At 43.4% G+C, this 57,671-nt stretch carries 58 protein-coding genes (2 of these 58 cut by a window edge); 20 read left to right on the forward strand and 38 right to left on the reverse strand.

The genetic code is table 11. From position 1 onward, the window contains the following. The 4 genes from AKG37_RS16040 to AKG37_RS16055 all read right to left on the reverse strand — a co-directional run. Window positions 1-858 carry the 5' end (the start) of a DNA topoisomerase III gene (locus AKG37_RS16040; RefSeq protein ID WP_060699722.1) on the reverse strand. 1,329 nt of this gene lie to the left of the window's left edge, so the window shows 858 of its 2,187 coding nt (coding positions 1-858); it begins with the start codon at window positions 856-858; its stop codon lies off the left edge, out of view. 72 nt (window positions 859-930) lie between these two features. Then, complete coding sequence (locus AKG37_RS16045) at window positions 931-1,986, reverse strand: tartrate dehydrogenase (protein WP_060699723.1); 1,056 nt, start codon at window positions 1,984-1,986, stop codon at window positions 931-933. A gap of 97 nt (window positions 1,987-2,083) precedes the next feature. After that, window positions 2,084-3,016 carry a DMT family transporter gene (locus tag AKG37_RS16050; RefSeq protein ID WP_060699724.1) on the reverse strand — a complete coding sequence of 311 codons (933 nt, stop codon included), beginning with the start codon at window positions 3,014-3,016 and terminating at the stop codon, window positions 2,084-2,086. Further along, window positions 3,013-3,834 carry an AraC family ligand binding domain-containing protein gene (locus AKG37_RS16055; RefSeq protein ID WP_060699725.1) on the reverse strand — a complete coding sequence of 274 codons (822 nt, stop codon included), beginning with the start codon at window positions 3,832-3,834 and terminating at the stop codon, window positions 3,013-3,015. The genes AKG37_RS16050 and AKG37_RS16055 overlap by 4 nt, the downstream gene beginning before the upstream one ends. A 154-nt stretch (window positions 3,835-3,988) precedes the next feature. On the opposite strand from AKG37_RS16055, the gene AKG37_RS16060 reads away from it, so the two are divergent. Both AKG37_RS16060 and AKG37_RS16065 read left to right on the forward strand, forming a co-directional pair. Beyond that, window positions 3,989-4,663: a GntR family transcriptional regulator gene (locus AKG37_RS16060; RefSeq protein ID WP_060699796.1), complete on the forward strand. Its 675-nt coding sequence runs from the start codon at window positions 3,989-3,991 to the stop codon at window positions 4,661-4,663. Between the two features lie 129 nt (window positions 4,664-4,792). Further along, window positions 4,793-5,089 (forward strand): DUF3817 domain-containing protein, encoded by a 297-nt coding sequence (locus AKG37_RS16065; protein WP_034664017.1) that lies wholly within the window; start codon window positions 4,793-4,795, stop codon window positions 5,087-5,089. A gap of 224 nt (window positions 5,090-5,313) precedes the next feature. Here the strand turns inward: AKG37_RS16065 and AKG37_RS16070 are convergent, their stop codons facing one another. After that, entirely contained in the window at window positions 5,314-7,563 is a 2,250-nt protein-coding gene (locus AKG37_RS16070) for a hypothetical protein (protein WP_239686122.1), read from the reverse strand. A 159-nt stretch (window positions 7,564-7,722) separates the two neighbouring features. Here AKG37_RS16070 and AKG37_RS16075 point away from each other — a divergent pair, with 159 nt between their 5' ends. The 3 genes from AKG37_RS16075 to AKG37_RS16085 are packed head-to-tail and all read left to right on the forward strand — an operon-like array spanning window position 7,723 to window position 8,313. Further along, window positions 7,723-7,941: a hypothetical protein gene (locus AKG37_RS16075; RefSeq protein WP_060699727.1), complete on the forward strand. Its 219-nt coding sequence runs from the start codon at window positions 7,723-7,725 to the stop codon at window positions 7,939-7,941. A 13-nt stretch (window positions 7,942-7,954) separates the two neighbouring features. Then, window positions 7,955-8,137 carry a FeoB-associated Cys-rich membrane protein gene (locus tag AKG37_RS16080; protein ID WP_060699728.1) on the forward strand — a complete coding sequence of 61 codons (183 nt, stop codon included), beginning with the start codon at window positions 7,955-7,957 and terminating at the stop codon, window positions 8,135-8,137. After that, window positions 8,134-8,313, forward strand: coding sequence for a hypothetical protein (locus tag AKG37_RS16085; RefSeq protein ID WP_060699729.1), 180 nt, complete (start codon window positions 8,134-8,136; stop codon window positions 8,311-8,313). The genes AKG37_RS16080 and AKG37_RS16085 overlap by 4 nt, the downstream gene beginning before the upstream one ends. Before the next feature lie 443 nt (window positions 8,314-8,756). Here the strand turns inward: AKG37_RS16085 and AKG37_RS16090 are convergent, their stop codons facing one another. Both AKG37_RS16090 and AKG37_RS16095 read right to left on the reverse strand, forming a co-directional pair. Beyond that, on the reverse strand, window positions 8,757-9,179 hold the full coding sequence (locus AKG37_RS16090) for a pyridoxamine 5'-phosphate oxidase family protein (protein ID WP_060699730.1): 423 nt from the start codon (window positions 9,177-9,179) through the stop codon (window positions 8,757-8,759). A 291-nt stretch (window positions 9,180-9,470) separates the two neighbouring features. Continuing rightward, window positions 9,471-10,340, reverse strand: coding sequence for an SDR family oxidoreductase (locus tag AKG37_RS16095; RefSeq protein WP_060699731.1), 870 nt, complete (start codon window positions 10,338-10,340; stop codon window positions 9,471-9,473). Between the two features lie 156 nt (window positions 10,341-10,496). On the opposite strand from AKG37_RS16095, the gene AKG37_RS16100 reads away from it, so the two are divergent. Continuing rightward, the gene (locus tag AKG37_RS16100) at window positions 10,497-11,108 is read left to right on the forward strand and encodes a class I SAM-dependent methyltransferase (RefSeq protein WP_060699797.1); all 612 of its coding nucleotides are present in this window, start codon (window positions 10,497-10,499) and stop codon (window positions 11,106-11,108) included. Window positions 11,109-11,124: 16 nt separating this feature from the next. Here the strand turns inward: AKG37_RS16100 and AKG37_RS16105 are convergent, their stop codons facing one another. The 3 genes from AKG37_RS16105 to AKG37_RS16115 all read right to left on the reverse strand — a co-directional run bounded on the left by AKG37_RS16105 (window position 11,125) and on the right by AKG37_RS16115 (window position 15,147). Next, a complete protein-coding gene (locus tag AKG37_RS16105) occupies window positions 11,125-13,212 on the reverse strand; it encodes a BglG family transcription antiterminator (RefSeq protein ID WP_060699732.1) in 2,088 nt (695 codons plus the stop codon). Between the two features lie 128 nt (window positions 13,213-13,340). Beyond that, a complete protein-coding gene (locus tag AKG37_RS16110) occupies window positions 13,341-14,423 on the reverse strand; it encodes a C45 family autoproteolytic acyltransferase/hydrolase (RefSeq protein ID WP_060699733.1) in 1,083 nt (360 codons plus the stop codon). A gap of 91 nt (window positions 14,424-14,514) precedes the next feature. Further along, entirely contained in the window at window positions 14,515-15,147 is a 633-nt protein-coding gene (locus AKG37_RS16115; protein ID WP_060699734.1) for a GDSL-type esterase/lipase family protein, read from the reverse strand. 405 nt (window positions 15,148-15,552) lie between these two features. Here AKG37_RS16115 and AKG37_RS16120 point away from each other — a divergent pair, with 405 nt between their 5' ends. Continuing rightward, window positions 15,553-16,188, forward strand: a complete 636-nt coding sequence (locus tag AKG37_RS16120; RefSeq protein WP_060699735.1) for an FMN-dependent NADH-azoreductase — start codon at window positions 15,553-15,555, stop codon at window positions 16,186-16,188. A gap of 34 nt (window positions 16,189-16,222) precedes the next feature. Here the strand turns inward: AKG37_RS16120 and AKG37_RS16125 are convergent, their stop codons facing one another. From AKG37_RS16125 to AKG37_RS16160, 8 genes are all read right to left on the reverse strand, one after another. Further along, window positions 16,223-16,996: an IclR family transcriptional regulator gene (locus AKG37_RS16125; RefSeq protein ID WP_060699736.1), complete on the reverse strand. Its 774-nt coding sequence runs from the start codon at window positions 16,994-16,996 to the stop codon at window positions 16,223-16,225. Beyond that, the gene (locus AKG37_RS16130) at window positions 16,980-18,026 is read right to left on the reverse strand and encodes a 5-oxoprolinase subunit C family protein (RefSeq protein WP_060699737.1); all 1,047 of its coding nucleotides are present in this window, start codon (window positions 18,024-18,026) and stop codon (window positions 16,980-16,982) included. The genes AKG37_RS16125 and AKG37_RS16130 overlap by 17 nt, the downstream gene beginning before the upstream one ends. Further along, on the reverse strand, window positions 18,023-18,769 hold the full coding sequence (pxpB, locus tag AKG37_RS16135) for a 5-oxoprolinase subunit PxpB (protein ID WP_060699738.1): 747 nt from the start codon (window positions 18,767-18,769) through the stop codon (window positions 18,023-18,025). Before pxpB ends, AKG37_RS16130 begins: the two co-directional genes overlap by 4 nt. Window positions 18,770-18,787: 18 nt before the next feature. Next, the gene (locus AKG37_RS16140) at window positions 18,788-19,579 is read right to left on the reverse strand and encodes a putative hydro-lyase (RefSeq protein ID WP_060699739.1); all 792 of its coding nucleotides are present in this window, start codon (window positions 19,577-19,579) and stop codon (window positions 18,788-18,790) included. A 5-nt stretch (window positions 19,580-19,584) separates the two neighbouring features. Beyond that, the gene (locus tag AKG37_RS16145) at window positions 19,585-20,802 is read right to left on the reverse strand and encodes an NRAMP family divalent metal transporter (RefSeq protein WP_060699740.1); all 1,218 of its coding nucleotides are present in this window, start codon (window positions 20,800-20,802) and stop codon (window positions 19,585-19,587) included. A 26-nt stretch (window positions 20,803-20,828) separates the two neighbouring features. Beyond that, window positions 20,829-21,587 carry a LamB/YcsF family protein gene (locus tag AKG37_RS16150; protein WP_060699741.1) on the reverse strand — a complete coding sequence of 253 codons (759 nt, stop codon included), beginning with the start codon at window positions 21,585-21,587 and terminating at the stop codon, window positions 20,829-20,831. A 197-nt stretch (window positions 21,588-21,784) separates the two neighbouring features. Beyond that, window positions 21,785-22,540 carry a Cof-type HAD-IIB family hydrolase gene (locus AKG37_RS16155; RefSeq protein ID WP_077233735.1) on the reverse strand — a complete coding sequence of 252 codons (756 nt, stop codon included), beginning with the start codon at window positions 22,538-22,540 and terminating at the stop codon, window positions 21,785-21,787. 127 nt (window positions 22,541-22,667) lie between these two features. Continuing rightward, on the reverse strand, window positions 22,668-22,934 hold the full coding sequence (locus AKG37_RS16160) for an excalibur calcium-binding domain-containing protein (protein ID WP_078061036.1): 267 nt from the start codon (window positions 22,932-22,934) through the stop codon (window positions 22,668-22,670). A gap of 183 nt (window positions 22,935-23,117) precedes the next feature. On the opposite strand from AKG37_RS16160, the gene AKG37_RS16165 reads away from it, so the two are divergent. From AKG37_RS16165 to AKG37_RS16175, 3 genes are read left to right on the forward strand one after another with little or no spacing between them, the layout of a single operon-like run. Next, the gene (locus AKG37_RS16165; RefSeq protein WP_060699742.1) at window positions 23,118-23,495 is read left to right on the forward strand and encodes a VOC family protein; all 378 of its coding nucleotides are present in this window, start codon (window positions 23,118-23,120) and stop codon (window positions 23,493-23,495) included. Window positions 23,496-23,520: 25 nt separating this feature from the next. Beyond that, window positions 23,521-23,814: a DUF5316 family protein gene (locus AKG37_RS16170; RefSeq protein WP_060699743.1), complete on the forward strand. Its 294-nt coding sequence runs from the start codon at window positions 23,521-23,523 to the stop codon at window positions 23,812-23,814. Between the two features lie 25 nt (window positions 23,815-23,839). Next, window positions 23,840-24,073 (forward strand): DUF2651 family protein, encoded by a 234-nt coding sequence (locus AKG37_RS16175; protein ID WP_060699744.1) that lies wholly within the window; start codon window positions 23,840-23,842, stop codon window positions 24,071-24,073. Window positions 24,074-24,107: 34 nt separating this feature from the next. Here the strand turns inward: AKG37_RS16175 and AKG37_RS16180 are convergent, their stop codons facing one another. The 5 genes from AKG37_RS16180 to AKG37_RS16200 form a co-directional block, all read right to left on the reverse strand. After that, window positions 24,108-24,500 (reverse strand): RidA family protein, encoded by a 393-nt coding sequence (locus tag AKG37_RS16180; protein WP_060699745.1) that lies wholly within the window; start codon window positions 24,498-24,500, stop codon window positions 24,108-24,110. A gap of 227 nt (window positions 24,501-24,727) precedes the next feature. Next, window positions 24,728-26,476 (reverse strand): methyl-accepting chemotaxis protein, encoded by a 1,749-nt coding sequence (locus tag AKG37_RS16185; protein ID WP_060699746.1) that lies wholly within the window; start codon window positions 26,474-26,476, stop codon window positions 24,728-24,730. 98 nt (window positions 26,477-26,574) lie between these two features. After that, window positions 26,575-27,696, reverse strand: a complete 1,122-nt coding sequence (locus tag AKG37_RS16190; RefSeq protein WP_060699747.1) for a mannitol-1-phosphate 5-dehydrogenase — start codon at window positions 27,694-27,696, stop codon at window positions 26,575-26,577. 1 nt (window position 27,697) lies between these two features. Continuing rightward, entirely contained in the window at window positions 27,698-28,132 is a 435-nt protein-coding gene (locus tag AKG37_RS16195) for a PTS mannitol transporter subunit IIA (protein WP_012008933.1), read from the reverse strand. Window positions 28,133-28,228: 96 nt separating this feature from the next. Then, window positions 28,229-29,671, reverse strand: a complete 1,443-nt coding sequence (locus AKG37_RS16200) for a PTS mannitol transporter subunit IIBC (RefSeq protein ID WP_060699748.1) — start codon at window positions 29,669-29,671, stop codon at window positions 28,229-28,231. A gap of 507 nt (window positions 29,672-30,178) precedes the next feature. Between AKG37_RS16200 and AKG37_RS16205 the strand changes: the two genes are divergently transcribed. The 3 genes from AKG37_RS16205 to AKG37_RS16215 all read left to right on the forward strand — a co-directional run bounded on the left by AKG37_RS16205 (window position 30,179) and on the right by AKG37_RS16215 (window position 33,245). Further along, window positions 30,179-31,813 carry a copper resistance CopC/CopD family protein gene (locus AKG37_RS16205; protein WP_060699749.1) on the forward strand — a complete coding sequence of 545 codons (1,635 nt, stop codon included), beginning with the start codon at window positions 30,179-30,181 and terminating at the stop codon, window positions 31,811-31,813. A gap of 18 nt (window positions 31,814-31,831) precedes the next feature. Then, the gene (locus tag AKG37_RS16210) at window positions 31,832-32,446 is read left to right on the forward strand and encodes a YcnI family copper-binding membrane protein (protein WP_060699750.1); all 615 of its coding nucleotides are present in this window, start codon (window positions 31,832-31,834) and stop codon (window positions 32,444-32,446) included. A gap of 202 nt (window positions 32,447-32,648) precedes the next feature. Continuing rightward, window positions 32,649-33,245: an NAD(P)H-dependent oxidoreductase gene (locus tag AKG37_RS16215; RefSeq protein WP_060699751.1), complete on the forward strand. Its 597-nt coding sequence runs from the start codon at window positions 32,649-32,651 to the stop codon at window positions 33,243-33,245. Window positions 33,246-33,289: 44 nt separating this feature from the next. Here the strand turns inward: AKG37_RS16215 and AKG37_RS16220 are convergent, their stop codons facing one another. From AKG37_RS16220 to gabT, 3 genes are read right to left on the reverse strand one after another with little or no spacing between them, the layout of a single operon-like run. After that, complete coding sequence (locus tag AKG37_RS16220) at window positions 33,290-34,684, reverse strand: NAD-dependent succinate-semialdehyde dehydrogenase (protein WP_060699752.1); 1,395 nt, start codon at window positions 34,682-34,684, stop codon at window positions 33,290-33,292. Continuing rightward, entirely contained in the window at window positions 34,659-36,047 is a 1,389-nt protein-coding gene (locus AKG37_RS16225; protein ID WP_060699753.1) for an APC family permease, read from the reverse strand. Before AKG37_RS16225 ends, AKG37_RS16220 begins: the two co-directional genes overlap by 26 nt. A gap of 21 nt (window positions 36,048-36,068) precedes the next feature. Further along, complete coding sequence (gene gabT, locus AKG37_RS16230; protein WP_060699754.1) at window positions 36,069-37,385, reverse strand: 4-aminobutyrate--2-oxoglutarate transaminase; 1,317 nt, start codon at window positions 37,383-37,385, stop codon at window positions 36,069-36,071. Window positions 37,386-37,493: 108 nt separating this feature from the next. On the opposite strand from gabT, the gene gabR reads away from it, so the two are divergent. Further along, complete coding sequence (gabR, locus tag AKG37_RS16235; protein WP_060699755.1) at window positions 37,494-38,918, forward strand: MocR-like transcriptional regulator GabR; 1,425 nt, start codon at window positions 37,494-37,496, stop codon at window positions 38,916-38,918. 31 nt (window positions 38,919-38,949) lie between these two features. On the opposite strand, the gene AKG37_RS16240 is transcribed toward gabR, so the two are convergent. Then, on the reverse strand, window positions 38,950-39,261 hold the full coding sequence (locus tag AKG37_RS16240; protein WP_060699800.1) for an ArsR/SmtB family transcription factor: 312 nt from the start codon (window positions 39,259-39,261) through the stop codon (window positions 38,950-38,952). Window positions 39,262-39,398: 137 nt separating this feature from the next. Here AKG37_RS16240 and AKG37_RS16245 point away from each other — a divergent pair, with 137 nt between their 5' ends. From AKG37_RS16245 to AKG37_RS16265, 5 genes are all read left to right on the forward strand, one after another. Next, window positions 39,399-39,776 (forward strand): hypothetical protein, encoded by a 378-nt coding sequence (locus AKG37_RS16245; RefSeq protein ID WP_060699756.1) that lies wholly within the window; start codon window positions 39,399-39,401, stop codon window positions 39,774-39,776. 138 nt (window positions 39,777-39,914) lie between these two features. Beyond that, a complete protein-coding gene (locus AKG37_RS16250; protein ID WP_237697818.1) occupies window positions 39,915-40,781 on the forward strand; it encodes a TetR/AcrR family transcriptional regulator in 867 nt (288 codons plus the stop codon). 16 nt (window positions 40,782-40,797) lie between these two features. Continuing rightward, window positions 40,798-42,231 (forward strand): MDR family MFS transporter, encoded by a 1,434-nt coding sequence (locus tag AKG37_RS16255; RefSeq protein ID WP_060699758.1) that lies wholly within the window; start codon window positions 40,798-40,800, stop codon window positions 42,229-42,231. Window positions 42,232-42,405: 174 nt separating this feature from the next. Beyond that, window positions 42,406-43,782, forward strand: a complete 1,377-nt coding sequence (locus tag AKG37_RS16260; protein ID WP_060699759.1) for an aspartate kinase — start codon at window positions 42,406-42,408, stop codon at window positions 43,780-43,782. A 165-nt stretch (window positions 43,783-43,947) separates the two neighbouring features. Continuing rightward, window positions 43,948-44,793, forward strand: coding sequence for a GAF domain-containing protein (locus AKG37_RS16265; protein ID WP_060699760.1), 846 nt, complete (start codon window positions 43,948-43,950; stop codon window positions 44,791-44,793). Between the two features lie 38 nt (window positions 44,794-44,831). Here AKG37_RS16265 and AKG37_RS16270 read toward each other — a convergent pair whose 3' ends face one another. From AKG37_RS16270 to AKG37_RS16315, 10 genes are all read right to left on the reverse strand, one after another. After that, window positions 44,832-46,259, reverse strand: a complete 1,428-nt coding sequence (locus tag AKG37_RS16270) for a sensor histidine kinase (RefSeq protein WP_060699761.1) — start codon at window positions 46,257-46,259, stop codon at window positions 44,832-44,834. Continuing rightward, window positions 46,249-46,941, reverse strand: a complete 693-nt coding sequence (locus AKG37_RS16275; protein WP_060699762.1) for a response regulator transcription factor — start codon at window positions 46,939-46,941, stop codon at window positions 46,249-46,251. The genes AKG37_RS16270 and AKG37_RS16275 overlap by 11 nt, the downstream gene beginning before the upstream one ends. A 275-nt stretch (window positions 46,942-47,216) precedes the next feature. Next, a complete protein-coding gene (locus AKG37_RS16280; RefSeq protein ID WP_060699763.1) occupies window positions 47,217-48,551 on the reverse strand; it encodes an MmgE/PrpD family protein in 1,335 nt (444 codons plus the stop codon). After that, the gene (locus AKG37_RS16285; protein ID WP_060699764.1) at window positions 48,542-49,699 is read right to left on the reverse strand and encodes an amidohydrolase; all 1,158 of its coding nucleotides are present in this window, start codon (window positions 49,697-49,699) and stop codon (window positions 48,542-48,544) included. Before AKG37_RS16285 ends, AKG37_RS16280 begins: the two co-directional genes overlap by 10 nt. 33 nt (window positions 49,700-49,732) lie before the next feature. Next, the gene (locus AKG37_RS16290) at window positions 49,733-50,479 is read right to left on the reverse strand and encodes an amino acid ABC transporter ATP-binding protein (RefSeq protein ID WP_060699765.1); all 747 of its coding nucleotides are present in this window, start codon (window positions 50,477-50,479) and stop codon (window positions 49,733-49,735) included. Between the two features lie 12 nt (window positions 50,480-50,491). Beyond that, on the reverse strand, window positions 50,492-51,166 hold the full coding sequence (locus AKG37_RS16295) for an amino acid ABC transporter permease (RefSeq protein ID WP_060699766.1): 675 nt from the start codon (window positions 51,164-51,166) through the stop codon (window positions 50,492-50,494). 24 nt (window positions 51,167-51,190) lie between these two features. Further along, window positions 51,191-51,985, reverse strand: coding sequence for an amino acid ABC transporter substrate-binding protein (locus AKG37_RS16300; RefSeq protein ID WP_060699767.1), 795 nt, complete (start codon window positions 51,983-51,985; stop codon window positions 51,191-51,193). 22 nt (window positions 51,986-52,007) lie between these two features. Further along, window positions 52,008-52,511: a GNAT family N-acetyltransferase gene (locus tag AKG37_RS16305; RefSeq protein WP_060699768.1), complete on the reverse strand. Its 504-nt coding sequence runs from the start codon at window positions 52,509-52,511 to the stop codon at window positions 52,008-52,010. A 17-nt stretch (window positions 52,512-52,528) separates the two neighbouring features. Beyond that, window positions 52,529-53,854 (reverse strand): LLM class flavin-dependent oxidoreductase, encoded by a 1,326-nt coding sequence (locus AKG37_RS16310; protein WP_060699769.1) that lies wholly within the window; start codon window positions 53,852-53,854, stop codon window positions 52,529-52,531. A 199-nt stretch (window positions 53,855-54,053) separates the two neighbouring features. Next, window positions 54,054-55,841: a right-handed parallel beta-helix repeat-containing protein gene (locus tag AKG37_RS16315; protein WP_060699770.1), complete on the reverse strand. Its 1,788-nt coding sequence runs from the start codon at window positions 55,839-55,841 to the stop codon at window positions 54,054-54,056. A 261-nt stretch (window positions 55,842-56,102) separates the two neighbouring features. Between AKG37_RS16315 and AKG37_RS16320 the strand changes: the two genes are divergently transcribed. Beyond that, window positions 56,103-57,596, forward strand: a complete 1,494-nt coding sequence (locus tag AKG37_RS16320) for a peptide MFS transporter (protein WP_060699771.1) — start codon at window positions 56,103-56,105, stop codon at window positions 57,594-57,596. A gap of 68 nt (window positions 57,597-57,664) precedes the next feature. Here AKG37_RS16320 and uxaC read toward each other — a convergent pair whose 3' ends face one another. Next, window positions 57,665-57,671, reverse strand: partial view of a glucuronate isomerase gene (uxaC, locus tag AKG37_RS16325; protein WP_060699772.1) — the final stretch only. 1,427 nt of this gene lie beyond the right edge of the window; the window shows 7 of its 1,434 coding nt (coding positions 1,428-1,434); its start codon lies beyond the right edge, outside the window; the stop codon is at window positions 57,665-57,667.

Genomic DNA, 57,671 nt, shown 5'->3' on the forward strand with positions numbered 1-57,671 from the left:
GCGTTTATGGGCATCACGCTGTAATTCTGTCAGGTCGTACAACCCGGGAGCAAACGCTTTTTTCGCAGTTTTTTTCAACGCATCGATCACTGCTGGTTTTCCTTTACAGCCTGCCAAGTGCTCTTTTATGACATTCTCTTGGAATGTGCGGTTTTGCTTTGTTTTCGCATCCTGCCAGGTCAATGTCAGACCATCTACTTGTGCAGTCAGGCCATAGAACGGCTTCGGCTGAAATTGCTGAATGTCTTCTTCTCGTTTGGCGATCATGGCAATCGTTGGTGTTTGTACCCGTCCGCAAGAAAGCTGTGCATTGAACTTGGTTGTCAGCGCTCTTGTTGCGTTGATCCCTACAATCCAGTCTGCCTCTGCACGCGCAACCGCTGAGCGGTACAGGTTATCATATTCTCTGCCGTCTTTTAATCGTTTGAAGCCTTCTTGAATCGCTTTATCCGTAACAGAGGAGATCCATAGCCGTTTCAATGGCTTTTTCACATGCGCTTTTTCAAGAATCCACCTTGCAACTAGCTCCCCTTCACGTCCAGCATCTGTTGCGATAACAATGTCTTTTACATCTTTTCTCGCAAGCTGTGCTTTCACTGCTTGGAATTGTTTGCCTGTCTTTTTCATGACGACAAGTTTGAGCGGCTCTGGAATGATCGGTAAATCCTCTAAACGCCAGGATTGAAATTCCTTTCCGTAGCCTTCTGGATCAGCCAATGTGACCAAATGGCCAAGCGCCCACGTCACAATGTATTGATCTCCTTCTAAAAAACCATTTCCTTTTTTATGACACTTCAGCACACGCGCTAAGTCACGTCCTACTGAAGGTTTCTCTGCTAATACAACTGTTTTTGACACTAGATTTCACATCTCTTTCTTCTATCCATCCTTTTATTATAGCAGACGTGGAGATGCGGTTCTAATGGCGGATTATTTCTTCAAGCGCTTGATGATTTCGTTTGTGACTTCTTGTGTGTGATAGGCTCCGCCGATGTCTGCCGTTAAAAAGCCGTCTGCTGTGACTGACTCGATGATTTCGAGCAGGTGTGTGCCCAGTTCTTCCTCTCCGAAATGATCAAGCATGAGTTTAGCCGTCCAAATTTGACCGATTGGATTGGCGATTCCTTTCCCCGCAATGTCTGGAGCTGATCCGTGTACAGGTTCAAACATGGATGGATATTTGCCATTCACATTGATATTGGCGGCAGGCGCAACGCCAATGCTTCCCATAATGGCTGCCCCAAGATCAGTTAAAATATCGCCAAATAAATTACTGGCAACAATCACATCGAATTTCTCTGGTCTTGTCACAAAGAAGGCTGAGAGTGCATCAATGTGCTGTGAGTCTGCTGTCACTTCTGGATAATCCTTTGATACGTCTTGAAACACTTCATCCCAAAATGGCATTGTATGGACGATTCCATTCGATTTGGTTGCACTTGTCACTTGCTTTCGTCGCTTTTCTGCTAACTGGAAAGCAAAGCGCATGGCTCGCTCTGTCCCTTTTCTTGAGAAAACAGCATTTTGAATGGCAAGCTGATCTTCTCCTTGATAGATGCGGCCCCCAATTTCACTATACTCTCCTTCTCCGTTTTCTCTTACAACAAGGAGGTCAAAATCCTTTGGCTGAGAAAGCGGTGAGCGTATTCCGCTCAGCTGTTTTGCAGGTCTCACGTTAATGACCTGTTCAAATTCACGTCTAATTTTAATCAGCAATCCCCAAAGCGATATATGATCCGGCACTAAATTGGCATCTCCGACTGCCCCTAAGAAAATGCTGTCAAATGCCTTCAGTTGTTCCAGTCCATCCTTCGGCATCATTTCGCCATGCTCTAAATAATATTCACAGCTCCACGGAAAATCCTGAAAGGTAAAAGACAGGCCGCCATGAACCTCTGATACCGCTTTCAATACTCGCATGGCTTCAGGCACAACTTCCTTCCCAACCCCGTCACCTGGTATCGCTGCAATTGACAAATGCTTCATTGATTTTTCCCCCTTCGCTATCGGTCGACCGTCGACCATTTAAAATGAGTTTACTAAAGAGTGCATGTTCTTACAATGGACAAAAGACGCTTTTTGATCAAAGCGCCTTTTTATCCTGCAAGAGCACACCGGGTTTCTGTTTCTTTCTTCCCGCACCTTTTTTATCTGAGAGCAGCAAACCGCCTAAGGTCAGTACAGTTCCGATCACTGACATGAGTGTCAGTCTCTCATGAAGAACGATCATCGAAATGATCATCGTGATAATAGGCACTCCATAAATATACACACTTGATTTCACCACACCGATCGTCTTCACGGAAAAGCTCCATGTCAGAAAACAAATAGCAGATGCAAAGACGCCTAAAAACAGCAAGTGGAAGGCAAACGATGGATTCGTCAACCGCTCCCAGTCTAAACGAATCTTAAAATGCCAGATCAGTGGAATCATCCATAGCAGCCCGTAAAAGAAGACACGTCTTGTCACCTGAATAATATGGTAGCCATATTGATTGATCATTTTCGATAAAATGGAATAAAATGCCCAGACAATGGTAGCCATAAATGCTAAAGCATCACCGAGCGGATTCAATTGGAACGTCGTCATCCCATTAAAGCTAATCAGTACAATTCCCATCATCGCGATGAAGAAGCCTATGAAAAATCGGCTGTGCAGCGGCTCATCTTTTAATAAAAAATAAGACAATAGAAAAGAGAAGAATGGGACAACGGAGCTGATAACACCTGCATTCGAAGCGAACGTATAGGTAAGTGCAACATTTTCTAAAAAATAGTATAAGACCACACCGCATAACCCTGCGAGCGCAAACATCCCTTCATGCTTTCTACGCTGCACCTTCATGGTGACTGGATAAATGATCATCAGGGCAAGGTACCCAAGGAAAAAACGAAAAAATAAAATCTCTGTTGGAGAAAAAGCCGTTAATAATATTTTGGTTGATATAAAGGTAGATCCCCATAAAAAAATGGTGAACATGGCCGCTAGATGACCAAGAAGCTGTTTATTTTTCATTTTGCTGTTACCTGCTTTGCAAAAATTTGCTGATACTGCCCTGGCGTAAGCCCAATAAATTCCGAAAAGAAATGAGTCAAATGACTTTGATCAGAAAATCCAGCAGCGGCAGCTACATCTATTGGCTTCATTCCTTGGGCGAGAAGTTCCTTCGCATAGTTCACCCTGATTGTCTGTAAATAACGATACGGCGTAATTCCTCTGAACTTTGTAAAAGCACGCAGCAATGAATATTTGTTCATGGACACAAGCTCACCTAGGTCATCTAACGATATATTTTCCGTGAGATGTGTTTCAATATATTGCTGTACGTCTTGGACTTTTTGTTCATTGGCATTGGCTGCTGATGCTTTTTCCTCTGGTGTATCAGAATAGGTTTCGATCAATTGCTTCATTAAAAAATAAAAGGCTTCCTGTTTATTCAAAGCAGGAGCTTCTTCTGTGATCATTTGATGAAGATCATATAATTGCTTTGCTAGTTCACTTTGTGAAACCACAGGGGCTTTAAAATGCGGCTTGTGCTGAAAGATCTTCTCCAGCAACTCTGGTTCAATATTTAAGCTGCGATAATCTAGCGGCTTGTGATCAAATTGTTCACATCCGTGATTATCGTACGGATTGAAAAGAAGGATATCTCCTTTTTCAATGATGTATTCTTGATTTTGGCAGAACATACGTCTTTGACCGCCTTCAATAAATCCAATCACATAGTATGTATGAAAATGTTTTGGGAACTTTTTGATGATGGCATGAAAGCGATACGCCTCTATTTGTAAGTCTTGATCAAAATGTACAGTTCGTTCCTCTTGTATGTTCATGTCGATCCCCTCTTTTCACTGAGCTCATCATTAGTGTAGCACACCCTTTTTCTGTTGGATTGTACGATATTGACTTTTCGATGCAGGCTTGCCTAGCGGGAGGAACTTGGATAACATGAGACAAAAGATGATGTATAAAAGAGGGAACGATGGAATGAATTCATTCGAGATTGAAAAACCAGCACCATATCATATGCAATTTTATGAACAGCTGAAGCAAATGATATTTGATGGACAGTTTCAACCGGGAGAGCGCATCAATGAGACACAGCTTGCCAAGCAATTTGGCGTAAGCCGGTCACCGGTTAGAGAGGCGATGAGACTTTTAGAAAAAGACGAGCTCTTAATCGCCGATCATCGATCAGGCTACTCCGTCTATACGTTAACAGAAAAAGATGTCGAGGAGCTTTATCAAATTCGGGTGTCCTTAGAAACGCTCGCTGTTGAGCTTGCCTGTAAGGAAGCCGTTCAAAGAGAAATGGATGAAATTGAGCAGGTCCTCACGCGCGCGGACGAAGCGATCAAGCAGCAGCTGCCATCTAAAGACATCGTCCAGTTACATGAAGCCTTTCATCAAAAAATCATTCTGGCGAGTCACAATGATCGCTTAGCCAAACAATTGAATCATGTAAATGCACTCATTCACTATTGCCGTATCTTCCATTTTAGCGGCGGGGCTCGTGCTGAGACGATTCAAAGAGAGCATGCAGCCATCTATTCTGAAATAAAAAAGCGCCGCTCCCAAGAAGCCGTTCAAGCAATGACGGAGCATTTATTACATGATGTGATGCATTTAAAGCAAGTACTCTCTGAAACAAACAAAGAGTAAGCGACTTTTCCCATTTTTTAAGCATTACATGAACATATTTTGAATTTTTCGTAGATTTCAGCATGTCCAGACGATCTTTCGTTTATATTAGAAGATGAGAAACTAGCTTTTATACAGGAGGATTTGTATATGCATACAAGTATTAGCCGTCTGCGACAGGCGGGTTTTATTGAGGGTATGTCTCTTTTAACCCTTCTTTTAATTGCCATGCCTCTAAAATATTTTGCGGATATTCCGATGGCAGTCACCATTGTAGGCTCTCTTCACGGTGCATTGTTTGTCATCTATATGCTCGTTTTGGCATATGTGACATTTAAAGTTCGCTGGCATTTGAAATGGTCCATCGCCGGTTTTTTTGCGGCTTTCATTCCTTTCGGCAACTTCGCCTACGATAAGGTGCTCCGCCAGTATGATACAAAAGCTTAATAGAAAAAGCGTTCCTTTAAGGAACGCTTTAGATTGTTGACAAAGGGCTAAAATGATCTTGATTTTAGCCCTTTGTCTTCTTTTCAGCATGATAGAAAACCTTTTCAGTCTAGGAAGGGCGAGCAGCGGAGCGAATTTGACATTCGTGAGCACCGGAGCGCAGACCTGACAAAGAATGCGAGGGTTTGCCTACATGCTGGAGCGTTCCTTAAAGGAACGCTTTTTTAAATCGATGCATATTTCACAATGACCGCTTGACGCGTCATGTCGTGATACGCTACCCATAATTCATCACCAGGCAATACGCTAGTGATTGGATCGATTGGCTGTTTGACTTCATACATCATGCCATTTCTCTCAATCTGAATGTTTGCTAACGGAAGATTACCGACGACGCCAGCAAATTCGACTTTGGACACTTTTGCACTTCCTTGTTTCTCTTGCAACAGAGCATTTTCTCTCTCCAGCTCTTCTTTCTTTGTCTGGATCGTGATTTGTGTTCCTGCTGCGACCTGCATATGGTCAGGGATGAATTGGGTGACCGTTTTTGTGATTGATTGATCTCCGCTTGAAACCGTCACATCCAGCTGGACAGGTTTTTGTTCATGAATGGCAACTGGGTATTGCTTCACACGCTGAATGATTCCTGTTAACGTCACATCTTTCCCTGATCGATTCAGTACTTCATAACCATAGGCAGCCATTTTCAGCTGGCCGTTGATATCGACAAGATCAGCTTTTTCTCCTGTTCTAAAATCAAAACCAGCGGCTTGAACCATCGGAATGACATACCTTTTCTGATCTAATTCAAATGTGAGGGATAAGACGGTGCCTCGTCCCACAGTTCCATATGATTCTATTTTTCTTAAAACAGCGCCTTTAATGAACTTTGGCTCACTTGGCTGCGAGAAGTCACCCTCTTTTAAGAGCATTGCCTTTTGCTTCTTCGGATCATAATGAATGACGATACGCTGGCCTGGCTGTGGTATCTGAGTGTAGGATACAACCGTTTTAACCGTCTTTTCTATGCTCTGTCCTTCATATTCAAATTGAAGACGCATGCTGACAACTGGCTGTTCGTTGATATAGGTGCCCGTTTCTTTCACGGACACAATATAGGCTTGTAATGTGACACTATCCTTGATCTTGTTCTTTCTGACCAGTCTTAAAATAGGTGGCAGGAAGATGGCAAGCACAAATAACAACAGTGGTATAAAGAGCCATATCGCCCAGTTGAGAATAAGAGGCCCGCCTTTCATCACATATTGTGTAAATGTATCAAACGACGTTTGATGAGCAGGACTGGCGTTTTCGATTGAGATGATTTTCTGCAAAGGAAATTCCTTTAGCTGGCTGCTTTTTGTCTCATATGCACCCGTTAATTGATTGTTAAATGAATAATAGAGCCAATTGCTCTTCACATTTTTATTGAAAGAGAGCTCATCTCTTTGTAAAGATTCATAAGACAACGATTGAAAAAGCTTGCTGGCAGACACCGCTTTATTCGTGCGATGGTTATAAATATACCCAGTCAGCTTGCCTTTTGCTTCGTCCTTTGCTGTAGAGCCTGCAATCAGCACTTCCTCCTCATTGAGCTGGTAGACATAGGTTTGGTAAATCGGCTTTGGTGTCGGAACGACTTCCCCCAGCCTTCCATCTGCCTTCACTTTTCTTGCCCTTTTTGGATATTCCGATTCGGCAGCGACAGCAAAGTTTTGTGATGATCCGATCGTTTTTTGAAGCTGCTGCTCAACCGCATCATCAACAAGACTAAACGGTTCAGCATTTTTGGAGACATAGAGGCCAAGCTGATGCTTCTCATTTGAAATGCCGCTGACATATGCCTTCTGGTCATTTTTCAAGGAGACTTCAAATATAGGAATAGGGGTCTGTCCTCTAAAGGAATTCATGACAGCATCCATGGAGACAGGCCTTGCCGGCAGCTTTAGCTCGTTAAGATTGTGTACATAAAATTGCCCGTTCTTCAGCTCACCAATGACTGCAGCGGCGCCTTCCATTTCTCCTGTAAATACGAGCCGTCCATTCCATTGATATGTATTCGTATTTAAAAATGAAGGGATCTTTAGTTTCTGTTGAGCGAGTTCTTTCTTTTCTCCATTTGGAGACAGCTTCTCAATTATTAGCTGCCCGTCTTTATTCTTGAAAGCAAGCAAGAGATTGTTTCCTTGAATGGATGGCCACATTTCTTGAAAAGGATCGCTTGCTGCCGTCCATCCACTGATTCTTTTTCCTAAATGAGGATCATACATTTCAACATGGAGCTGCTGGTCTTTTGATACAGCACTCACCACTCGCTCGCCTTCATCAAATGTAAAAATTCGTTTGACGTTATTCTCTGTTACTTTTCCATCTGACAAATCATCTTGGTAATGATTCCAGACCATGACACTAAGAATGATCGCTGGAATAAAGAAGACAATATATCTGAGGAAGATGACTGGTAGTCTTTTCACTTGATCGCTTCCTTTCATGAGGTTCCTTTATCTTATACGTCAGTACAGCGAGAATGTTTCATGCTGGAGAATACCATCACATCCCCCAAAAACCATATTTTACAATCTTTGTTGTTTGCGATAAAATCCAATCAGATTCAAAAAAGGAGTTATCTCTCATTGGATAAGCTATCATCTATCATTCTAGCTGCTTGGCTGCGTGTCCCCCGTTGGTTGAAGCAATGGCTGCTCGTATCCATTACCATTTTCTTTTTTTATATGTGGTTTGTAAAGGGGCTGACTAGCTGGCACACCTTGCCGCCCGTCACGTTACTCGGTTGTATCATTGGTTCCTTCTTCATTTGGCTGATATGGCTAAAAAGTCAAAAAAATATGTAAAAAGGGGAAAATCATGAAAGAATTCATCTCTTATTTTGCTATCTCTTTTGTTCTACAATGGGTTTGGTTTGGTATCGTACATCCAGGTAGTGGTGTGACACTGCTGGACATGCTCATCTTTTCTATTTTGTTTGCGGTGATGTTCTTTTTTATTCGGAGGATTTGGCAGTATCAGAAGAAGGGGCGAAGTGAATGACTATGAAGATCGCCTTGTTCACTGTGTTCACCTGTGCGTTCATCGGTCTGCTGTTAGTGTCGAACCCTTTTGGAGCGGACGCTATGCGATTGGTTTCTATTTTCATCTTCCCATTACTTGGGCTCATTGGTTTTGGGATTCTCTTGTTTGACCCAATGAAAAAGGCTGCCAAATAGATGGCAGCCTGTTACTTACTCTTTTCATGCAAATAAATAATCAATGTTTAATCTCCGTGACGGAGTGTATGAATTAAGATTCGATCATATCAGTGTGTCATATGTGTTCCGAGTGAACCTACGTTTGAAAGTAAACGCCATGGAAGTTCTGGATAACAAGACAACGAAAGCCCTACCTCTCATTCGTCCTTACGGCTCCGAAGCCGTGCCAGTGTGAATTGTAAATCAAAACGTCTTTTTTCCATTCTTCCGCTTTTATAGGGGGCGGTTGCAGAAGGAAAAGAATAAGTTTGTTCGCTTTGACAGCGTCTTGTTCTTATCAAGTAGAAGCTCTATTGCTTCTCATTATGTCATAGAAAAAAGAAAGTTTACTTTCTTTATTTATTTGCTTATTTCAACACTTAATATAAAACTATAACACATCCCCCTAGTTTACACAAGTGTTAAAGTGATAATTCTGCTGGTGTACGGCTTCCTTCATTCATATAACGGATGGAGGTTGGGTCAATCTTCAGAATCACTAGGTTTGGATCATCCTTGCCTTTAAACCACTTTTCCATCTCCTCAGACCAAAGGCGGTCAATCAATCCCGGATCATCGGTTAATGCAGCGGTACCTGCAATTTCAGCATAAGTATCACCGAATCCTTCGCCTGAATATCCAATGAGAATATGCACATTCGGATTTTTTTCAATTTCTTCTGCTTTATGTGTTTCTTTGCTTGTTGGTGTATAAAGCGTCAGCCCTTCATGGAAAAACGTCATGTAGCGGGTATGCGGCTGATTTTGTTCAACAGTTGCTAGTGTTCCGACCTTTTGTTCATCTAATAGGTTTAGTACCTTTTGTTTTAATTCTTCTTGAGACATATCGTGTCACTCCTTCAAAATTCCATCCGTATTCCTAGGTTTCCACGACAATCCATTCATTAAACAAAGAAATGTGTTTTTCATAAAAAGAGACCTTCTGGCTGATGCTATAGAAAATAGGTTCAATGAAGGGAGAAGTTGAACATGCATCATGAAACGATGTTCCATTTGAGTTCACTTGTTATTGCGGCAGTTGTTGTCGGCATTATCGTATGGTCTGTTGCATCTGTGCAGAAAAATCGCAAGAAATACTAAACACACCGCCCAAGCCAAGCTGGGCGGCGCGATGGATCATGTATTCATAAAGGAACCGCCGTTGACGTGAAGTGTCTGTCCTGTCATATAAGACGATTCGTCAGAAGCGAGCAGCACAAAGCAGCCGACATGCTCTACAGGCTGTCCTGGTCTTCCCATTGGGGTTTCTGCCCCAAAGCTCTCCACACTGTCTTCATCAAATGTAGATGGAATGAGCGGCGTCCAAATTGGACCTGGCGCGACACCGTTCACCCTGATTCCATCCTTCACAAGCGACTGTGCCATAGAACGCGTAAAGCCATTGATGGCTCCTTTTGTCGCAGTATAATCAATCAGCACCGCATTGCCTCGATATGGGTTAATTGATGTTGTATTAATGATTGAGCTTCCCGGTTTTAAGTAATCAAGTGCCTTTTTTGTAAAGTAAAAATATGAATAGAAATTGGTTCTAAAGGTTTGATGAAGCTGATCACTAGAAATGTCTTGAATACGTTCTTGCGGATGCTGTTCCGCCGCATTATTTACTAAGATATCTAATTGTCCAAAGGCTTCAACTGCTTTTTCTACCGCCTTCTCACAAAAGTCTTCGTCACCGACATCTCCTGCGATCGTTAAACATTTGACACCTTCCTGTTCTACACGCTTTTTCGTATCCTCTGCATCCTCATGTTCATTTAAATACACAATGGCGATATGTGCGCCTTCTTTTGCATAGGCAACAGATACCGCCCGTCCAATTCCACTGTCTCCGCCTGTAATCAGCGCAACCTTTCCTTTCAGCTTCCCAGACCCTTGATACGATTCATCCTCAAAGATCGGCGCCGGATTCATTTCTCTTTCACTGCCTGGCTGCTGATCCTGCGTTTGGCGCGGAATGCCATTTGTTAAGTAATCACGTAAATCCATGTGTAAGCTCCTCCTTGATTTATTGATGTATCCTTTCATTACCACCTCATTTTTCCACTCAAACATCCCTATGCTGCACAGATGTGTTTCCGAAAATCAGCATGTTTGAAGAGGAGAAAAATCGGTTACATGATCATCAAAAAGGAGCGTTCTCACATGCTGTCAATCATTTCGAAAACCTTTAGCAGACCAAAAGGCTGGCTCGGGAGCATTGCTGGATTCATTATGGCAAATGAAAATAAAGCATTGAATCAGTGGGCGATCCGCCACTTAGATCTGACAGATGGTGAAAACATTTTGGAGATTGGCTATGGACCAGGCTACAGCATCAAACATATGCTCAAGCATTATGACGATCTTCACATTGACGGGCTGGATGCTTCTTCAACTATGCAGGAGCAAGCACAATCCCGCGTCAGTAAACGGGCAAAAGACAAACAGGTTCGGCTGTATGTCGGAAAAATCGAGAAAACACGTCTGCCGGGAGAGCAATATGACAAAGTGCTGTCTGTTAACAATTTTACGATCTGGGATGAGCCAAAGACGGGCTTACTCAATCTTTATCACACGCTGAAACCAGGCGGGACACTCGTCATTGTCATGCAGCCAAGAGAAAAAGGAGCTGACGCCAATCGGACAAAGGAGATGGGTGAAAACATATTGAATGATTTACAGTTTGCAGGGTTTAACCACTTTTCTGTTGAGTATGAGGAAATTCGTCCTACCCTCGCTGTCTGTGTCACAGCCAAAAAGCCGAGAAGCGAATAAGCTCTCGGCTTTTTTCTTACCACTTTGCCTCTTTGACAAATTGATAGAAAAGCTGATGTAATTTCTGTTCAATATCTTCTTTTGTCCCCTGTCCATAAAGCGCCATGCTTTCTTCACTTTCAATGATGGATGAACTGATCAGACTAAACATTTCTGATCCTTCCTTGCCAAGCTCTTGCGGCGCCAGCATCATGAGCATTCTTGACATCGTCTGCTGCCCGCCGTCCATGCTTTTGACCTCGTATGGCTGATCCAGATCATACAGATGAAAGATTGGTTCCTGAATGAATTCATGCTTTAAATGGTAAAGAGCAAATTCAGTACCAGGTATGCCTAAACCGCCTTGTTGTTCACGTTCCAATAAGCCGCGCGCTACATCATCTGCATGTGTGATGAACCCTTCCCCTTCAAGCTGACGAAGCAGCTGCCTGATTGTCGCTTCATGCTGCGGCAGCGTCTCTCTTTTTTCGATAGTAAAATGGGACAAGATGCTGCGAATCACAGACATATATTTTGTCACCTGCTCTGCAACTGCCATCATATCAATGGTGTCTTGTACCGATTCATTGACAGCTTCTTTCGTCCTTTTTTTCTCGATCATATAAGGGATCTTTCGTTTAATATGGGCCTTTACACGCATGGCATCATCTTCGTTTAAAAGCGGACTAACCATGATGTAATCGATATGCTCATATGGAATAGGCACGGTCGAGACAATCATGTCATAGCTGGATGAATCGATTTCCTTTAGCTCTATCAAGGAGGATAGATCGAATTTGGCGATCTCCGGCAATTCTTTTTTCAACCGAGAGGCGAGCATTTTTGAGGAACCGATTCCGCTTGAGCAAACCACCAATGCATGGATATTTGTTTCTTCTTTTTTGATTTCAAGCACTGAGCCAAAGTGAAGCACAATAAAGGCAATTTCATCCTCTGGAAATTCAATCTCTGGAAAGAAATGCTCGACTCCTTCCTCAATCGCCATGAATAGTAAAAAGTAGTCTTTTTTAATTTGTTGTGTGAGCGGATTATAGATTCTCATCTTTTCCTTTAAACGGTTCATGGCAGGTTCGAGATGAGACACGAGCCCCTCATATAATGAATCATTCTCATTGAGATGGTAGCCTGTTTTATTTGAAATAAAATCAATGAGCTTTTTCGTTCTCAGCGCGATATCCAGTTCGATCTCATCAATACGGTATTCGGTATGAATGCTTCGATTTGCACTGCGCAGATGGATGGTCATATATCCGACCTCCGCTTCAGGAATCTCCACATTAAACATACGTTCAAGCGCTCTTGCCATCCGGCGGGATGATTCAAATTCCTTCGTCCGCTTTAATTCCATCAGCTCTTCTTCTTCCATTCGAATGGTTTCGCCAAGCTGAATACGTTCGATCGCATAGGTTAAGTGAACGACCAGTGCAATATAGGCACTATCAGATAATGAGAGTGACAGTCGATCCTTTAAATGAAAGAGCAGTCTTTCTACCTTGAGCAGCTGTCCTCTGCTGACAACGCCAAACACCTTTTCTGTCGCTTTTGTACGATGTTTGATATTCATTTCAATCGTTTCTAAAAACAATTGAATGTCGAGCCGGTCGACAATCAGATTGCCGACAATTTTTCGTTTTGCTTCCTCCGGCCCTTTTAATTCAATGCCGTACCCGCGCTTTCGTATCAGCTGCAAACCGTAAGGAGCAATCCACTCCGTCAGTTCATCTAAATCATAGCTGATCGTCGCATTTGTGACCTGCAAGTCGGCTGCGAGTGTGTATAACTTCACCGGTTCCTTTGCTTCAAGCAGCGCACAGAGGATTAAGAGCTTTCGTTCATCAGAGCTATATTCGATTTGATCTTCGTTAGAAATATGAGACAGAAGCCGTTGTTTATCTTCCTGTTCCCCAACCGCCTTTAAGCCCTTCCCCGGCTGTTTATCAAGTGATAAATCGTAATTTTTCAAAATCGGCTTAATGGATTTTAGTTCTCTATGGATCGTTCTTGTACTTACCTGAACAGAATCGGCTATCTCACGGATGGTGACATAACGATTTTGCTGAATGATGTATTTAATGACTTTCTGTTCTCGTGCCGTTATGTACATGAAATGCCTCCTTCTGTATAAATAGGTCTATTGTCACATTCAATATAAAACGCTTTCAACAAAAGGTGCAATCTTAAGTTGATCTGAATTTGGCACAGCGGGTGTGACAAAATATAAATAAGAGGCCATCAGACGCTTCGCCAAAAGGACGGTCCATAATCCTTTTGATGAAATTGAACCTTTTGTTCATGAAAAGGCAGTGAACCCCCAGCTTTTAATGAATAAGTTGGATTATATACTGGAGAGCCAAAGCAATAATCAATTGTGCCTTCTTCTGGACGGAACATGACGGTTCGCATCGTTCCAAACAGCTCCTCATAATTGTGCACAGTTAGCCCCTCAGGATATTCTGTCTGGAACAGCTTCACAAGAGCATCATTTGATCGTTGTTCTGCCAAAGCCTCCATTAACATGTCGTATCTGACAACGGAATGATGTTTGGTCATCCCTTTTGCCGTTTGATCAGCAACCGGATGATTCGTTGCTGCAATATAACCTGTCTCTGGTCTTCTGACTATTTTTCGTCCATCAATGATCTCAATCACAGCCGCCTCTCCTTTTCGATCAGCAAGCATAAGATGAACATTTGAAGCAACGGGCATTTCTTGGATAGAATCAATGGCTTCCTCAACCGTTCTACAGTTTTCCAGAACAGAGCGAATCACATGATACACTTGCAAACCAGCAACTGCTGGAGGCCTTAAACCTGGTTCATGACCAACCGGCTGACCGCAAGCAGAGAAGGTCACAGCAAGACCATGCTCATTCATCCCATCAGACCTTCCAAACAAAAGCAGAGAAGACCCTGTATGACATGCCGAACCTTTTACATGTGTCGTCACAAGACGCATATCATCAAATATCGGGGAAAAATCATAGTTACGGAGCATGACCGTTTGTTGTCCCGCCGCCATATTCCCCTGTCTCACACAATGGGAACAGCCTGGCTGAAGATGCGATGAGTAGAAAAATGTCAAATCACGCTCAGCTAATTGCATTTCATCACAAAAGCCAGCAATCTCTTCATCTAATTGAGGAAGATAGGGACGCATCAGCTGCTTCGTTTCCTTCACAGCCTGTTGTGTTACCGGTTCTGTTCGAATATATTGTGTCTGCAGCAGCTTGTTCTCCTTAAGCCAGGCAGCCTGCTGTTTTCCCACTTCATAAGCAGTTCCTTTCATTTCATGAAAATATGCACTCATCTTCTCCATACTTGACACCTCTTTCACCTTCGTTTCTTTTATCATATCGAAACCGTTATTTATTGAAAAGAATGAAAAAAAAAACTGCAATCCCACCGGATTACAGCTGTTTACAGTATTGTTGATACAATGCTTCTGCCATTGCATCATACCCCTTAGGATTCGGGTGAAATTGATCAATCGATAAGTAGGCTCTTTCATGCCCTTCAAACGCACGGTACACATCCACAACTTCTACATGCGGATTCGCAGCAAGCAATTGAAGTTGATGATTATATTGCTGCAGCCACCGCCCGGCTATTGGTATTTGCGGAAAAGGATTGTATAAATTCATGAGATACACGCAATAGGACTGATGCTGCCCTCTTTTGATCTGAGCGATTTCTTGAATCATCTTGCTAAAATTGACCTGACAATGCATGATCGCTTGCAGTAGTTTCTTTTCATCTTCACCTTCTTCATACTGTTGAACAGCTTGAACAAGGTCATTCCCACAGCCTGTGATGGTGATGATATCAGCTGCTGCAATGGCACGTCTCACATCAGTTCGTTTGAAGAGCTGTAAAATCTGATCCGTCGTTAACCCTGATTTTGCAAATACAGACAGCTCCACTGGTGCATGCGTCTTTTTTTCAAGCATCCATCGAAACCGCTGAGTAAATCCTCCGCCAAATAAACGTGCCCCCACCCCAACTGTTAAGGAATCTCCAATTGCAACATAGGATCGTCCCACTCTTATCCCTCACTCTCTCCTGCCTTCTCTTATATATACGAAATCAAAGAACAGATGCTTGTAGCAAATGACTTAGGGGCATCCATCTTTTTTGAAATGCAGCGCCTTTACAAACTCTTTACTTGCGATATCGAACGATTTTTTGTTCAATAAGAGTAGGCTTTTTGCGCTGAAAACTGCGTGTTTACGCGTTCCAGAAAAATTTACAAACTTTTTATCTTGATTTCGAGACTTTTTATCTTGACTTCAAACTTCAATGTGATTACAATGAAAATATCAGTTTTTATGTAACTGTGCTTGTTACATCTTTTTCATAGCATTCCAATATGATTAAAGATGCCACATATTAAGTGTACCTTTTGGATACGCTAAAAAAATAACCGAAACAGAAAGGATTGAATGAACATGGCAAAAGTTTTATACATCACTGCACATCCGCATGATGAAACAGTTTCTTACAGTATGGCTACTGCTAAGGCATTTATCGAATCTTATAAGGAAGCAAACCCAAGTGACGAGGTTGTACATATTGATTTGTACAAAGAAAACATTCCTCACATTGATGCAGATGTATTTGCTGGCTGGGGCAAACTTCAATCTGGCGCTGGCTTCGATACACTTTCAGCTGAAGAGCAAGCGAAAGTTTCTCGTCTAAACGAATTAAGCGATCAATTCGTTTCTGCTGACAAATATGTATTTGTTTCACCACTTTGGAACTTCTCATTCCCACCAGTTCTTAAAGCATACATCGACTCTGTTGCTGTAGCTGGTAAAACATTCAAATACACTGAGCAAGGTCCTGTTGGTTTATTAACAGACAAAAAAGCTCTTCACATCCAAGCACGTGGTGGATACTACACTGAAGGTCCTGCTGCTGAACTTGAAGCAGGTCACCGTTACCTTGGTACAATTGCGAGCTTCTTCGGAATTCCTTCTTTCGAAGGTCTTATCGTTGAAGGTCACAATGCTGAGCCTGCAAAAGCAGAGCAAATTAAAGCAGATGCAATCGAACGTGCTAAATCTTTAGGAAAAACTTTCTAATTAACTGCACGCAAAAAGCCAATGATCTTTATGATCATTGGCTTTTTATTTGTTCAGCCGCAAAACCTAATTCTTCCGAAATGCCACTAGCAGCTTTTTTGACCTGCTCAATTAAGTAAGGCAGACGTTCCTTTTGATAGCCAGCTTCAAATCCTGCAATACTAATACCTGCTGCCACTTCTCCTTGATGATTGAAAATCGGTGCACCAATGGCAGCTGTATAGTTTTCAAGCTCTGAATAGCTTAGCGTATAGCCCCGCGCATTTGATTCTTCCAGCATGTTTCTGAGAACCTCTTTATCTGTGATGGTCCCAATGCCAATTTTCCCAAGCTCAATCGAGTCAATATAGGCAAGCCTCTCACTCTCTGGTAAAAAGGAGAGAATACTTCTTGCACAGGCACCCGCATATAGAGGAGACCGCCTGCCGACGGCGGTGTAGAGACGAACAGGCTGCGTCCCTTCGATCTTTTCCACGTAAATAGCTTCGTCGCCTTCACGAACAATGAGCTGTACGGCTTCTCCAACTTCATCTCGTAAGCTTTCCATAAATGGTCTTGCAATCCTCCGAATATCAAGGCGGTCCGCCACAAGCTGACCGTATTCAAGAAACATCAAGCCTAACCGATAAACACCTGAATCACGCTTTTCTAACAGCCCCATATCGGCTAATGAGCTCGCCATACGATGAACAGATGTTTTGGGCATGCCGGAGAGATCGATCATTTCATTTAACGTTAATTGATCGTGAGTGATAAACAGCCGCAAAATCTCCATTGATTTCACAACCGTTTTATTTGTGTTTTGCATGTTCTTCACCTTTTCTAAACGAAAATGCTTCCAGCTTGATTCTTGCACTCAGCTCCCTCAGCTCTGCCTCTTGCTTGAATAGCGCCTGTTCTGCAGCCTGATGATCTATTTGTTCAAAATATAGATTTGCCCCAGGCATCGCCTGTGAAATGAGCGGCAAATCTACAGTTGCTACTTCTCCAATCCGCGGGTATCCCCCTGTTGTTTGTCGATCTGCCAGCAGAATAATCGGCTGGCCGTCAGGAGGGATTTGAATCGACCCGAAAGCGACAGCTTCTGAAATCAATTCTAGCTTTTCTTTTAAATGAACCGGCTCCCCCTTCAGCCGGCAGCCCATGCGATCGGATTGCGGTGTGACCTGGTAAGGCTGCTTAAAAAAAGCGATTTGAGATGTTTCTTGAAAAAAATCAAAATGCCTGCCTGTGAGCACACGGATGACGGGCGATTTCCTCAGCGGCAAAAAATGAGCATGACTCACTGTCCAATCGGGTGCGCCATATCCAGCCTTTTTCACTTTACTTTTAAGACTTTCAGTCAAATGATCCGCTACGATAGACCGCTCTCCAATGGGCAAGACATCACCTTTTTCAAGCGGACGTCCTTTCAGTCCACCGATTCCAGCTCTCACATAGGTGCTTTTGCTCTGCATGACTGGCTCCACATCAAATCCACCTGCCACAGCAAGATAGGCACGGCAGCCTCTTTTACAAAGACCAAAGGTGATCGTACTGCCTGATTGAACAAAGAGCGGCTTCCATAAAGGTGCCTGCTCTCCATCAATATCAATCTCTACATCAGCACCAGTGACTGCAATGAGCTGATCCTTCTCACATGTGAGCACAGGACCAGGCCCCATCAACGTGATCTCCAGTACGGCTTCATTTTCTTGGTTGCCCGTAAGAATGTTACCGATTCTAAGTGAGAGCAGATCCATGCCGCCGCTCGTTAAAACGCCATACTTTTGATAGCCTTGCCTTCCTTTATCTTGAATGGTTGTAAACATCCCTGGCTTGATGACATGAATACTCAACGTTCTGCCTCCTTCATGCTGAAAAATTCCTTTTCAGACATTTGGACAAATCTAACCTCGTCCCCTGCTCTCAATAAACTTGGGACGTTCTCATTCGGGCGAAACAGAGGCAGCGGAGTTTGTCCAATGAGCTGCCAGCCTCCGGGTGTGGAAATTGGGTAAACGCCTGTCTGTTTTCCCGCAATGCCAACAGACCCTTTTGGAATGGACATTCTTGGTGTTTCTCTGCGCGGCGCTGCAATCTTTTCAGTCAGCCCGCCTAAAAACGGGAACCCTGGGGCAAATCCAATCATATAGACAAGGTACGTCCCTTTTGTATGAATACGCACGACTTCCTCAGAAGTCAAACCATTGATACGGGCAACCTCTTCTAAATCAGGGCCCAGCGCTCCTCCGTAACAGACTGGAATGTCAACAATGCGGCGCTTTACCTGCCCACCCCCCTGCCATTTCTCTTCAAGAAGTCCTTCAATATAGCCTTTGACCCATTCATACGGAGATAGGTTATGTGTTTGAAGATGGGCAGCTTGATGAACGGTATAGGGCTCGTAAAAAACTGTCACGTTTGTAAAGGCTTGTACAGCTTCCACAAAACCGTCAAATGGATGCTGTTCAATACATGTGAACAGCTGTTTTACCCGCTCATGAATCTCTTCACGTATGTCAGCTCCAGCTTGGATCACGATCGCTGCATCACCTAACGGGTGGAAGGTGATCGAATCTTTTATCGTTGAAAACGCCACTTGAGGACACCTCTCTTTCTACAGTACGCCGAGCTTTTGGTCTCTTTGATCTGTGATGAACATATGTCCAGGCGCATGAGTGATCGCAATGTCTGGCTTTGTGTGCATCACAATAGCTTGCGGAGTTACACCACATGCCCAAAACACCGGGACCTCTCCTTCTTTGATCACAGATGGTTCTCCAAAGTCTGGCTTGTCCACATCGGCAATGCCAATCATCGCTGGGTCTCCTATATGGATGGGACCGCCATGGACTGATGGAAATCTAGACGTCACTTGGACACTTCTTGCAACCTGATGCGCCGGAATGGGTCTCATGCTGACCACCATCGGTCCATGAAACACCCCTGCTTTTTCACAAGCTATATTCGTTTGATACATTGGGACGTTATGATTGTCTTCGATATGGCGAATAGGGATGTCATTTTGCATAAGTGCGTGCTCAAATGTAAAGCTGCATCCGATGAGAAAGGCAACCATGTCATTCTCCCAATAAGCGGAGATATCTGTGACCTCTTCTTCAAGCATCCCTTGTCGATAAATACGATACTTAGGAAAGTCCGTTCGAATATCTGCTTGAGGCGCAGATCGTCTTGGCACTGGATCACCTGGCTCCAGTACATCAAGCAAGGGGCATGCAGCTGGATTCCGCTGACAAAACAAAAGAAAGTCAAAGGCAAGTTCCTTTTTAACAATCATTAAATTAGCTTGAGCAAATCCTTCTGCGAAGCCAGAGGTTGGCCCTGTAATTTCTTTCTTGCGAATCAATTCTCTGATCTGTGAAGGCTCATATGTTTGATAGGTATTCATCCGAATCAACTCCATAGTTTCGGGATTTCATTGATGATGGTATAGCCGCCCATTATCGCCATGATGACAACAACAAATGCACCTGACACTGTCAAAAAGAATGGATGACGATAATCCCCGACAATGTCTTTCTTATAGGCAGCAACAAGCAATGTGCCAAGGGCGAGTGGCAATATCAAAGCATTGATCGCTCCAACTAATATCAAGATGTTCACTGGTCTGCCGATCGTGATAAAACAAAGGGTCGAGAGGGCAATAAAGCCGATGATAATACCACGCTGGTTTTGCTCAATTTTTGGTGAGAAGGTTTTAAAGAAGGAAACAGATGTGTATGCTGCTCCAATAACAGACGTAATTGCCGCAGCCCACATAATAATCCCGAACATTTTATATCCAATATTTCCTGAAGCTAATTGAAAAACAGAGGCAGGAGGGTTTGATGGATCAATCTGCAGTCCTTTTGTGACAACTCCTAATGTGGCAAGAAAGAGTGCTACACGCATGATAGATGTAATGAGGACACCGAAAATGGAGCTTTTCGTCACTTGCGGCAGTGCTTCCTTTCCCTTAATGCCTGCATCCAGCAAGCGATGCCCTCCAGCAAAGACGATATAGCCGCCTACCGTTCCGCCTACAAGAGTCACAATGGATAAAATATCAATGGTCTCTGGGACAAATGTTCTCACGGCCGCTTCTCCAACTGGCGGCGCTGTTGAAATCGCCACATACAGCATCAGGCCAATCATCACAAAGCCTGCTACTTGGGTGAAACGGTCCATCGCTTTCCCAGCCTCTTTGATCACAAAGATCAAAATGGCAATCACAGCACTGATCCCTGCTCCAATTCGCGGATCGACGCCGAAAATCACTTGAAAACCGAGACCAGCCCCAGCGATATTTCCAATGTTAAACGCAAGCCCGCCGATGACGATCAAAAAGGCCAGCACATACCCGAGACCCGGGAGAACCATATTCGCAATGTCCTGTCCTCTTTTTTCTGAGACGGCAATGATTCGCCATACATTTGTTTGGGCAAAAATATCTAATATGATGGAGATCAAAATGACAAAACCAAAGCTAGCCGCAAGCTGCTGTGTGAAGACAGTCGTTTGTGTTAAAAATCCCGGTCCGATCGCTGACGTCGCCATTAAAAAGGCTGCGCCCATCAGCATAGAGCGATTCCCCTTTGGTGCCTTCATATGTTTGACTTTCTCTGTTTTCATGCTGTTTCCCCCTTGGATGACGATTTTTATTGAAAGGCCTTGAGATGAATACCGGCTTCTTTTAGCTTCGCTGTAATCGTTCTTGCAAATTGAAGCGCATGGCTGCCGTCCCCATGAATGCAGACCGTATCTGCTTTCAGCTCGATATCTCCCCCTTGAACTGTACGAACCTTGCCTTCTCGCACCATACGAACGACCTGCTGGACTGCCTGTTCATCCTCTTCAATGAGCGCATGAGGATCGCGGCGGGATGTGAGCGTCCCATCTGTTTGATACGTCCGATCAGAAAATACTTCGTGTGCCACTTGAAGACCTATTCGTTCCCCTGCTAACGCAAGCTCACTTCCTGATAGACCAAATAATACAAGGCTTGGATCAACATCATATACAGCCTTCGCAATTGATTCAGATAGTTCAGTATTTTTAGCCGCCATGTTGTAGAGGGCGCCGTGTGGTTTGACATGCTGCATCGTGCCGCCTTCTGCTTTGAGAAAGGCTGAAAGAGCACCAATTTGATAGATGACGAGATCGTAGGCTTCCTCTGCAGAGATAGCCATTGGACGTCTGCCAAAGCCCGCTAAATCTTGCAAGCCTGGGTGCGCGCCGATTTTAACCCCTTTTTCGAGCGCCATTCTGACCGTCTTTCTCATAACTGTTGGATCTCCTGCATGAAAACCGCAAGCAATATTGGCTGAGGTGACATATTCAAGAATTTGTTCATCTGCACCGATGGTATATTGACCAAAGCTTTCTCCCAAATCACAGTTGATATCCACTTGATACATAGGATCCCTCCTTGTTGTTCCGAAATTCGGAATATAAAGTCCGAATATTCGAATTTATATTGATTATATCAACTCTAGTTAGGCTGAACATGAATTTGATAGAAAACATAACCATAGAACTAGGAAAAACAAAAAAAGCGAGAGGCAAAGTCCTCTCACTTTTTTGAACGTTATGTTGTTGTGTCATGACATGCATCCTATTTAGACAGCACCCAATGTTGGATCGCTTTTGCGACACCGTGTTCTGTATTAGGAGCCGTAATCCAATCAGCGGCTTCCTTCACCACTTCTTGTGCATTTCCCATCGCAATGCCTAATCCGGCTTCTTGTATCATTGCCATATCATTTAGGCTGTCGCCAAGGGACATGACGTTGTCCATCGTACAGCCAATGCGTTCTGCTATTTTTGCAAGAGCGGCTGCTTTATTTATGCCAGCTGCATTGACTTCGATATTGGTCGGACTTGAATTTGTAATCTCTAGATGCTTATTTGTTTTCAATGTATTGAGTACTTCCTCACGAACGTCATCATCATGAATATCAAAGCCAAACTTCAACCATTCATGGTCATGAATTCGTTCTGGGAATTCACCTCTCCACACCTTATCCACAGTCGAAGCCCAGTAATCGGTTTCGTACCTATTTTTTAAATCCCACATCATTTGGACGTGATCAGGATGCAGCAAATCTCGTTCGATCAGCTGGAAGTTTGAATCCCATATTTCACTTCCGTTTGCGGTCACAAGGTAAGAAGACAGCTTGAGCGGCTCAACGAGCTCTCGGCATGTCATCAGTGTACGCCCTGTGCTAATGACCACATGAACCCCTTTTGCTTCAGCTTCTTTAATCGCTTGTTTATTTTCCTCTGGAATGACGTGCTCACTGTTTAACAGCGTACCATCCATATCAATGGCAATCAATCGGATGTCTTTCTTATTAGCTTGTGTTGACAAATTGAGTACCCCACTTTGTATCGATTTTTGAAACTATCTTTATTTTAATATAAAGATGAAGCTGGCACAAAGGGACGAGTTTGATCCCATAGAAAAAAGACCTTGTTACAGGTCTTTTCACACGTGCTTAGCGTTCACACGCAATGCCGTCTTTATCGCGGTCAAGGTGCTTATTTTTGAGGTACAGCGCTTTTGATGCATAAGGCTTGTACTTTGTTTTTCCGCCTTTGTTTTTCGTGTTTTTGGTTTTGGCCACGCCGCCTTTATATACTTTGTTTAGCGCTTTGCAGTTTTTGTACTTTACGGTTTTTGCATCTGCTGTGTGGATATCGACTTGTGTAAAGCTTAGTAAAAGACCTAGAGACAAGACAGTTACCATGATTTTTTTCAACATGTAAGATCCCCCTATTTTTTCTATTTTTACATTTTTATCATATGTCACCACTTTCTGTTTTTCAAGACTATATATCTAGAAATTTGATTTTTTTGTCAGCGGATACACCTTATATCCTATATGATACAATTGGTGGGAAACCTTTCCGGTTTTAACACGTATATGAAAAGAGGCGTTTTCCACATGAAAATGAAATATACCATTCTATATGTAAACGATGTTGAAGCAAGCATTCATTTTTACCATCAAATCCTCGGTTTCCCTATTAAGCTGAGAGTTGAATCCTATGTTGAATTTGATACAGGGGAAGTGACTTTATCCATTAATTCTCGTCAGGATGTGAAAGAAGCACTTGGGCTGCCTGTTCCAGAGGAAAATATTTCATCTCAAACGTTTGAAATTGGCTTTGTTGTCGATGACGTAAATCAAACAATTGCCTCATTGAAGGAAAAAGGGGTTTCGATCATCAAAGAACCTGCAAAAAAACCATGGGGTCAAACCGTCGCTTATGTGTCTGATCCTGATGGTCATTTCATTGAAATATGTGATGCAATCTCCTAATCTCTATCCAAAGGAGTGAACGGAAATGAGAAAAAAACATGCTTTTTTCGCCGGTGTTTGCTCAATGATTGTGATTTGCAGTGCCGCTTTCATGTTGCAGCACCATGAATGGATTGGGTTTATCAGTGGCGGGATCTCTATTATTGGGATCGTGATGTCTGGGCTGCTAATAGGTGCTTGGACAAGCGGCGAAGAGACACGAGCAGCCTATCATTCTGAAACAAAGGAACATCGCATGTGGCGTCTTGAAACCGCTTTTCTTGTGATGATCTTTGCACTTCCGCACATGGCTGCGTCAGTCTTATATATTTTGATGTAATTATTTGTTAAAAGGAGTTAGCGCTATGGCAGTTTTTGTTCTATTCATTGTCTTTGGCTTTCCCATTATCTCCGTGCTGATCGGCATTTTTGGCACGCTGCTTTTGAAAAATGCTTGGATGCCAACTTTCATTGTTCTGATAGCAAGCATGATCTTCATGTTTACCTATATTGGCGGGAATGAATCCTTTCTCATTTGGGTCATCGTCTATACCGTCTTTACGTTCCTTGCCGGATGGATCACAAAGCGGCTTACGTAAAAAAAAGAACAGTTTGCACTGTTCTTTTTTTGTATTATAGTTCGGCGCACCATAGTTCAATTTCGATTTTCAGCTCAGGCCATCCCAATGCCGATACATAAGCAACTGTCATTGATGGGTAAGCTGTTTTGAAAATCGTATCCCACTGAGGATATAGATGGTCCCAGTCTATTTCTTCTGTTGCCCATATATTGACCTTTATCACATGTTCTTCATTTAATCCTTCTGATTCAAGGATTTTTTTGATATTTTCAAACGTATTCGTTACTTGGTCGTTTAAGCTTGATGGGATATGCCCATTTATATCTGTCCCTACCTGACCCGATGTAACAAATAATCCCGCACCCTTTGGCACCCTTGTGATATGACTATAGCTGCCAACCGGCTTCGGCATACTTTCTGGGTTTTTTCTCGTGATTTTTTCCATGTTATGTCCCTCACTCACGTTTATTTTTCTGCTCGTTTCTTCGTTTTGTAGACAGACTTCACCAATTTCTATCTATCCTCAAAGAAAACAGCAGTGGAGTATCCATAGCCACAAGGTAAGAACGTCAATATCTTCTTTTTCATGACCGATACACTCCTTTTGATTGCGTGAGCAAGGTTTTTGATTAACTTCATAGTACCTGACAAGTGATACATAGTCAAAATGATTTATAGACGATAACGCGCAATGTCCTGATTCAATCGCATGCTTAGTTCATTGAGTCTTTCTGCTGCTTTTGCCACATTAGAGATGGCTGTCACTTGTTCATCTGTGGATGCAGTGATCTCTTCGACCGCCGCGGCATTTTCTTGAGAAATATGTGCTGCACCGTGCATCGCTTTTGTGATGAGGTCGTTTTGCTCCAGCAATGTATTCAGCTCTTTTGCCATCGCATTTGTTTCAACGATGGTTTGTGAAATCAAAGTCGAGATCGCATTGAATTCATGTTCTGTTGCATGCACCGCTTCATCTAACTCGGCAAAACGATTCATCGTGTTGGACATCATACCGGCTGTTGCCGTCGTTTCTTCTTTAATGCCTTGAATCATTTGCTGAATTTGAACGGCCGATTGTTTTGTCTGCTCGGCTAAATTCCGCACTTCACTCGCCACAACTGAGAAGCCTTTGCCATGCTCTCCTGCACGTGCTGCCTCAATACTTGCATTCAGTGCCAGTAAATTCGTTTCATTCGAAATGCTTTCAATCGTATCTGTGATTTGAGAGATATCCTGTACTTTTGTACTTAACTGCTCGATTCCTGCTCTAATCCCTTGAGACGCCTGAATCGATTGTTCATTCGATTGTTTTAATTGCTGTACAATTTGCTGGCCCTGCTGTGATGATTGATTCGATTGATCAGAAATTCGTTTAATTTGATCACTCTGTTCTTTGACGTTTTCAATGGATTGATTGAACTGGGTCATTTGTTGATTGGCTTCCTCAAGATCAGATGCTTGATGAAGCGTACCAGTCGAAATGTCTCCAATGGCTCGTCCAATTTCTTCACTGCTGGCTGATGTTTCTTCAGATATCGCCGATAAATCTGTCGCTGATTCAACAAGCTGATTGCTCGTTTCCTGTAAACCGCTCACAAGTGTTCTGAGTTCTCCTGACATATGGTTAAAGCCTTTTGCCAGCTGTCCAATTTCATCCGCTGTTTCTTTTAAGCTCGTACGTTCAATATTCCCAGCTGCAATCTCTTTTGAAGCAGCTGTGACTTGCTTGAGCAATCTCACTTTTCCTCGAGCCGCCAAATAAAAGACGCCCATACTTAAAAGAGCAACACCTGATGTAATTAGAATAATATAGAGCTTCATCTGCTCTAATTCTTTATAAAATTCATCTTGGAATACAGCAATTCCTACACTCCAATTCCACGGTGTAAATTGGTTCATATAAGCGAGTTTTTGCTTGTCTTCCCCTGTTGCATCATCTTTATCCATATAGGTTACATAGTGTGCTTCCTCGCCTTTTGCATTGGCTCCTGCGACCATTTTTTTACGATTGGTCGTGTAATCTGGAATGACGCCGATGTCGTTGACTGGATGAACCTGGGTTGAATAGTCCGTTCCATATGCGACGAGATAGCCTTTATTTTTATAGATAAAATCTGATTTTTGAGATTGGTACCCTTTCCCGTTGTCATTCTTCGGGCCGCTTAAATAGATACGCGCTTCTTCCTGCGCCTGCTCAAGCGTCAGTTCTTTTTTCTCCACACGGTCATTCAACTGTTCAAGTGTGGCCATCGCTCCATTGACGATGTGTTTTAAATCTTCTTTCCCCGCATCAATTAATACGTTTTTCGCTAAAAAATAACCCGTTGTTCCAACAAGTCCGCCCGTTAAGATTGTGATTACCATAATGGCTGACATTAATTGAAAAAATACACTTTTTGAAGCAAGCGCTTTCTTTTTCATATACAAATTCCCCCTTAATACATATATCGTCACGCAGGGGAAAGTATTAAAAATTCATAGAAAAAATCCCTTCCACACGTTGGAAAGGGATGTTCTGATTATCGATTTGTTTCTTTGAGGATGGCTTGATAGAGATCATCTGCTGGATGAAGTCCGCATACCTCTTCTAGCACACCTTCAATGCCTCTTTCTTTTCTTAAGACCTGCAAACGAACAGCTTCTTCGTCTTCTTCAAAGTCATAAGCTAGAGCGGCGGCAATGCCTTTGATTAAATCAATAGGTTGTTTGATCTTCTTCGCTGGACCGATCAAGCGGTCATCTGCTCCAAGCTTTCTGATTGGAGAACGAGCGACACGCGTCACTTCGTCAGAAATAAAGGCATTTTCAAATCGTTTGATGATTTTTTGTATATACGCATCATGTTCTTCTTTTTGAAAGCCATATGTCTCGATTAAATAGCTGCCCGTTTCATGAAGGGCTCCTTCGACAACTTGACGAATGCCCGGTGTGTCAACGGCTTCTTTGACCGTTTGGACGCCTTGCTGGTACCCGACATATGCAGCAAGTGCATGTCCTGTATTGACAGTGAAAAGCTTCCGCTCAATATATGGTGTTAAATCTTGTACAAAGGTGGCTCCTTCTATCTGAGGGATGTCTCCTATAAAACCTGTCTCATCTATGACCCACTCGAAAAATGGCTCAACTGACACTTTAAGAATATCCTCGTGGTGCTGAATTGGAACGATGCGGTCAACCGCAGCGTTTGGAAAACCGACTGTTTGTGATATCGCTTCTTGTTCAACTGCTGTTAAATGAGAGAACACCGCTTCTTTTAAATGAGCGCTTCCCCCAATCATATTTTCACACGCAATGATGTTGATGATATGGTCAGGCTTCTTTTGTTTTAACCCTTCAGCAATCGATGAAGCAATGATCTTCAAAACGGCTGGCCCAACAGCTGTTGTAATGAGGTCAGCTGTTGCCACCGCCTCAGTTAATGCAGCTGGGTCTTTTGCGGAATTGATGGCTGACACAGGACCGACGACTTCTTGTTTTTGACCGGGTGCTGCAAGCTCAACCGTGTATTCTCCTCTATTGTTCAACTCATTGATGACCGCTTCATTTACATCGGTAAAAACGAGCTCAAAGCCTGATGTTTTTAACAAAGATCCGATAAACCCTCTGCCGATATTTCCTGCTCCAAAATGAAGTGCCTTCATGTTAGTTCACCTCGTTAAAGATGGCGATCAGTTCGTCCTGATCCTTTGCATGAATGATACGTTCTACATTTTCTTCCTCTGAACAAACAATCGCAATTTGAGAAAGAATGTCGAGGTGTTCATTGTTTTTCCCTGCGATGCCAAATACGACTTTGGCGATATTTCCTTCTCCGTATTCAACGCCATCTGGAATTTGAATAATGGAAATTCCTGAATGAAGAACAGCTGCTTTCGCATCCTCTGTTCCATGAGGAATCGCAATCCCGTTGCCCATAAATGTAGAAGAAATGTTTTCTCTTTCAAACATTTTGTCAACATAATCACTTGTGACATAGCCGTTTGCCACTAGGACTTCGCCCGCTTTTTTGATGGCTTCTTCTTTAGAGCCTGCTTGTTCGTTTAGAAAAATATTGTCTTTAGAAAGTACTTGTTTCATGGATGACCACACACCTTTTTTAGAATATGAAAATCAGACAACAACCAAAACGGGGAGTTCAATTAAGAGAAATTGGACTCAACCCGTTTCATCATGTTATTTTTTCAACTTCTCAATCAGCTCATCGTATTTCGGACTGTTTAAGAAATTATCAACTGAAATATGCACAGCTCCTGGCAGCTTTGCCTTGGCTCTGTCTGTTAAATCTTTATGAGTAAAGACCACATCAGCATCATCTGGGATGTTGCTGATGGATGTGTTGGTTACATCAATATCAAGCTCTGCCTTTTTGACTTTATTCTTTAAGACAGATGCGCCCATTGCACTTGAACCCATTCCTGCATCGCAGGCAAAGATAATTTTGTTCACGTCATCTGGAGTGATATCACGCGGAGATGCTGCTTGCTCGTTCGCTTCAGCACCTTCTTTTTGGGCTGTAAGAGCTGCTGCTGCTGCACTTTTCTTCCCTTTCATGTCTTGCATTTTTTCTGTAGCTGCTGTTAAGTCTTCGTCCACTGCTTTAGACGCTTTCAAAATGACAGAAGCGACAAGGAACGATACGATCGCTGCCACGACAACACCTGCTAGAACGGCAAGGTGGCCTCCTTTTGGTGACATGAGCATAAGTGCGATAATACTACCTGGTGACGGAACAGCCTTTAAGCCTGCATTCAATAGGGTAAAGGTTAGAACGCCGCTTGCTCCCCCAGCAATAACCGCCAAAATGAGTTTTGGCTTCATTAGGATGTAAGGGAAGTAAATTTCATGGATTCCCCCTAAGAATTGAATGACAATCGCACCCGGTGCAGACTGCTTTGCAGTCCCTTTTCCAAAGAACATGTAGGCTAAAAGAACACCTAGACCTGGTCCTGGGTTTGTTTCAAGCAAGAACAGAACGGATTGCCCTGTCTTCGCCGCTTGCTCCACCCCTAATGGACCTAAAATTCCTTGGTTAATCGCATTGTTTAAGAACAATACTTTTGCTGGTTCAATAAAGATACTTGCCAGCGGAAGTAAGTGTGCATTGACAATGATATCTACACCTGCCGCAAGGGCTTTATTCAGACCTAGTACTACTGGGCCGATTGCGTAGAAAGCAATAGCGACAAGAATAGCCCCTAGAATACCCGCACTAAAATTATTAATCAGCATTTCAAAGCCTGATCTGATTCGATCTTTGAACAGCTGGTCGATTTTCTTAATGAGATAACCGCCAAGCGGTCCCATGATCATCGCACCTAAAAACATCGGAATGTCTGAGCCAACAATGACCCCAATCGTCGCTGTAGCACCGAGTACCCCGCCTCGATGGTCATAAACGAGCTTACCGCCTGTGTAACCGATTAAGAGCGGCAGCAAGTAGTTAATCATTGGGCCAACGAGTGTATTTAATTGTTCATTTGGAAAATAACCACTCGGAATGAACAATGCTGTAATGAGCCCCCAAGCGATAAACGCTCCAATATTCGGCATGATCATACCGCTTAAATAGCTTCCAAAGCGCTGTACTTTTACGCGGAATCCGCTTTTTTCCTGCATCTGTGAAAACCCCTTTCTTCTCTCCCTTTATTCAGGGCTTTATAGGTCAAAAGATATAAGAACAAGTGTCAGTGAAGCCCTTATGCCTATCGTAAAACGCTTTCACTTCCCCTTCAATTGAAACTAAATGGCACTTTGTCACATCGTGTGTGACAAAATTGAAAAATGATGTGAATTCTCTGTCAGATCCCAACATATAATGGGTGGAAAGCTTGATCTGCCGTTGTTTACACGCAAAATTCATTGGAATTTCACAACTTTCAAATGGTCACTTCTTGTTTCCTCTTCTTAAATCGAATAGGCTTATAATTGACCAAACCTATTCAATCAAGAAATGTCTGCGCAGACATGACACAGAAAAAGTGAACCATCTTGCTGTTTGTTTCGTTTACCTTTTAGAGAGGGCGGTACAATAGGAGGAGCGGTTTTTTCTGTGACTCACAGTTTACTGCCGCTTTCTTTCTGATATATGAGACATTTTCAAAGGTAGAAAGGCGGTTATTCACCTTGTTTAAAAATAGTAAGTGGCTTCTGCTCCTTATGGTCATGTTCGCTTTTTTCATTCCTAAGGAAGCATTTGCTCACGCATACGTCGTGAGCTCGAATCCAGCAGCAAATGAAGAGCTGGATCAGCAGCCTCCTTCAGTCTCGATCACATTTAGTGAAGGGATCGAAAGCGGATTTCATGCCATTAAGGTGCTAAATGCAAAAGGTGATCGTGTGGATAAAGGAGATACGGTCATCAAAGATCAAAAGATCATGGAAGCGGCTTTAAAAAAGAATTTACCAAAAGGAATTTACACCATTCAGTGGAATGCAGTATCAGCGGACGGACACTCTGTCTCCGGTATGATTCCGTTTAGTATCGGAAAGGCAGATGGCGGTTTTGATCAATTAGAGCAAGGTCAAACGAATGAATCTCTTGATATCGCTTCAACCATTGATAAAGCCTTTCTTTATACGTCATTCAGCTTATTCCTTGGAACCATTTTGTTTGGACTGCTTTGGTTTAAGGCAGCGATTTCACCTGTATTGGCGAAACGAATGAAGCGGCTTTTGACCGTATCGCTGATCATGATGGGCGGGGCACTTGTATTCCAGCTGCCGATACAAACAAAATCAGCAGCAGACGTGTCCTTTTGGGGGGCATTTCAGCCGTCGCTTTTACAAGAAACGATTGCGTCCACTTCTGGCGGCAGTCTGTGGATGATGCTTATGGCGTCGTTTGTTCTTCTCACCATTTGGACGATTGTGGCGATGAAAAAGGGGGACTTCACTTCTTTTAAGGTGTGGCTGTTTCCACTGCTCCTCTTCACAGTGCTCCTTTGGCTGAAAGCACAAATCGGACACCCAGCTGCAACAGACAATAAAATACTGACAACATCACTTGATTTCATTCATCTCGTCTCTGCATCGATTTGGGTCGGCGGTTTGACAGCCATTGTCCTTCTATTGATGAAGAAGCTGCCAAATGAAGATGAGCCGCTCATACGGAGTACGTTAACAGCATTTCATCCTTGGGCACTGCTCTCTGTTGGACTCATTGTGTTTTCAGGATTTGTGAATGCCATCTTTATTTTGCAATCGTTTGACGCTCTTTTCCAATCAGCATACGGACGCACCTTTTTAATCAAGCTTGGTTTATTTATCATCATGGGCCTTCTTGGGCTCATGCATTACTTGATGCTGAGATGGGAAAAAAGGCAGAAACGCAGCGTGTCCTTACGAGCTGAATGGATCATCGGCATCACCATTTTGTTATTAACGGCTGTGTTTACCAATATTCCAAGCCCGCCTCCGCCTGCACCTGAGCCATTCTTTGGCGCAAATCAGGTCGAGCATCGTGACATTGTGTCCTTGAGCATTACCCCGAATGCCCCTGGGAAAAACACGTTCGAGCTGGCATTTACAAAGAAAAATGGGCAAACGATCACTGACATTCAATCTGTAACAGCCAAGATCCATAAGGTCGCTTTATTCGGTGATGAGAAACCGAGTGAATTTCAGCTGAAACGATTAAAAAATGGTCATTTTTCTGCTGAAAATCTCTTATTAAATGAAAAAGGCACTTGGAAAATTGAAATTCATGCGTTAACTGGTTCTTTTGAAAATATCGATACCACCTTTATTAGAAGAAACTAAAAGGAGAGTTCATCATATATGAAAAAATACGCTAAAGCTTTATTACCAATGCTTCTTGCTTCATTTTTATTGGCGATTCCTGTGAGTGCGCACGTAACTGTCAAACCTGATACGTCTGCGACAAGTGCATGGGAAACTTATACTTTAAAAGTTCCTTCCGAAAGTGACAGCCCAACAACAAAGGTAGTCGTGACAATTCCTAAAGGCGTAGAATTCCAACAATATGAGCCAGTACCTGGCTGGAAAACGTCAACAGAAGAGAAAAATGGCAAGGTGACAAGAGTAACTTGGGAAGCAACGGGAGACGGAGTGGCTGCAGGACAGTTCCAGCAATTTGTTTTTGTAGCGAAAAACCCTGATAAAGCAGGTGAAGCTGCATGGGATGCGTATCAATATTATAAAGATGGAACAGTCGTTGAATGGACTGGCGATAAAGATGCCGATAAGCCTCATTCCATCACAAACATTGTGGCATCAAATACTGTAACGGATTCACATGGTCAAGAAAAACCAAAAGAAGAAAAGGCATCTGAAACAGCCTCTGCTTCTTCCTCACCACTTGTCCTTGGTCTGTCCATTGCTGCTCTAGTCGTAGCACTCATTGCGCTCGGACTGTCTTTTAGAAAGAAATAAAGGATGCATGAGCGGTCGTTTTCTCGGAAACGATCGTTTTTTCTTGCTATGAACTTGTACGTGTCAGAAACGTGTACGCACGGTTTACTTTCACACAAAAGCAATGTTTTTCCATTTTCCCAACCTATCATTGACAATATAGGATTGAATAGGATAAAAGAGCATGCCATAATGAGACACATGACCAATAGGAGGCTATGAGATGAACCATCTAATTATATTTGCTCATCCCCAGCAAAGCTTAAATCAAACCTTATTAGATCTTGTTGTGAGCACTCTTTTGAACAATGGTCATAAAGTGACTGTTCGTGATGTCTATGCGCTAGGTTTCTCACCAGAGCTCACCATTTCGGAAAAGGCTGCCATCAAATGCGGTGATGTCCCGATCGCCATTCAAAGAGAGCAAAAGCTGATTCAGCAAGCTGATGTGCTGACGTTTATTTTCCCAATATGGTGGACAGGCTTGCCGGCTATGCTAAAGGGCTATGTAGAGCGCGTCTTTTCTGAGGGCTTTGCTTATCAGATGAATGAGCATGGAGTGATTGAAAATTTGCTTCGGCACAAAAAAGGGGTCATTATCAACACGCACGATGCCCCGAGGACTTTTCTTGATTCCAATATGAGCTTCTCCTCCTCTCATCACATGACAACGGATACAGAAGTCTTCAATCTTATTGGGGTTCAGCCTGTCGAACGGCTTTTGTTCAGCAGCATGGAGCAGGCATCTGCAGATTACATACACGAAATTCTGAAAGAAACGAAAGAAACGGTGGATCAGCTTTTCCCGCCGGCTGTATAACATAAAAAAGACTGCTGAGATTCCTCAGACAGTCTTTTTCACGTTTATTCGTCTAAACCAATGGAAACATATTTTGTTTCTAAATATGGTTCGATTCCTTCAATTCCGCCTTCTCGCCCTATTCCGCTCTCTTTCATACCGCCGAACGGTGCTTGGACAGCTGATGGACCGCCATCATTCCAGCCAATAATCCCATAATCGAGATGTTCTGAAATGTAGAGTCCGTTTCGATAATTCTCTGTAAAGAAGTAAGCCGCAAGACCAAATGGTGTATCGTTGGCTAATTCAATTGCCTCATCTAACGTTTTGAATGTCGTAATCGGAGCCACTGGACCAAATGTCTCTTCATGCATAATGTTCATGGAAGGGTCTACTTGTGTAAGAACCGTTGGCTGAACGAAATAATAAGACTTGTCATCGTCGAAATGTGTATTACCGCCGACTAGGATTTTCGCCCCTTTATCCACTGCATCTTGAATCTGATCGACAATTTTATCAAAACCGCGCTTATTGATAATTGGACCAATGGATGTGCCTTCTTCAAAACCATTTCCCACTTTCAGCTTCTCTACTTCTTTGCTGAACCTTTGCGCAAATGCTTCATGAATGTCTTCATGCACAATTAAGCGGTTGGCACAGACACAGGTTTGTCCTGCATTACGGAACTTAGATGCTACTGCTTGTTTGACAGCTAGTTCAAGATTTGCGTCCTTGTCTACGATAAGCGGGGCATGACCGCCAAGCTCCATTGATACGTGCTTCACTGTGCTGGCACTGTTTTTGATCAGATGCTTTCCGACTGGTGTTGAGCCTGTAAACGTGATTTTGCGAATCAGCGGGCTATCTGTGAAGATTTCCCCCACTTCTTTTCCATCTCCTACAACCCATTGCAGTGCATCCTCTGGAATACCAGCTTCATGACCTAATTTTACAAGTTCAATGGCTGTCAGCGGCGTGTCCTCGGCAGGTTTTACAATGAACGTACAGCCTGCCGCAAGTGCTGGTGCCGCTTTTCTTGTAATCATGGCCGCAGGAAAATTCCACGGGGTAATGGCCGCAACGGGACCAACTGGCTGTTTTGTGACGAAAAGGCGTTTGTTCGTCGTATGTGACGGGATGGTTCTGCCGTAGATGCGTTTTGCTTCCTCTGCGTACCATTCAATATAACCAGCCGCATAGACGATTTCCCCTAGTGCTTCTTGATACGGCTTCCCGTTTTCTTCTGTAATGATTTTTGCAAGCCTTTCTTTATGTTCAATGATCAGATCAAACCACTTACGAATGATATTGGCACGTTCATGCGCTGACGTTTTTGCCCATGTTTTAAAAGCCTTGTGTGAGCGGGAAATTGCGTCTTCGATCTGTTCTTTTGTATGCTGAGCAACTGAAGCAATTTCTTTTCCTGTTGCAGGATTATACACTTTGAGTTCGTTTGTCATGCTCTACCGTCTCCTTCGTTCTTGGATTCATTACATATAGTATATACCCAATGAGTGCCCAACCTAAAAGCAAAATCCATTCAGCAGGCCATGATAAGGAGGCCGGCATCCCTGGAAAGTAAAATGAAAGGAAAAGAAGACTCAGTCCGATGGCTAAAACACCTGTCGTCCGCCAATATTTAATGCTGTATGGACGCTCAAGCTCAGGTTCTGTTTTGCGAAGTCTCATAAAGGCGATGGACACAATTAAGTATCCGACAATGATGCCAACACCGCCCGCATTGACAATCCACACGAGAGCAGGACGTCCTAATAATGGAGCGAAAAACGCCAATGCACCAAGAAATAAAATCGCATTTGTTGGTGTTTTATACTTTGGATGAATATACGCAAACCACTTTGAAATCATGCCTCTTTCAGCCATAGCGTATAAGATACGGCTTGCACCGATGATAAAGGCATTCCAGCTCGTCACAATCCCTGCTACCCCTCCAATGACAAGCACTGTCCCAAATGCTTGATGACCGAGAAGCTGCACCATAGCATCTGCTGTCGCCAATGAAGAGGCTTCAAGCTGTCCTTTTGACATCCCAGCAGCTACTCCAAAGACAATGAGCAAATAAAAGACGACAGCGCTCACGATGGAAATAATCAAGATTCTCCCAATGATTTTTTTCGGTGCGTTAATCTCCGCCGCAACTTGCGGAATGACATCGAACCCAACGAATAAAAAGGGAATCATGACTAAGACCGCCATGAGACCGCCAATCCCGCCCTGAAACATGGGCTCAAGGTTTGCAAAATCACCATTAAATGTCGCGCCGCCTAACAGGAGAAAACCTGTCAGAATAATTGCCACTGTGAACACGGACTGAAAAATGGCAGCAGGCTTCGCCCCAATGTAATTCAGTGCTGTTAAAAACAACGCACCGCCAGATCCTATCAATACCCACGTAAAATAAACGTCCCATCCCCCTATATTCCATAAGAAACCAACATGCTGTGTTGGAATCACATAATCAATGACGGTTGGCAAGGCGACAGCTTCAAACGTAATCACGGACACATAACCAAACAATACGCCCCATGCTGAGACGAACGCTGCTTTCATCCCAAATGCCCTCTGGACAAACACGAGCCCTCCGCCTGTCTCTGGAATCGCAGACGAAAGCTCAGCATACGTGAGCCCAATAAAAATGACGAGAATGCCTCCTATAACGAAGGCAATCACACTGCCTAAAAACCCTGCTGTTAAAATCCAATCTCCCGAAAGTACAACCCAGCCCCAGCCAAGCATTGCACCAATGGACAAAAACAGCACGTCTGACTGCGACATCGTTTTTGCCATTTGTTGTTTGTGCATACAACCATCCCCCTTTGTTGTTTAGCGTGCTTTGAAGGCCTCCTCGATAATCCCCAGTCCCTCGTGAAGCAGCTCATCTGTGATGACAAGTGGTGTTAAAAAGCGAATAATATTCCCATTAATCCCTGCCGTTAATAAGAGAAGTCCGTGCTCATTTGCATATGCTGCAATCGCTGCGGCTGTTTTCTTATCTGGTGTACGTGTTGTTTGATCTTCCACAATTTCAATCGCCGCCATTGCCCCTAATCGGCGGACCTCCCCAATGAAAGGATACGTTGTTCTCCAATCATTCGCTTTGTCCTCTATGACTTGTCCAATGTGTTCAGATCGTTGATTTAATTGTTCTGTTTCAATAATATCAAGAACAGCCAGGGCTGCCACACAGCCTAATGGACTGCCTGCATACGTTCCTCCGAGCTCCCCTGGGTCCGCTGCATCAAGTAATTCTTTTCTGCCAACGACACCGCTCAGCGGTAAACCAGCTGCAAGAGATTTCGACACTGTGATTAAATCCGGCACCACATCAAAATGCTCAATCGCAAAGTATTTCCCCGTTCTCGCAAAGCCTGTTTGGATCTCATCAGCCACAAATACAATCCCATGCTGCTGACAGAATGAAGCAACGTGCTGTACAAAACGCTTCGATGGCACAATGAATCCGCCCTCCCCTTGGACTGGCTCCATGACCACACATGCAACGGTTTCTGGTGCAACGGTAGCGACGAAGAATTGATTGAATTGATCAATGATGTACTCATCGTAAGCCGCATCACTTAACCCTTCAGGCTTCTGATAGTAGTAAGGGTAAGGTGCTTGATACACCTCTGATGCGAATGGTCCAAATCCAAATTTATATGGCTTCACCTTGCTCGTCATGCTCATCGTCATATTCGTTCTGCCGTGGAAACCTCTTGTAAACGACACAACGGCTTGTCTTTTCGTATATTTACGTGCAATTTTCACCGCATTTTCAACAGCTTCTGCACCTGAATTTAAGAAAATGGCTTTCTTGTCATGGTCGCCTGGTGTGAGGTGGCATAGCTTCTCTGCTAATTCGATATACGATTCGTACATCATCACATTGAATCCTGGGTGGATTAGACTGTCTGCCTGAGTTTTGACTGCTTCTACAACCTTTGGATGTGAATGCCCTACATTTAACGTACCAATTGCACCTGCAAAATCGATAAAGCGATTGCCATCGATATCGAATAGCTCGGCTCCCTTCCCTTTTGCTGCAAGATGACGATTGCCATTACTGACACCTCTTGCAACGTATTGATCTCTTTTCCCTTGCCATTCCTCTGTTGAAAAACGGTTTGTTGTCGTTTGACTCATTGTCATCCATCCCCTTTATGTCTTTTTTATTATTCTGAATATTTTTTGGTATGATAGAAAGTACCAATATCATTTTTTTCATGGTACCAGAGAGGATGGAATGAAAAGATGCTGACAATCCAGCTAGATCAAACAGGGGCAAACGGATATATTTATCATCAAATTTATACGAAAATTAAAGATGAAATTTTAAACCGAAACCTTCAGCCGCACGATCAATTACCGTCCAAACGAGAGTTAGCCGAGTCTTTAAACGTCAGCGTCAATTCAGTAAATGGCGCCTATCAGCAGCTGCTTGCCGAGGGGTATTTATACTCGGTTGAACGGAAAGGTTTTTTTGTGGAGTCACTAGACACGTTTCATAAGTCAGGTCAGCTGAAACCCTCTTCCCTTCCAGCAGATTTAAAGGAAGAGCCTATTGCACGCGATGACTGGTATTCCTTTTCACATATTTCCGTCGATACAGCGAACTTCCCATTTAAAAGCTGGCTGAAAAGTGAACAAAAGGCGATCAGTCTTCACCAAGAAGCCTTCGGTGAGCTTCCTCATCCACAAGGTGTGTATGAGCTACGGGAAACGATTGCCCGGCTGATCGGACTTGCGCGAGGTGTCAAATGCTATCCTGAACAGCTCATTTTAAGTGCAGGCACACAGTCACTCATTCATTCGTTATCAAGCATTCTTCCAGCTGATCAAATATACGGGTTAGAAAACCCTGGGTACCGCAGGCTCTATCAAATGCTGAAAAACAATCATCACCGAATTGAAACGATTGGCATTGACCAAAAAGGTGTGCGGATGAGCGATATTCAAAAGAAACAGCCGAATGTATTGATCATTACTCCTTCCCATCAGTTTCCAACAGGGGTAATCATGCCAATTTCCCGGCGGATACAGCTGTTAAACTGGGCGGCTGATCAGCCAGATCGTTATATTATTGAGGACGATTATGACAGTGAATTTAAGTACGGCACAGACAGTATTCCGGCGCTGCAAAGTCTCGATCGATATGACAAAGTCATTTATATGGGGACCTTTTCAAAATCATTGCTGCCGGGCTTGCGACTCAGCTATATGGTCCTGCCTCAGCATTTATTGAGACGCTATAAGGAAGAACAGCATTTTTTCATTCAAACAGCCAACCTTTTTACCCAATACACCCTTCTTCATTTTATAAAAGATGGGGCGTATCAACGGCATATTAAACGAATGAATGGTTTATATGAGGAAAAACGGAAGCAGCTCATTGGAGAGCTCAACACGGTTTTTGCTGACAATGTGCGGATTATTGGGGAAAATGCAGGACTTCATTTTATTGCAGAATTCCGCTCAGATCGAACGCAGCATGAAATTTTACAGCGCGCCAAAGACAGAAAGCTGAAAATGTACGGGATGGACCGTTTTACACTTGATGAACAAGTACCTGGTCATCAAGAAGGATTTGTCCCGCTTGTCCTTGGCTTCTCGCACATGCGGCCAGAGGAGATTCAGCCAGCGGTGAAACGGCTGTATGACGCCATTTTTGGGAAATAAAACAGCCAGCTGCTCTTTACAGACAGCTGGCTTACCACCGTTCTTTATCTACTCTTAAAATAGAGGACACAATTCCAGGAAAAGCGGCCTCGATGTCTTCTTTTCTTAAAGAATAGTAACGGTGTTTTCCGTCAATTCTCACTTTCACGATGCCTGCCTCCCTCAGCACTTTGAAGTGATGGGAAAGCGTAGATTTGGCAATGTTCATCTCATACGTGCCGCATGTCCTCTCCCCCGTTTCCGCTAAACAGCGGACTATTTCTAAACGGACAGGATCAGCCAAAGCGTGCAGCACAGAAATCAGTTTCATGTCTTCTTGGTTTGGATGATTTGGATTCGTCATACGATAAATGTATCGTATTTTGTGCTCACATACAATCTCATTCATCTAAAACTCATGAACTGACTAGGCATGTAACGATTTAACTTCATTCACGTCCATTACTTAAGAGACGCTGTCTTGAAGGGAAGGAACCGATTTTGATACGTAACATATGGTTTAGTTTATTGCTCATGCTGCTCACGTTTTCCTTATGTGCCTGCCAGTCAGTCCAATATGAGTACCAGTCAAAACCACCTAGTGCGGAAGAATTATTATCTATCGATCAGCAGGCAGATTTATTTCAATGGGAAGGAACGATCTATGAAACAAATGTAGATTGGACGACATCCTTACACGTCACAAAACATGAACAATTAGGTGTCATTCAGAAAACCGCTGTCAAAAATTTTGAACATGGTACAGCTTCTAGATTGAAAAAAGGAACCGCTATTTACTCCGTGAAGGAGAGAGAAGACCTTTTGATCGTGGAACTTCACGGCAAAACAAAAATATATGTCGCACATGCGGAGGGATAAATACCTGTCAACTAGACAGGTATTTTTTAAAATTCATTTTCTTGTCAAGAGTCGTTGGTTTTGTTATGATAGCCAAAGTGACCACTCGGTTTCCATTGTGACCCTATGGTTTTACCGATTCGGAAAGGACTTATGAAGATGAAAGTAAAGCAAGAAGAGATTTTGCGGGTATCGAAGAAATTGTTTTCTCAAAAAGGCTATATGAGTGTCTCCATGCAGTCAATTGCCGACGCCTGTAAAATATCAAAAGCGTCTATTTATAAACTGTTTGATTCAAAGGAAGCTCTTCTATTAGAACTGATTAAATACAATCAGCGCAAAATGAGGGAGATTTCCCGCATCATTCATTCAGAAACGACGCTGTCCAAAAAGGAAAAATTCACAAAGAAGATCAAGCTTGAGCTTGAAGAGTTTAAAGAGAATCATAAATTTTTGAATATGTTGTCCTTTGAAGCTTTTTCTCAGCATTCGCCCATTGTCATTAAGCATTTACGTGAAACACGCTCCATTATCATGCAGCGGCACAGAGACATTATTTTAAGCACATATGGTGAATCTGTCGCTCCTTATGTTTGGGATTTAGTGATTGTTCTCAATGGATTAATGAGAGAATTCATCTTAATGCTGGCGATTGAGCAAAAAAACATCCAGTTAGAAATTGCTGCCGAAATGATCATCGGTGTGATGGATCGTGTATCGAAAAAGCCTTGTTCCATTGAACCTGTGTTAACAGATGAGCTGATGAACTCTTATTTGCTTTCCTCACGGGACGAATACGACGAAGAAAAACTTGTCAATTCGTACTTAACAAAGATCAAACAAGAGCTTCACTCACTGCCAAGCGGAGAAGAACAGGACGACCTCCTCTCTGCGTTTGAGCTGCTCAATCAGGAATTATCAAAGGACCAACCGAGAACCTTTTTAATCAGCTCACTGCTCGATTATTTAGGCAAAAACAGCGTTTTATCACAAAACGTGTCACAGCTGAAAAGCATCATTTTATAGATAAAGAAGGGATAACATGAACCAATCAACAACATCTTACAATCGATCTGTGATTGTTGGGATTTTTCTCGTTGGGGCATTCGTCGCGATTTTAAACCAAACGCTTCTTATTCCAGCGATCCCACATATCATGCAGGACTTCAATATTGAGGTCAGCAAAGGACAGTGGCTTACAACAGCCTTTATGCTGACAAACGGGATTCTCATCCCAATTACGGCTTTCTTAATTGAGAAATTTTCGAGCCGTTCTTTAGTTTTAACGGCGCTTAGTATCTTTACAGCCGGTACAATTCTTGCATCATTTGCGCCGAATTTCCCAGTGTTACTTGCTGCACGTATCGTACAGGCAGCTGGTGCAGGGATTTTAATGCCGCTGATGCAAACGATCTTTTTAACTATTTTTCCAAAAGAAAAACGCGGGCAGGCAATGGGCATGGTCGGACTTGTCATTTCGTTCGCACCAGCGCTTGGACCAACACTTGGCGGCTGGATTGTCGATTCCTTCAGCTGGAAGGCCTTGTTCTATATCGTTCTACCAATCGGTATCATCGACCTTATTCTTGCTTTCTTCTTAATGAAAAATGTCACACAGCAGCGAGAGACACGTATTGATGTGTTATCTGTCATCTTGTCGTCCTTCGGTTTCGGCGGATTGCTTTACGGATTTTCTAGTGTCGGCACATATGGCTGGACGAGTGCGACTGTCCTCATTTCACTTATTGTCGGCGCCGTAAGCTTGTTCTTCTTTATCCTGCGCCAATCGAATTTGACAAGACCGATGCTTGAGTTTGGTGTATTTAAATTTGCGATCTTCAGCTTAACAACCTTCCTTGGGATGCTTGTTTTTGCTTTATTGATTGGTACAGAGACGATTCTGCCGCTTTATACGCAGAATGTCAGAGGGCTGTCTGCACTTGATACAGGGCTGATCTTATTGCCAGGTGCTCTCTTTATGGGCTTGCTGTCACCAATTATCGGACGGATTTTTGATAAAGTCGGCGGAAGAGGACTCGCATTAGGCGGATTTACGATCCTCACCGTTACCACTCTGCCATTTATGCTGCTCACCCTTGATTCATCTATCGCTCTCATTACGGTCGCCTACACGCTTCGCTTAATTGGGGTTGGGATGATCATGATGCCTCTGACAACGGCAGGTATTAACGCATTACCACCTCATTTGATCCCGCATGGGACAGCGATGAATAACACGATGAGACAAATAGGTGGCTCCATTGGAACGGCTGTACTTGTGTCCATCATGAGCACCTCTGCTGCAAATGCAGAATTGGCCAATCCATTAAAATCAGCCGTTCATGGAATGAATACGTCATTTTTCATTTCTGGTCTGATTGCGGTCATTGGACTCATCCTCTCCTTTTTCTTAAAGGCAAAACGTAATAATAAAGTGATGAAGCAGGAGCTATCTTCCTCCTCCTCTTCTTCATAAGAAAAAGAGCTCGGCATATGGCCGGCTCTTTTTTCATATCATCATACGGTATCGTCCTCTCTATAAATACATTTGTATTCCTAGAGAAGAAAACCCTTGATAATTTGAAGAAAAGAGTTGATAATAGGAACTATTCAATTTGTGAGAAAATTTTTACTATAGGAGATGTATGCATTGAAGGTCGTGAAATTTGGTGGCAGTTCACTTGCATCTGGCAAGCAGCTGCAAAAGGTATTTGACATTGTAACAGCAGATCCAGCTCGAAAAGCAGTCGTTGTTTCCGCACCAGGAAAACGGCATTCAACGGATACGAAGGTCACCGATTTATTAATTAGCTGTGGCGAACAATATTTACGTTTAGGTGAAGCACATGACTTACAGGAAGCCGTCATCGAGCGGTATGCCTCTATTGCAGATGAACTTGGATTAGGTCAAGACATTATCGACACCATCAGGCAAGATCTAGACGCATTATTACAGGCTGATTCATCTCGCCCTGAGTGCTATCTTGATGCCATCAAAGCAAGCGGCGAAGACAATAATGCAAAGCTCATTGCTGCGTATTTCCGTCACCAGGGTGTCGAAGCTCATTATGTGAATCCGAAGGAAGCTGGTTTATTTGTAAGCGATGAACCTGGCCATGCGCAAGTCCTCCCGGAATCATATGATCATCTGTACAAATTAAGAGAGCGGTCTGGCATCATTATATTCCCTGGCTTTTTTGGCTTTAGTTTAGCGGGCGATATCGTCACCTTTTCGCGAAGCGGCTCCGATATTACCGGTTCCATTTTGGCAAACGGCCTAAAGGCAGACGTGTATGAAAACTTTACAGATGTGGATGCTGTCTACGCTGTTAATCCAACGATTGTTCATGATCCAAAAGAGATTACAGAGCTGACGTATCGGGAAATGCGCGAGCTGTCGTATGCTGGATTTTCTGTTTTTCATGATGAAGCACTCATTCCAGCCTTCCGTGCAGGCATTCCGGTTCAGATTAAAAACACCAATAATCCTTCGGCAAAAGGCACAAAAATTGTGAATCAGCGCGATCATACAAATGGACCTGTTGTTGGTATCGCCTCAGATAATGGATTTTGCAGCATTTACATTAGTAAATATTTGATGAACAGAGAGGTTGGCTTTGGTCGTAAGGTGCTGCAAACATTAGAGGAATATGGGCTTACGTATGAGCACGTACCTTCTGGCATTGATGATATGACCATTATTTTAAGGCAGGATCAGCTGGAGGAGCAGCATATTGAACAAGAGCTGCTAGACCGTTTGAAGCTTGTTCTTGATGCAGATGAGGTTGTTCTAGAGCAGAATCTATCGCTCATTATGGTCGTAGGGGAAGCGATGCGTCATAATGTGGGGACAACAGCAAGAGCAGCAAAGGCACTGTCAAAAGCGAAGGTCAATATTGAAATGATCAATCAAGGCTCCTCTGAGGTCAGCATGATGTTTGGCGTCAAGGCGGCTCAAGAAAAAGAAGCCGTTCAAGCCTTGTATGAGGAGTTTTTCTCTATGTCTACTGTCCCTGTCTCCCTATAATCAGCAGACTGCCAGATCTTTGGATCGGCAGTCTTTTTTGCTCTCACCGGATTCGAGTGTTTTTGCGCATTAAAATGTATCTATTTCTCGTTTGATTTTGTATGATAGAGACAAATCAACTATCTGTTCCGGCCTATGATCGGAGCAACAAGGAGTCCTAAAACAATGCCTCGTCAACAACTATTAAAACAGTTTCGCAATTTTCATGATGCTTCTACTAGTATTTTAAACATGATGAGTCAATTCATTGAAGTGAATACACTGTTTATTGCTAAGAATGATCAAGACACCAATCATATTGTAAAGGTGCTAAATCAAGACGAGCAGCTTCTTGAAGAAGGAGAAGAACTTCCTTACGAAAAGACATTTTGCAAGCTGGCGGTCGATCATCAGGATACCCTTGTGATTCCTGACATTTCGATAGATGACCGTTCTAAATACTTAGAGGTCACGAAACGGCTTCAAGGCGGCTCGTTCATTGGCGTTCCCATTGATTTTACAGATGGTTCAAACTACGGGACGATTTGCGGACTTGATGTGAAGCCGCAGCATTTTACAGAAGAGCATGTGTATATGTTTGAAACGATGGCTTCTTTGTTAAGCTACGTCCTTGAGCTAGACCGCGCCAACCGGCAGATTCAGCAATTATCTGTACCGATCGTACCAGTTGTTGATGGTGTCGCTGTACTTCCTCTACTTGGTGATATCGAAGAGACACGTGCTCAGCATATTTTAGAAACCATTTTACAGGAAAGCTACAGGCTGTCGCTCTCTCATTTGGTCATTGACGTATCGGGAACTAAAAGCCTGAATGAACAAAGCATTCAATATTTGGTCAACTACGCACAAACGCTGCGGCTCTTAGGAATTTCAGCTGTCTTAACAGGCATTAAGCAAGACCTTGCTTTAAGTGCGATTCAGTCGAATATTTCATTTAAAGACATCACGATTCGCAAAGATTTACCGCAGGCACTTGCTCATATTGGATTGACGTTTACGAAAAATGAATAAGCGATGATTCATCTAAAAGGGCTAACATGATCTTCATGTTAGCCCTCTTCTTCTGGAAACGGCAGTCGAATGGTAAATGTCGTTCCTTTGTTTTTTTCACTTTTCATATCAATATGCCCTTCATGCAGGTCCACAAGCTGCTTTACGATAGACAAGCCCAATCCGTATTCTCCATAAGGGGTATTCGTTCTTGAGATATCCGCTTTATAAAAACGTTCCCATATATGTTTAACATCGTCTGGCGCAATGCCAATGCCTGTGTCTTCCACTTCAATGATCGTCTCTTGATTTTCTTGTTTTCCTCTTAAGGAAATACGGCCGCCTTCTGTGAATTGAATTGCGTTCTTGGTGATATTGACAAGGATTTGAATGAGCCTGTCATAATCTGCGTAGACCTTCAGTTCAGGATCAACGTCCACGATCAGCTGATTGTTTTTCTCTTCAGCGATTCGGCTCAGCTGCTCTTTCATCACTTCAAACGTGTCAATGAGTGGATAGTGAAATTTCTGAAGGGTAATTTGATTCGATCTAATTTTCTCATAATCCATATTTTCATTGACGAGGCGCAGCATCCGTTTTGTCTCATCAGTGATTAAGGCATAGCATTTTTCTTTCTCTTCTGCGGACACATCTGCTGTGTTCAGCCATTCCACCAGTCCTCGAATGGTGGTCAGCGGTGTTTTCAATTCGTGAGACACATCTGCAATGAATTGGCGTCTACGCTTTTCGAGCCGGTCAATTTCCTCTCTTGATTGCTGAAGGCGTTTGACCATCATATTAAAATCCTCACCAAGTGTACCGATTTCATCAAGGTGTTTGTTTTCAAGCTTGATGTTGTAATCACCTTTGGCAATCTTTTCAGTCGCCTCTCTCAACTTTTTGATGCGGTTCACATGAAATTTAGACAATAACAAGCTGAGAATAAAAGTGATCGTCAGCGCCACAAATACGATGATATACAGATAACGATTCATCTGAGCGATGAGCTGTTCAGCACCTTGAATGGGGGCAATAAGAACGACACCGCCCTTTAGCTTTCCATCCTCCATGACAGGGAGCGCCACAAGTGATGCCTCTTGATCAAGGCGGCGTGAATCGCTTCGCTTAACAATGATTTGCTCCCCTTTTGAAAGCTTGGTCCATAAATCCTTTGTCAATAATACTTCATGCGGCAGCATCTCTTGCTGCTGAGACAGAACATCTCCTTTTTCATCAAACACAAAAAAACGAATTTGCCTCGTCGAAAGAATATCTTCAAATGGACGCAGACGAAAGGTCATCTCGCTTTTAGGCAGTTGTTTAAAATTCTGCAAGATTTCATTCCCATAGGAGCTCATTTCATCCACTCTGTTTTGATAGGCAATATCCTTCACAAAATGAGATAAAAGGGTGCTGATAATGACAATGGCGATGAACAATAACCCGAGGTGGCTGATCAGCAGCTGATAAAAATATTTAATCTTCATCGAACTTATACCCTACGCCCCATACTGTATACAAAAAAGGCTTAGGACCGTCCCCAATTTTTTGGCGCAGCCGTTTGATATGAACATCTACCGTTCGTTCATCTCCATAAAATTGGTATCCCCAAATTTGCTCAAGCAATTGTTCTCGTGAAAATACTTGCCGAGGATGCTGAATAAAAAAGCACAGCAAATCGTATTCCTTTGGTGTGAGGTTCTCAATCCGCTCTCCATCCAGAAAAACTTCCCTCGTTTTCTTATCCAACTGAAAATGTGCTGTCTCCAGCCGTTCGCCCTCTTTCACCTTTTCTTGAGTAGCTGTATGAGCAAAGCGTCGTTTCACCGCTTTAATTCTTGCCATCAAGGTCAGTGGACTAAAGGGCTTGGTCACATAATCATCTGCCCCAAGATCAAAACCAAGCACTTGATCAGATTCAGTTTCCTTTGCTGTCAGCATGATAATCGGAACGTCACTGATCTGGCGCACCTTTTGACAAATGGTCAGACCATCCATCGAAGGAAGCATGACATCTAAGATGAGCAGATCCCAATCCTCCTCTTGCTGAAAGCGATTCAGTCCTTCTAATCCATCATGGACAAATTCCGCTTGAAATCCCTCTCGTTGAAAAAACATATCCGTCATTGTACAAACGCTCTGATTATCTTCAATCATTAATATTTTCATCATCAGCCTCCGCTGCTGCCATTGTTTTTTCTTTATGTAGCTTTATTTTACATGTTCCCTCTCAAATCTCAATTGGATTCCACTGTCTTCATGAACTTATCATCGTTTGGTCATCTTTTTTTCATACTTTTTGGAGAAGCTAATATTGCGGTGTATCACATGGAGATTTTTTAATATGATGGAATTGTAGAGGATGGTCAAGATGAGGACACGCTTCCTGACAGTTATAAGATGAATCTATTTAAAAAAGCTCATCTCTTCGATGAGCTTTTTTGTCATGCCAGCAGCTTCAAATAAGCAGCGGCATTCCCCTCTTCAACCGCCTGTAAAATCTGCTGTGCCTGTGATGCGCTTGTGACGCTGCTTAACTTTTGTATGATGTCTTCTTTCGATAACGCAAAGCCTGGTGCTCCCCGAGGGATATCAACCCGCTTGCTGATGGTGGTGCTGTCAGATAAGGTGAGTTTTACAATGGTAAAGCGTCCTTTTGGAACAGCGTCTGGATGGGGCTCTATCGTTTGATCATATCCTCTGCTCACCCGCTTCATCCACGTTCGCATGTCAGTTGGAATGTTTTTTTTCGTAAAGGCATCCAGCGTGAGTGTCTGTCCAAATATGGCAAGTGCGATGACGTATTCGACACTGAAGCGTCCTTCTTCTCCATTTGAAGGTGCCCGCTCAATAAGCGCTGCATCTCCGCCTGGCGGAAATATGACATCGACCTGCTTCACCTGTTCTGGTAAGGCAGCATGCTCTTTCATTAAAGAAAGGATCGCATCGGCTGCATGATGTGCAGCTGAGCAGAACGGATATACTTTGAACCATAACCCCGGCGCAACAATACGCCACGTAGAACCATAGCCCTCTAGTAAACGGCTTTCTGCCAGCTCTTGATCTCCATAGAGAGAAAAGAAGCCGAGGGCGCCATCAAGAACTGAATCATTCCCGCCAAAACCTGAACAAGCTAAATCCATGGACCACACCGCTGTTTTAGCTGCTAAGCCGGCTTGTAATGGTTTCATATCAGATCCAAACTGTTTTCGCATTCCCGCTGATTGCGCTCCGGCAAAGCCGATCGCTTTCGCCAGCCCTTCCTGCGAGACTTGTTTCAAATACCCAATGGCACATACTGCCGCAATGGCTCCGAGTGTCCCGGTATTATGCCAGCCCCGTTCATAATGTGCCTTGCCGATGGATTCGCCAAGCCTTGCCATGACTTCGACACCTGTGATGTAGGCAGCTAAAAAACGATCTCCATATATTTCACCGTCTGTCAGCTGTGAAAGCAGCGCTGGAATGATGACCGCACTTGGGTGTCCTCTCACATCTGAATGGACATCATCATAATCAAGGGCATGAATGAGGTAGCCGTTTAACATCGCTGCGGATTGACGACTGACCTTCTTCCCTTTTCCCATGACAGGAATCTGAGCAGCGCCGCCTTCTTGTTCAACAAGCGCCATCAGCTTCTGAATCCCTTCATCCTCTTTCGCAGCAAGTGCTGATGCCGCAGCATCTAACAGGCCATTTCTTGCCATCTGAACGGCCCGCTTATCTTGCAGCGGATCAGCAGAAAGCACTGCCTCAGCCAGTTGTTTTGTTAGCTCCATGCTCGAGATTCCAATGCCCGAACGGCAAGCTCGGCGAAGAAGGCAACGGCAACTGGAAGGGCATCTTCATTTAACGTAAAGGCAGGGTGATGCCATTCCTCAGTACCACTAGTTCCCATCCATACAAAAAAGCCTGGAATGCGTTCTTGATAAAGGGCAAAATCTTCTCCGCCCGGTGACTGCTCTGCCTGCACGACAGGTAAGTCAAGCGCACCAGCCGTTTCTTCTACCACCCTTGTCAGACGCTCATCATTCATCACAGAAGGTAAATAAGGATGCCATTTCACTTCACCCTTTGCGCCAAAGCCTTCTGCAATTCCGCTCACGATTTGTTTCATAAGCTCTGGAATCATCGCTCTCACTTCAGGCTCAAACGTCCGAACCGTTCCTTCCATCTCGACACGATCAGGAATCACATTCCATGATGTACCACCTTGAATACGTGTGATGCTGACAACCGCATGATGCAGCGAGCTAATGCGGCGGCTGACGATTTGCTGAAGAGCACTTGTGATCTGCCCGCTGATGGCAATAGGGTCCACCGTATGATTCGGAATTCCGGCATGCCCTCCCGTTCCTTTAATCTCGATTTCAAACCGGTCCACACTCGCCATCAATGCTTTTTCTCTTATGCCAATCGTGCCAACTGGCAGGTCAGGTTTGTTATGCATACCAAAAATCGCATCGACCCCATCTAACACGCCTGCCTCTATGACATGTTTTGCTCCTTGAGCAACCTCCTCAGCCGGTTGGAACAAAATGCGGACTGTTCCCTTGATCTCATGTTTCCGCTCATTTAATAAAAGAGCCGCACCAAAGATGGAAGCTGTATGAAAATCATGACCGCATGCATGCATTTTCCCCGGTACCTTTGAAGAAAATGGTTCGCCAGATGCTTCCTCAATCGGAAGTGCATCAATATCGGCTCTTAGCGCAATCGTTGGTCCCTCTTGTTCGCCTTTGATTTCACAGACAACACCTGTTTGCAGGGCTGGGATATCAAGTACAGTGATCCCCGCCTCTTCTAACCAGCCGCGCAGTTTCTTTGTCGTTTCATATTCCTCAAACGCCAGCTCTGGATGCTCATGAAGCGCTCGGCGAATGTTGATTAAACGTTTGTTTAAAGCTTCATTTCCTATTGATTTCACTGTTAATCACCCCTCTAAAGAATAAAAAGCAGCTTATGCTTCTTCAGCCGCTGCTTCTTTTTGGATAAATCGTTTCGTCCGTTCATTCTTTGTTTCATCAAATAGCTCAGTTGGTGTCCCCTGCTCAATAATATGACCATCAGCCATAAAAATCACATGGTCTGCCACTTCTCTTGCAAACGCCATTTCATGTGTGACGATGATCATGGTCGTTTCTTGAATTGCAATGGATTTAATGACTTGAAGCACGCCTGAGACAAGCTCTGGATCAAGTGCGGACGTTGGTTCATCCAGCAGAATCGCATGTGGATCAACCGCTAACGCCCGGGCAATCCCAATCCGCTGCTGCTGCCCGCCAGATAACGTGACTGGATAGCTGTCAGCCTTTTGCTCTAATCCTACCTGCTTCAGCAGTTTCATTCCAATCTCATTTGCCTGCTGCTTCGTCATTTTTTTCGTCACAAGCAGTGATTCTGTAATGTTTTGTAGTGCTGTCTTGTTTTTAAATAAATTGTAGTTTTGAAACACCATGGCCGTTTGCTGACGCAGGTGATGGGCTTCCTTACGTGTATATTTGGACGCATCGAGCTTCGCATCGCCAATTTCAATCGTGCCTTCATCTGGTGTTTCTAATAAATTTAAGCAGCGCAGCAAGGTGGATTTACCGGAGCCAGAAGGTCCGATAATGGCCACAACCTGCCCTTTTTGCACGTCGAGATTGATTCCGTCTAAAACGACAAGGTCGCCGAATGATTTCTTCAAATTGGTGAGCTTGATCATGTCCACACCTCCTTAATTCCGGTAAGGTTTGCTGATTTTTCGTTCAAATAGGTCTTGCAGGAAGCTATAAATGATCGTCATCACCCAATACACGATCCCTACAGCTAAATAGGTTTCAAAGTATTTATAGTTCGCCGATGCTATCATCTTCCCTTGTGCAAACATTTCTGCCACACCAATCGTAAAGGCAAGAGATGTTTCTTTTAAAAGACCGATAAAGGTATTCCCCGTCGCTGGAATCGCATTTCTGATGGCCTGCGGGAAAATAATTCTGACGTAAGACTGCCATCTTGTCATGCCGACAGACAGGCACGCCTCCAGCTGCCCTTCATCAACTGAGTTCAGGGCTGCTCTGAAAATTTCTGCTAAGTATGCTGAGTTTTTGATACTTAATCCGATAATGACCGCTGTTAAAGCATCCATTGAGGTCATCGCAGGGAATAGCTGCGGAAGACCAAAATAAATGAGAAAGAGCTGAACCAAGGTTGGAACCGCTCTGAAGAAAGAAATATACAGCTTGGCAAATTGGTATAAAACAGGTATCCGGTTTTTCGTAATAAGAGCGAATACCACACCAATGATAATGGCAAATACCATGGAGACAATCGCCATGAAGATCGTTATCGGCAAGTATTGAATCAATGTCGGGAAAACCGACACCATATACTGCCAATCAATTTTATTCATGTCTGCTCTTCACCGCCGCTGTCGTTATTTTTTAATTGGCACTGTGACATCATCTTTGAAATATTTCTCAGACAATTTCTTTAGTGTCCCGTCTTCTCTTAATTCTTTGATCGCTTTATTAAATTCTTTTCTTAGTTTGTCATGCTTTTCATCTTTAGCAAATGGGTAGCCTACTTCTTCATACACAATTGGATTACCTACGATTTTCAGTGGAAGGCCTGTTTTTTCAATTTGAGCAAGTAGTACACTGCGGCCATTGACATAAGCATCTACGCGGCCATTTGCTACTTCATTTAATACGCCGTCCTGCGTTTCATATGTTTTAATCTTGATTTTCTTGTCTGGATCTTTGCTCTCTAGGTTTTTGGCATGGTTAGAGCCAAGAACTGCCGCCACTGTTTTTCCTTTTAAATCATCAAGACCTTTGATGTCTTTGTTGTCCTTTTTCACGATGATTTGTGTTCCTGCGTATGCGTACGTATCTGTAAAGTTAAATGTTTGTTTACGCTCGTCTGTGATGGCGACTTGGTTTGACACTGTATCCAGTTTACCAGATGTCAGCTGCCCCATCAGTCCGCTGAATTCACTCAGTTGCCAGTCTAGTTTGTAGCCAAGCTTTTTCGCAATGGCTTCTGTTACTTCAACATCGAATCCGACAAGCTTACCATTGTCTTTATAAGCGAACGGATAGCTTTGTCCTGTAGCGCCTACTTTTAATACTTTTTCGTCTTTGCCTTCACTCTGATTGTTACCGCCGCAAGCTGCTAAAACTGCCAGCATTGCTGCAAATAGAACGACTAGCCACTTTTTGTTTTTCATGTTCGAAAACCCTTCTTTCGTCTTATGGTTGTGTGATATCTGATCTTAATTGTTTTTTAAAATAAACCGTGATGTGACCTTTGCCTAAATCCTTTTCTCCTGCTCTGACATAGCCTTTGCGCTCATACATTTCTACGAGCCACGGGTGTTTATCAGCTGTACCGAGTGACACGTACGGTACCTTTAGTGTATCCCTCAACACTTCGGTTTCAACCCATTCCAGCAAGGCAGAGCCTGTCCCTTTTTTGGCGGCTGGTTCTGAGGCAAACCACCAGATGTGAGGGACGCCGAACGGTCCTGGCTGCTCTCCCCAAGGCATGCGGAGTGATAAGGTGGATAGAAGCTCTCCGTTTTCTTCCATCACATAGCAAAGATTTTTTTGTACATTATTCTGAACGAGAGCGAAATCGGCATGTGCTGCTTGGAACTGGATGCCGAGCTCACGAATTGGCTCATAGGCTCTTGTTGTCAGTTCAAGCAGCGCCTCTATATCTGCCTCTGTTGCCAGACGAAACGTGTATCCCAACGTTAGTCACCCCACCCTTATGTCGTGTATCGATTTTTTGGCTCTGTTAATCCAAGATTTTCTCGTAAGGTTTGTCCTGTGTAATCCGTTTTGAATAAGCCTCGTTCCTGAAGGATTGGGACGACGCGGTCTACGAACACATCTAGTCCTTCTGGCAAGAGCGGCGGCATCACATTAAAGCCGTCTGCTGCTTCTTCAACCAGCCATGTTTCCATGACATCTGCCAGCTGCTCAGGCGTTCCAATGAAAATATTATGACCGCGAGAACCGGCAACAGATTGATAGAGCTGGCGAATAGTCAGGTTATCCTTTCTCGCCATATTCATCACTAAATCAAAACGGCTTTTCACCGCATTTGACGTGCTTGGATCAATCTCTGGTAGCGGTCCGTCTAAAGGATACTGAGATAGATCAATTCCACCTAAGTAGTTTTGCAGAATGCTCAGCCCAATCTCAGGAACAATCAGCTCCTGTAATTCTTCATATTTCGCTTGGGCTTCTTCCTCTGTATCAGCAATAATCGGGAAAATACCCGGCATGATGCTGACGTCCTCTCTTGCACGACCAGCAGCTTCTACTTTCCCTTTCAAGCTTTGATAAAATTCCTTCGCTTTATCGAGATCATTTTGTGCAGTGAAAATAAGCTCAGCAGTCTTCGCTGCAAGCTTTTGACCATCCTCAGAAGATCCTGCTTGAATGATCACTGGCTGTCCTTGAGGCGTGCGTGATACGTTGAGCGGCCCTCTGACTGAGAAGAACTCACCTTTGTGCTGGAGCTCATGAAGCTTACCAGGCTCAAAGAATTCACCCGTTTCCTTGTTTCTGACAAGGGCATCTTCCTCCCAAGAGTCCCATAGACCTTTGACGACATCGACGAACTCCTCTGCCCGCTCATATCGTTTATGGTGTGCTAAATGCTCTTCCCCGCTAAAATTTTTCGCTGTTTCTTCAATAGAAGATGTGACCACATTCCATGCCGCTCTTCCGCCTGATAAATGATCAAGGGAGGCAAACTGTCTTGCAATATGGAAAGGCTCACTGTATGTAGTGGATGCTGTTGCTGCTAATCCAATTGTTGAAGTAGACTCAGCAATGGACGAAAGCAGTGTGAGCGGTTCAAATCTCGTTAATACGTTTGGATGAGAGGTTTGATTAATGGATAAGCTGTCAGCTAAAAAGAACAAATCCAGTTTTCCTTCCTCTGCCTTTTTCGCTAATTGTTTAAAATAATCAAGATTCATAGCTGCATCTGGTACTGCATTCGGATGTCTCCAAGAGGCAACATGATGTCCAGTTCCTGCGATGAATACGCCTAACTTGAGCTTCCTTTTCGGCTGTGACACTTGTTCTTCATCCTTTCTATATCCTGCATGTATCAAACTGAAGTCCTTAGAAGATACATTTTTCTGATTGAATTAATCGGTTTTACCAATAAAAAAAGGGCAAAATGTTGCGAAAAATGAAAAATAATTATTACTATATGCCCTTTTTACAGGATTGTCAACTGCCCTCTAAACCTCCAAAATAAGGGATTCCACAGACTTATAACGGTGTATCAATCTCTATATTTCCGATGAGCCGGTCTGTGGAATGTGCCACCACTTGACTGCGCTCCAGCATGTTATGTGCAATCACAGAATGAGTCGAAGACATGGTGCGGATGGCAATCGCTTTTTGAGGGGATACATTGATGATGTTATTCCGCAATACACGAGCAGAGTCGGCCTGATCAATGAAAATCGCCGTCGGCTGTCCAATCGACCGATTTAAATAGAAGCGGTTATCTCCAATTTGTGGTGAACCATTTTTAATATACATCACCACATATAATGAAGTTTCTTCAAAGGAATTGTCTTTAATTTCTAATGCCCCTGTAGTATTGCTGTATACGGCGTAGTTTTGATAGTGCTTAAAGCGGTTCTGCCAAATGAAAGCCTTTGCATTTCCAGTGACACTGATTGTATATGAAGATGTGAGCTCTGAGTGTCCTTCTTGAATAAAGTGATTGCCATTGATTCCAGCTTCCCCTTCCTGCACCCAAATCCCTCTGCTGAATTCTTTGAATTGATTATGCTGGATCAGGATATTCGTTCCTCTCACCATGGCCGCATCAATGACAGAGTAGACCGTATTGTTTGAAAAGACGACACTATCCGATTGATAGATACGCAGCGAGGCGCTTCTTTGCCGGGTATTCATCCCTGATTCAATATGGTTTCCTTCTATTAGAATACGATTCGCCATATAAACGGACACAGCCGCATCTTCAAAAAGACTGATTTTATTACCTGTAATGTGAACGCTGTCTCCCCTCACGTCAATCCCTTTTTCAAACCCCTCAATCATATTTCCAATAATAACCACATTGTTTTCCGTTTGACCAAGTGAGACCCCTAAGCTTGTAATCCCTGCTTTTGTTACGCCTCCTCCAACTGCACGGATCAAATTGTTGGCAATAATCGTTTCGGTGGAGAAGCCATAGGAGATACTGCTATCTGTATGATTGCCTTCAATGATGACACCATAGCCGTTAAAGTTATAGATAGAGCTTGCGGCTCCTCCTCTGACGATATTGTTTCGGATCTGAATATTCAGCGGCTCCTCCATATTCACCGCATTTTCCCCATAGCCTTCTATATCAATCCCCATTCTCGGCTCGACCCCGTTTACTCCTGCTCTTTCCAAGAGGCAGTCCTCCACAATGACCCCGTCACAGCCTGTAATCGAGATATTGTTGCGCCTTGAATCTGTGATGGTGCAGCCAGAAATATGAATAGATGAAGCAGGCGAATACGATTCGACCTGGGGTAATATACCGTGGGGACTGACAATGATGCCGTCTCCCGTACAATTTTCAATTTTCACTTGATTGATCTCCACATGGGAGGCTCCTTCAATACATATCCCAAAGCCCCACTCATGGGTTTTTCGTTCAGCGGGAAGCGACTTGTACACATGCTCATGACGGTCCCCTTCAATTTGCCCGCCCCTAATGGTCACATGCTGAACATTGCCTATATAAAAGGCCGCATATCCCCAAGAATCATTTGGTTTTACCTTTATGACAGCGTCTGACGCCATTTCAATGTATATGTGACTTGGCACCCGTATACCCGCACCTCGGAAAGGAAAAAATGGATCACCTCTATATACTGCATCTATTAAATACGTGCCGCTCGGCAGCCAGACATGGGAATACCCTTGTGCTTTTGTCCACTCTAAACATTCATTTAGCTTGACTGTACAATCCGTTTTCCCGTCGGCAATCACGCCAAAATCCAGTACATTGACAACAGGTTTTTTTAGATCAGATTCATTCAATTCCCCCAACCTAAACCCCTCCTTTTCACACATGTCCTCTCGTCATCCTATGCATGTGTAAAAGGTTTGCTTGCACATTTTTCAAATTTTAAATAAATTCTTCCAGAATAACTTTCTGGGAATTTCAACTTAAATGAATTTTTCATTTTTTAAGACTTTACGCCTATTTAACTAACATCTTCCTGTTTTAGAATAGTTTTATATTGACACAAGAACTATACAAGAATATCATTTTTCTCATATCTCTTTTTTTAAGAAAGGATCTATGCCATGTCTACAATTGACCATGATAAAATTGTTAAAAGTGTTCCTCAAAAAGGGTTTTTTGGGCATCCTAAAGGACTTTACACGCTGTTTTTCACTGAATTTTGGGAGCGTTTCTCTTATTACGGCATGCGTGCACTGCTTATTTATTATATGTACACAGAGGTGACAAAAGGCGGTCTAGGTTTTGACCAGACGACAGCCAATTCGATCATGTCTGTCTACGGTGCGCTTGTCTATATGTCAGGAATTATTGGTGGGTGGCTCGCCGACCGGGTATTCGGTTCGTCTAGTACGGTCTTTTATGGCGGAGTATTCATTATGCTTGGCCACGTGATTTTGGCTTTACCAAGCGGAGCAACAGCGCTCTTTATTAGTATGGGACTGATCATTATTGGGACAGGTCTTCTGAAGCCTAACGTTTCAAATATTGTTGGCGACCTGTATTCAAAAACGGACCCACGCAGGGATTCCGGCTTTAGCATTTTCTACATGGGGATCAACATGGGTGGCTTTATCGCCCCATTAATTGTCGGAACACTCGGTCAAAAAGTGAATTTCCACCTCGGATTCTCACTCGCTGCCGTTGGGATGCTTGTTGGACTCATTACATTTGTGATAACAAAAAAGCCAAACCTTGGTCTAGCAGGGACTTATGTCACAAATCCATTATCAGCTGCCGAACGTAAGAACTTCAAAATTTACGGGACATTGGTTGTGATTGTGCTCGCTGTTTTTGCGGTCATTGGCATTCAAACAGGCGCACTCACAATTAATCTTTTTACTTGGTTTGTCAGTGTTCTTGGTGTGCTCATTCCGATTGTTTACTTCATTATCATGTACTTCAGTAAAAAGACGAGCGAAGTGGAGCAATCCAGAGTTCTCGCTTATATTCCATTGTTCCTTGCTGCGGTGATGTTCTGGGCGATTCAAGAACAAGGCTCAAACATTTTAGCCACATATGCGGATCAACGAACAAACTTGAATTTCCTTGGGATGACACTAGCCTCTTCGTGGTTCCAATCATTGAACCCTATCTTTATTGTGCTGCTGTCTCCAGTGTTTGCTTGGTTATGGGTCAGACTTGGGAAGAAACAGCCATCTACCCCAATTAAGTTCTCACTTGGCCTTCTGTTTGCAGGATTATCCTTCATTATCATGATCATTCCTGCATACATGTCAGGTCCAAATACACTTGTGAGCCCATTATGGCTCGTTGTGAGCTTCTTCCTCGTCGTGATCGGAGAGCTCTGCTTATCACCAGTTGGTTTATCAGCGACAACAAAGCTCGCACCTGCTGCCTTCTCAGCTCAAACGATGAGCCTTTGGTTCCTTTCAAATGCGATGGCACAGGCGATTAATGCGCAAGTGGTTAAGCTGTTTGATAAAGTGCCAGAAACCGTCTATTTCGGTATCATCGGATTGCTTGCCATCGTTTTATGTGGTGTCATGCTATTACTAACACCAGTGATTAAGAAAGCGATGAAAGGCGTTCATTAATCAAAAACTGGACATGAGTACCTCATGTCCAGTTTTTTACTTTATTTATCATCATTCTTCATATATTTTTAATTC

It is taken from the genome of Bacillus australimaris (assembly GCF_001307105.1).
In the GTDB taxonomy this organism is placed as follows: Bacteria; Bacillota; Bacilli; order Bacillales; family Bacillaceae; genus Bacillus; species Bacillus australimaris.

What these genes read in the sequence shown, in the direction of transcription:
- AKG37_RS16210 (WP_060699750.1), top strand. Translation starts at nt 31,832, where the DNA reads ATGAAAAAATACGCTAAAGCTTTATTACCAATGCTTCTTGCTTCATTT.
- AKG37_RS16170 (WP_060699743.1), top strand. Translation starts at nt 23,521, where the DNA reads ATGAGAAAAAAACATGCTTTTTTCGCCGGTGTTTGCTCAATGATTGTG.
- AKG37_RS16240 (WP_060699800.1), bottom strand. Translation starts at nt 39,261, where the DNA reads ATGACGAATCCAAATCATCCAAACCAAGAAGACATGAAACTGATTTCT.
- AKG37_RS16045 (WP_060699723.1), bottom strand. Translation starts at nt 1,986, where the DNA reads ATGAAGCATTTGTCAATTGCAGCGATACCAGGTGACGGGGTTGGGAAG.
- AKG37_RS16185 (WP_060699746.1), bottom strand. Translation starts at nt 26,476, where the DNA reads ATGAAAAAGAAAGCGCTTGCTTCAAAAAGTGTATTTTTTCAATTAATG.
- AKG37_RS16145 (WP_060699740.1), bottom strand. Translation starts at nt 20,802, where the DNA reads ATGAAAACAGAGAAAGTCAAACATATGAAGGCACCAAAGGGGAATCGC.
- AKG37_RS16150 (WP_060699741.1), bottom strand. Translation starts at nt 21,587, where the DNA reads ATGTATCAAGTGGATATCAACTGTGATTTGGGAGAAAGCTTTGGTCAA.
- AKG37_RS16250 (WP_237697818.1), top strand. Translation starts at nt 39,915, where the DNA reads ATGAAAGTAAAGCAAGAAGAGATTTTGCGGGTATCGAAGAAATTGTTT.
- AKG37_RS16120 (WP_060699735.1), top strand. Translation starts at nt 15,553, where the DNA reads ATGGCAAAAGTTTTATACATCACTGCACATCCGCATGATGAAACAGTT.
- AKG37_RS16065 (WP_034664017.1), top strand. Translation starts at nt 4,793, where the DNA reads ATGCATACAAGTATTAGCCGTCTGCGACAGGCGGGTTTTATTGAGGGT.
- AKG37_RS16160 (WP_078061036.1), bottom strand. Translation starts at nt 22,934, where the DNA reads ATGTTGAAAAAAATCATGGTAACTGTCTTGTCTCTAGGTCTTTTACTA.
- AKG37_RS16110 (WP_060699733.1), bottom strand. Translation starts at nt 14,423, where the DNA reads ATGGAGAAGATGAGTGCATATTTTCATGAAATGAAAGGAACTGCTTAT.
- AKG37_RS16165 (WP_060699742.1), top strand. Translation starts at nt 23,118, where the DNA reads ATGAAAATGAAATATACCATTCTATATGTAAACGATGTTGAAGCAAGC.
- AKG37_RS16190 (WP_060699747.1), bottom strand. Translation starts at nt 27,696, where the DNA reads ATGAAGGCACTTCATTTTGGAGCAGGAAATATCGGCAGAGGGTTTATC.
- AKG37_RS16175 (WP_060699744.1), top strand. Translation starts at nt 23,840, where the DNA reads ATGGCAGTTTTTGTTCTATTCATTGTCTTTGGCTTTCCCATTATCTCC.
- AKG37_RS16055 (WP_060699725.1), bottom strand. Translation starts at nt 3,834, where the DNA reads ATGAACATACAAGAGGAACGAACTGTACATTTTGATCAAGACTTACAA.
- AKG37_RS16320 (WP_060699771.1), top strand. Translation starts at nt 56,103, where the DNA reads ATGTCTACAATTGACCATGATAAAATTGTTAAAAGTGTTCCTCAAAAA.
- AKG37_RS16080 (WP_060699728.1), top strand. Translation starts at nt 7,955, where the DNA reads ATGAAAGAATTCATCTCTTATTTTGCTATCTCTTTTGTTCTACAATGG.
- AKG37_RS16280 (WP_060699763.1), bottom strand. Translation starts at nt 48,551, where the DNA reads ATGGAGCTAACAAAACAACTGGCTGAGGCAGTGCTTTCTGCTGATCCG.
- AKG37_RS16290 (WP_060699765.1), bottom strand. Translation starts at nt 50,479, where the DNA reads ATGATCAAGCTCACCAATTTGAAGAAATCATTCGGCGACCTTGTCGTT.
- AKG37_RS16255 (WP_060699758.1), top strand. Translation starts at nt 40,798, where the DNA reads ATGAACCAATCAACAACATCTTACAATCGATCTGTGATTGTTGGGATT.
- AKG37_RS16220 (WP_060699752.1), bottom strand. Translation starts at nt 34,684, where the DNA reads ATGACAAACGAACTCAAAGTGTATAATCCTGCAACAGGAAAAGAAATT.
- AKG37_RS16215 (WP_060699751.1), top strand. Translation starts at nt 32,649, where the DNA reads ATGAACCATCTAATTATATTTGCTCATCCCCAGCAAAGCTTAAATCAA.
- gabT (WP_060699754.1), bottom strand. Translation starts at nt 37,385, where the DNA reads ATGAGTCAAACGACAACAAACCGTTTTTCAACAGAGGAATGGCAAGGG.
- AKG37_RS16140 (WP_060699739.1), bottom strand. Translation starts at nt 19,579, where the DNA reads ATGAATACCTATCAAACATATGAGCCTTCACAGATCAGAGAATTGATT.
- AKG37_RS16105 (WP_060699732.1), bottom strand. Translation starts at nt 13,212, where the DNA reads ATGTACATAACGGCACGAGAACAGAAAGTCATTAAATACATCATTCAG.
- AKG37_RS16300 (WP_060699767.1), bottom strand. Translation starts at nt 51,985, where the DNA reads ATGAAAAACAAAAAGTGGCTAGTCGTTCTATTTGCAGCAATGCTGGCA.
- gabR (WP_060699755.1), top strand. Translation starts at nt 37,494, where the DNA reads ATGCTGACAATCCAGCTAGATCAAACAGGGGCAAACGGATATATTTAT.
- AKG37_RS16200 (WP_060699748.1), bottom strand. Translation starts at nt 29,671, where the DNA reads ATGCAGGAAAAAAGCGGATTCCGCGTAAAAGTACAGCGCTTTGGAAGC.
- AKG37_RS16195 (WP_012008933.1), bottom strand. Translation starts at nt 28,132, where the DNA reads ATGAAACAAGTACTTTCTAAAGACAATATTTTTCTAAACGAACAAGCA.
- AKG37_RS16180 (WP_060699745.1), bottom strand. Translation starts at nt 24,500, where the DNA reads ATGGAAAAAATCACGAGAAAAAACCCAGAAAGTATGCCGAAGCCGGTT.
- AKG37_RS16090 (WP_060699730.1), bottom strand. Translation starts at nt 9,179, where the DNA reads ATGTCTCAAGAAGAATTAAAACAAAAGGTACTAAACCTATTAGATGAA.
- AKG37_RS16060 (WP_060699796.1), top strand. Translation starts at nt 3,989, where the DNA reads ATGAATTCATTCGAGATTGAAAAACCAGCACCATATCATATGCAATTT.
- AKG37_RS16050 (WP_060699724.1), bottom strand. Translation starts at nt 3,016, where the DNA reads ATGAAAAATAAACAGCTTCTTGGTCATCTAGCGGCCATGTTCACCATT.
- AKG37_RS16100 (WP_060699797.1), top strand. Translation starts at nt 10,497, where the DNA reads ATGCTGTCAATCATTTCGAAAACCTTTAGCAGACCAAAAGGCTGGCTC.
- AKG37_RS16265 (WP_060699760.1), top strand. Translation starts at nt 43,948, where the DNA reads ATGCCTCGTCAACAACTATTAAAACAGTTTCGCAATTTTCATGATGCT.
- AKG37_RS16270 (WP_060699761.1), bottom strand. Translation starts at nt 46,259, where the DNA reads ATGAAGATTAAATATTTTTATCAGCTGCTGATCAGCCACCTCGGGTTA.
- AKG37_RS16295 (WP_060699766.1), bottom strand. Translation starts at nt 51,166, where the DNA reads ATGAATAAAATTGATTGGCAGTATATGGTGTCGGTTTTCCCGACATTG.
- AKG37_RS16095 (WP_060699731.1), bottom strand. Translation starts at nt 10,340, where the DNA reads ATGGATTTACGTGATTACTTAACAAATGGCATTCCGCGCCAAACGCAG.
- AKG37_RS16125 (WP_060699736.1), bottom strand. Translation starts at nt 16,996, where the DNA reads ATGCAAAACACAAATAAAACGGTTGTGAAATCAATGGAGATTTTGCGG.
- AKG37_RS16085 (WP_060699729.1), top strand. Translation starts at nt 8,134, where the DNA reads ATGACTATGAAGATCGCCTTGTTCACTGTGTTCACCTGTGCGTTCATC.
- AKG37_RS16225 (WP_060699753.1), bottom strand. Translation starts at nt 36,047, where the DNA reads ATGCACAAACAACAAATGGCAAAAACGATGTCGCAGTCAGACGTGCTG.
- AKG37_RS16275 (WP_060699762.1), bottom strand. Translation starts at nt 46,941, where the DNA reads ATGAAAATATTAATGATTGAAGATAATCAGAGCGTTTGTACAATGACG.